Consider the following 57,671-nt stretch of genomic DNA (forward strand, 5'->3'; position numbering starts at 1 on the left):
ATCAATTGCACGCTGAACAATATCAACCCGTATGCCGGGATTTGCTGCTTCAAAATCAGTCGCTACTTTTTTGAGGGCAACGTTGGACGCATTATTATCGAAATTAAGTGTCCAGATTGTCAGTTTTTCGGCATTTGCAGGGGCCGTTGCGACGCCGATAGCAAGTATGCTGGTTACGCTTAAAGACTTTAGAACTGCTGTTAGTTTTTGCATTCGCTTTCTCCTCGCAACAGGTGGTTCTCACCCATCCCATATCTGAACATCACCAAAATATATGATGTTGAAATCAGGGATCCTGGTGCTCCTCCATCAGCCTGACCTCCTGATTAATCTCGCGAAATCATTCAAATATGTCAATACTTTTTTCATAAACGAAATAAGTAGACTTGGAAGCGAGCCTTAAATCGCTATAAAGCGAGCATAGTCATCTTGTTTTTTCTATAATGAAATAAGTTGCACGCATGGAGAATTCACGCCATTGATACGGCTGGAGGAGCGATGATTGGTTTTAAAGAAATATTTGACGACTACGAATCCCCAGTTGGAAAAATTCTTCGGACAATTGCCAGCGTCGGTTCAGTGAGTGCAACGGACCTTGTAAAAAAGACAGGCCTTGCCCGCTCGACAGTGTCGACCATTTTGACTGAACTGAAAATCAACGCGATTATTTTTGAAACTGAAACACGAAATGGCGGTTTCGGTCGCCCCACCAAAATTATTTCTCTTAATCCGACGCAGGCTTATTGTGCGGGAGTTTTGCTGGGCCTTTCAGAAATACGCATTGCGGTTTGCGATCTTGGTCATAATGTCATCGCCGATGTCTGGTTCGAGATGCATGAAGATTATACGCCGCAAGAGGCTGCAATCCGCGTTCAAGAGCAGCTTGTCGTAGAATGTGCAAAGCTCGGCATTACAATTCGTGATTTGCTGGGCGTCGGCTTAGCTATTTCTGCTCCGGTTTCTTACGAAGGAACCGTGCTGAATGGATCAATTTTGCCGACCTGGTGTGGAATTGATATTGCGCAGATTTTTGCCCCGCATATTGAATGTCCACTTTTTGCGGAAAATGAAAGTCATTGCGGTGCACTTGCTGAAATGACCTGGGGCGCTGCAATCGGCCTAAGTAATTTTGTTCTATATAAATTTGACCTTGGCATTGGCGGCGCGATTGTCATTGATGGTGCTGTTCAGCGAGGCGCTTATGGCAATGCGGCAGAGTTTGGCCATATTTCTCTCAATCCTCACGGTCCCCTATGCAAATGCGGAAATAGGGGGTGTTTGGAAACCTATGCTGGTGGCTTTAATCTGATGCTGATGGCTGAGCAGGCTACAGGTGAGAGGCTTTCATTCGACGAATTTATAAAAAATGCACAAACAGGTGTGCCGCCTTATGATCGACTCATTCAGGATGCCGCTGAAATGGCGGGCTGGGCGATTGGCATCACGTCCACTATACTGAGCCCTCCAGATATCATAATTGCTGGCAAGATTGCTGCAATTGGTCCTGGCTTTCTGCGTGCAGTGGAGCAGAATTTTGAAAAGCATGCTGTGCGCCCACCGGCGCATGCGCCGCACGTTCGCAAACCAAACTTCATCATTGGCAAGTTTCTGCGCAATGATGATACCGTGTTGGGCGCGGTGGCGCTGGTTTTGCATCAACATGGGCTTGTAGCTAAGCCTTAGTCACTGTCGTAGCACAGGCAGTTGAACTGCATTTATTAAGCGAACAGAATATCCGTTGCCGATATTTCCGTTAGTTGTTTGTCTCCCAAGTCGCTTATCGCTAGGCTTACTAGCCAGCGTTTTTGTCCAGCAGTTCATCGGCCAATGCTGTGAAGCTAGGCTGTACCAACAAAAACAGGCCGTTGGCGTCGCTGTATTTTCTGGCGCTAACACCTTGTTTTAAAGCCTTAATTGCCGTGTCGGTCAGCGCCATTGTTGGTATCACTTTTCCAGAATTTGTTGGTATTTGGCTCGATACCAACAAATTTCTCGGATGCAATCGGACGGCGTCAGACTGGAAGATACAAAAAAGCCCGCTTGCGCGGGCTTTTTGGAGTGCTTCTGGACCTTGGTAGTGGTCTGAAGACTTGGAAATGGTGCCCAGAAGAGGACTCGAACCTCCACGCCCTTGCGAGCGCCAGCACCTGAAGCTGGTGCGTCTACCAATTCCGCCATCTGGGCGACGAGGACCGATCTAAGGGGTCGGCTTGCTTCTGTCAATCAAGATTTCACACTTCCATCAGCTTTTTTTCACATTGCTGATTTGAGTCGTTAAAAAGCTGGCTAACAGAGATTGGGCACGAATGCATAATTGCAGCCGCGCCCGAAAAATCATTATGCTGAAAGCACTTCCTTGGAAGCGACTGTCGAATCGGCGTTCAGCTTGTAGATGATTGGAACGCCCGTATTGAGTTCCTGCTTGAGGATCTCTTCCGGTGTCAGGCCATCAAGCGCCATGATGAGTGCGCGCAGCGAATTGCCGTGGGCAGCAACCAGAATGGTTTCACCGCGCAGTACATGTGGCTGGATGGTGTGCAGGTAATAAGGCCAGACGCGTGCGCCGGTGTCCTTCAGGCTTTCGCCGCCCGGAGGAGGGACGTCGTAAGAGCGGCGCCAGATGTGAACCTGCTCTTCGCCCCACTTTGCGCGTGCATCGTCCTTGTTGAGGCCCGAGAGATCGCCATAATCGCGTTCGTTCAAGGCCTGATTGCGGATTGTTTCGAGGCCGGACTGGCCGAGTTCGTCGAGAATGTGCTGGCAGGTGACCTGCGCACGCGACAGAGCCGAAGTGTATGCGAGGTCAAACTTGAGGCCGGCGGCCTTCAAACGCTGACCCGCAGCTTTCGCTTCGGCATGGCCCTGTTCGGTGAGGCCCGGATCGCGCCAGCCGGTAAAAAGGTTTTTGAGATTCCATTCGCTTTGGCCGTGGCGGACCAGGACGAGGGTACGAGACATCGCAGCACTCCGTTGGGATGAAAGATCAGTTAGTCGTTTAGCCCGAGAACATCGAGCATGGAATAAAGGCCGGGTTTCTTGCCGTGTGCCCAAAGTGCTGCTTTCACAGCGCCGCGCGCAAAGATCGTGCGGTCCTGAGCATGGTGAGCCAAGGTGATGCGCTCACCCTCTCCAGCAAATATCACCTCATGATCGCCGATAACCGAGCCGCCGCGCAGCGTCGCAAAGCCGATTGTGCCCTGTTCACGTGCCCCGGTATGACCGTCGCGCACGCGCACGCTTTTATCGAGAAGATTGATCGAGCGACCTTGCGCTGCGGCTTCACCAAGCAGAAGGGCGGTGCCGGACGGCGCGTCAACCTTGTGCTTGTGGTGCATTTCAAGGATTTCGATGTCGAAATCTTCAGGGCCGAGTGCCTGAGCCGCCTTTTTCACGAGGCCCGACAGCAAGTTGACGCCGAGGCTCATATTGCCGGATTTGACGATTGTTGCATGGCGTGCTGCGGCGCTGATCTTTTCTTCGTCTTCGTTGGAAAGGCCCGTGGTGCCGATAATATGTACGATACGTGCTTGCGCAGCGAGGCCTGCATAATTGAGCGTTGTTGCTGGTGTGGTGAAATCGAGTACGCCCTGCGCCTTTGCAAAAACCGGTAGCGGATCATCGGTGATCGTGACACCGAGCGTGCCGACGCCTGCAACGTCGCCTGCGTCTTTGCCAAGATATGGCGAGCCGGGACGCGCAATAGCGCCAGTGAGACGCGCACCGTCAATTGCCTGGATGGCGCGGATGAGAGCCTGTCCCATACGCCCATTGGCGCCCACAACAACGAGCCCGGTTTCTGCACTATCAGCCATTGGACTTTTCCTCTGTGCCATTGTTCCCGATGAGCATGTCATCCTTGCCGCTCTGAAGCTGATAGAAGCGGGCATAGACGCCGTTTTGTATCTTGATCAGGTCGTCATGACGACCGTCTTCAACCACATGACCGGCTTCCATGACAATGATGCGATCCGCGTTAACAACAGTGGAAAGACGATGCGCGATCACGATCGTGGTGCGCTCATGCATGATGTGATCAAGTGCCTGCTGCACACGCTTTTCTGACTCATTATCGAGTGCGGATGTCGCTTCGTCTAGCAGAAGCACAGGCGCATCCCGCACAATAGCACGCGCAATCGACACGCGCTGGCGCTGGCCACCGGAGAGCGTCACACCGTTTTCACCGACCGGCGTATCGTAGCCCTGCGGCTGCTGTAGAATGAACTCATGCGCATTGGCAAGTTTTGCCGCTTCGATAATTTCTTCCTGTGTCGCATCGGGGCGTCCGTAGCGGATATTATCGGCAATCGAACCTTCAAACAGATAAGGCTGCTGTGAAACATAAGCTATCGCATGGCGCAGCGAGTCTTTTGTGACTTTGGCGATATCCTGCCCATCGAACAGGATGCTGCCGTCTGTCAGATCGTAAAATCGCTGTACGAGATTGATGAGGGTGGACTTACCTGCTCCCGATGCTCCGACAATGGCGGTCGTTTGGCCTGCATTGGCGGTAAAACTCACACCATGCAGAACCGGTGCCACATCGCTGTAGGCAAAGTGGACATTCTGAAAATCGATTTCGCCTTTGCCGGGCTTGAGAGCCACTGCATCCGGCGCATCCCCCTGATTGGGTTCAATATCCAGCACTTCATAGATCATGCGTGCATTCACCAGTGCGCGCTCAAGACCAACCTGTAAACGGGCAAGACGGCGTGCCGGGTCATAGGCCAGCAACAAGGCGGTGATGAAGGCAAACATAGAGCCGGGCGGCTGCTGATTGAGAATCGCATTATAGCCGCTATAGGCCAGCACACCGGCAATGGCGAACCCTGCCAGAATTTCCGCAATAGGCGTTGTGCGTTCGGAAACGCGGGCAATCTTGTTGCTGCGGTTTTCGGCCTGATCAATGAGCGTGCTGATCTTGCCACGGAGTTGGTCTTCCATCGTGAAGGCTTTCACAATGGCGACACCCTGCACGGTTTCCTGCATGGCTCCCAGAAGATGGGAGTTGAGGTGGACAAGATCACGGGTCACAGATCGGATGCGGCGTGAAATATAGGAAACGGCCAGAACAAGTGGCGGACCGATGAGAAAAACCACTGTCGACATAAACGGATCGGTATAAAACATCATGCCGATAAGACCGATCAGCGCAACGAAGTCGCGCGCAATCGACGTGATTGTCATGTTGAGCAAATCGCGGATGCCGTTCACGTTCTGATTGATCTGGGCTGCAAGATGGCCCGAACGCGTATCATTATAAAAGTCGAGGCCGAGTTTAAGCAGATGGTCGAAGATGCGCTTCTGATAGCGCGCAACGAGGTTGTTGCCGATCTTGGCCAACTCGACAGCCTGAATATAACTCGAAAGTCCACGAAGCACGAAAATCCCGAGAATCGCGCCGCAGATAACCCAGATAAGACTGATCTTCTGCTCATAGAAAATCTTGTCGATCATCGGTTTCATCATATAGGCCAGCGCGCCATTGGAAGCGCCAACCAGCAGAGAAGCAGCAATCGCGATCGCGTAGCTTGCCTTATACTGGCTCGCGTTTTCCGACATCATGCGACGAATGACGCGTGTGGCTTCGCTCGGATCGATTTTCTTTTTTTTCTTTTTGAGTAGACTCACGGGCAAAGTGCTTTTTATCTGTCAGCCGCTGGCTGTCGTTGATCATGCATTTTCGCGTGTCTCTTTGGACAGGAAACGACAAAGGCTGCAATGGAACAATTCATTGCAGCGCTTCTATATCCTTATCTTCGCCGCTTGACTATGCCTCAGAAAAATCTGGGCCTGAGAAAGAGCATTGGCTCAGGCTCTGCGCCAGCGGCGGCCATGGGTTGAAACCTCAAATCGCGTTGGGGTACGGGCAAAGGCCGATAGTCCACTGAGCGCTGCAAGCGGATGCACGACCACACGAACCGGAATATCGCGCATGAAATGCGTATGCGGAGCCTTGTCTTCAAAGGCTGCGCGGAACGATCCTGCCTGTAGCGCGGAAAGAATGCGCTGCGGAATGCCGCCCGAAAGATAGACACCGCCATGTGCCTTGAAGATGAGGGCTAAATCGCCTGCGATACGGCCCAGATAGGTCACAAAAAGTTCAAGCGTTTCCACTGCTTGTGGGTTGCTGCCGTCCAGACCGGCCGCGGTTATGTCCGGCGGTGTGTCCAAAATGGGTGTTATTTTATCTGCCGCGCAGACTGCAAGATAGAGATTGCGCAGACCACGCCCACACAGAATCTGCTCTGCCGCAACACGCCCTTCGATGGTTTCGATATGCGGGAAGACCTGATAATCGCGTTCGCTGCGCGGACCAATATCAATGTGCCCCCCTTCGCCGGGAACCGGAACCCAGGCTTTCGTCGTGCGCACCAGACCCGCAACGCCAAGCCCTGTGCCCGGTCCAAGCACAACGCGGGTTGCAATGATTTCTTCATCATGCCCGCCAATCTGATGCAGATATTCTTTTTCAATTGAAACAACGGCAAGTGCCTGTGCTTCAAAATCATTGAGCACGGTCACGTCTTCAAAACCAAGATTGGCGATCATTTGTTTTGGACGCACAACCCAATCGCAATTGGTTAGATCAATTTCGTCACCATCGACGGGCCCGGCAACTGCCAAAATGGCAGAGCGGGGGCGAACGGAAGTATGGTTGAGCACGGTCTGCTCAATCGCATCGTCAATTGTTGCATAATCTGCAGTCTGCACCACAGGAAATTCTTTTGGCTCTGCATGAGAATCAATAAGCAGCGCAAAGCGGGCATTGGTTCCACCAATATCGCCGACGAGGACGGGAAACTTGAAACTCTGGTCAGCGTTGATCATGGTGTGCCTTGTTATTTCATTTTTTCTTATTATGCGCGGCTCGTGGCTGCGAAATGGGTTTAATCCAGGACGCGCACGAGCTTCTCAGCGGTGGCAGGATTAAGGGCCATTGGGATGTCATAGACGCTGCCCAATCGTGTGAGGGCTTTTACATCGACATCATGCGGGAGTGGCGAGAGCGGATCGATGAAGAAGATCAGGGCCTGCACCGTGCCTTCCGCAATCATTGCACCAATCTGCTGGTCGCCGCCAAGCGGGCCGCTTTTGACGCGATGAATATTAAGCGTTGGACATGCTTCCTGAATGAGTCCACCTGTGGTTCCGGTGGCCACGATATCATAATGCGACAAAGCCTTTTCATGGTTACGCGCGAAAGCAACCATCTCGTCTTTTTTCAGATCGTGAGCAATCAGTGCAATGCGCAGGCGTTTCGTCATGAGGTTGATAACCTTGTCATTTGCATTTTAAATCGGTTAAAGCCTATAGCGAAGCTAAGGGGCAGTGAAAAGCATGTTTTCTAATACACGCTCCAGACCCTAATTCTCAACAGATACTAGTTTGCCCCATAGATCACATCAGCGATTGAATCGGGCGAAGGGCCAGCGAGCACCGCCGCACAGGTCTTTGGCAAGTCGGATACCATGACCGGCTTTGGCTTCTTGGGTGGTTCTTTCGAAGGTTTGGCTGGCTTCCACGGTTCATCCGTAAACCACCATGCCAGCGATTTGTCGCAACCGTCACCCGCAGCCACCTTTGGCTGTGGTTTGCAATCGGGCGATCCCGGCTGGCAATACAGTCTGACGTGGAAATGATAAAAATGGCCCCAGTAGGGGCGCACCTTGCCAAGCCAGCTGCGGTCTCCTGTTACGGTGTCGCAAAGCTGCTTCTTGATGCCGGGATGCACAAAAATGCGTTCGACTTCAGGATAGCTTGCCGCATGCCGGATCAATGCCGTCCGGGCGGGTGTCCATTTTTGGGGATCAACATAAAGGGAATCGTTTTTAAGCATCGATACAGCCGACACGCTTTCGCGTTCTGCATCCGTAAAGCGCTTCTTCGGCATGGGTGTGAGCCAGATATCGGCATCCAGCCCGACCTGATGCGAGGCATGGCCCGTCAGCATGGGGCCACCACGTGGCTGCGAAATATCGCCGACCAGAAGACCCGGCCAGCCATCTTTCGCTGCATCACGCGAGAGCTTCTCCAGAAGGGCAATCGTGCGTGGGTGTCCCCAGTTGCGATTGCGCGAAAGCCGCATCACCTGCCAGTTCGGACCATCGACGGGAAGCGCGACGGCACCTGCCAAGCAGCCCTTGGCATAAAAGCCAATCGATTGCGGCTCTTGTGCGAGAACGGGAAGTTTCTTGCCGCCGAAGGCTTGTTTGGCGGGTATGTCCTGCGCCTGTACCTTCTGCGCGAGGTTCGGGGCAATCATCGCCGAAAGACAGGTTGCAAGGATGAAGCGTGACCAGAATTTTGACGTGGATTTCTTATCCATCGGGCCGTTCCCAAAAACTTTTGTTCGAATCATTCGAACCAATGTGCAGAATTATGCTTTGCCTTTATTCAAACGGCAATCAGCGCCATGTTTTCTCGTTCCACATGGCGGAAAACGCTATTTTATAATCAGGATAGAGGAATGTGTAGCCAAGATCTTTTATCCGACGGTTTGAAACGCGCTTGTTCTCGCCATAAAAGGACCGCGCCATCGGCGTCATATCGGCGTCTGCGAAGGAAACTTCTGGCGGTGGAACAACGCCCATCAGTTCCGCAGCATAGACCACGACATCCTGCGGCGGCGCAGGTTCATTATCAGTGATGTTGAAAGTGCCGCCGCTATTGGTGCCTGCCAGAAAGCGCAGACTTCCGGCAATATCTTCGACATGAATACGATTGAAGACCTGACCGTCCTTAATGATCCGGCGGGCGGTGCCGTTTTCAAGATTGATGAAGGCGTTGCGGCCCGGACCATAAATGCCCGACAGGCGTAAAAGTGCGACAGGCGTTCTATGGCGCTCGCTCAACGCTTCCCATGCGTTCTCTGCTTCGATCCGTTCCAGTGAGCGGCGGGATGCAGGCGCGCATTCAGCGGTTTCGTCAATCCAGTTGCCATCGTGATTGCCGTAAACACCCACAGTCGACAAATAGCCGATCCAGCGGATGGTGTTGCCGGGACGGCGCAGTGCTTCTTCAACGATTGCCAGTGATGGATCGCCGTTTTCGCGTGGTGAAATCGAAATCACCACATGGGTTGATTTTGCAAGGAGGTCGATCAGTTCAGGCGAGGCGGTCTCGCCATCAAAAATCATCGGCGCGATGCCGGATTTTTCGAGAAGCGGGAAATTCTGCTCGTTGCGGGTGGTGCCATCAATGCGCTCTGCCTCTCCAGTCATCAAGCGCGAAAAGGCTCTCGCAGAATAACCGGATCCAAACAGAAAAATGCGCATTCTAATCGTCCTCCAATTTCCACTCTGCGCGCACCGTATCATCCTCTTCGCGTGAGGCCAGACGATTCTTTAGAATTTTGAAATGTTCTGCATCGATGAGTTGCTTTAATGCCCAGACAGCAGCGCCGCGCACGACAGGTTCCGGGTCTTCAAGCAGGCTTTCCACGTGTAGCACCAGCGTCTCATCTTCCGAATTGCCTGCTGCAATCAGCACATTGCGTAAAAATCGGTCGCGACCGATGCGCTTGACGGGAGAACCGGAAAACAGCTTGCGGAAGCTCGGGTCATCAAGGGCGAGAAAATCAGCAAGCCTTGGAGCCTTGAGATCGTCACGCGCTTTCAGCTTCATTTCGCTGGTTGCCTGCGCAAACTTGTTCCACGGACAGACCGAAAGGCAATCGTCGCAACCATAGATGCGGTTGCCCATGGCTTTGCGAAATTCGTGCGGAATGGGTCCCTTATTCTCTATGGTGAGATAGGAAATGCAGCGGCCCGCATCAATCCGGTAAGGCGAGGGGAAAGCCTTGGTCGGGCAGGCATCGAGACAGGCACGGCAGGAACCGCAATGATCGCGATCCGGCTCATCGGGCGGAATGTCAGCCGTTGTGAAGATCGACCCAAGAAATAGCCAGGAACCGAGTTCCCGGCTGACCAGATTGGTGTGTTTGCCCTGCCAGCCAAGGCCAGCGGCCTGCGCCAGCGGCTTTTCCATCACAGGTGCCGTATCGACAAAGACTTTTACGTCCTGCCCGGCACGTGCGGCAAAGCGGCTGGCAATGTGCTTGAGCTTGCCCTTGATGATGTCGTGATAATCGCGGTTCTGCGCGTAGACCGAGATTGCTGCGCGGTCTTTGTGTTCAAGAATGTTCAGTGGGTTGCTGTCCGGGCCGTAATTCATGGCCAGCATCATGATCGAGCGAACCTCTGGCCAGAGAACGCTGGGGTTTGCCCGACGATCTTCGGTTTCTTCCATCCACAGCATATCGGCGTGATGGCCATCGGCAATATATTGCCGAAGACGTTGGGGTGCTTGCGGAATTGCATCCGGTGACGTGAAAGCCACCGCATCAAAGCCCACCGCCTTCGCTTCTTCAATCAGAAAGCGCTTAAGCTTTAGCTCTTTAGAGTCAGAAGTCGAGGTCGCCATAATGAGCCACTGGAGCTAGTCCGCGTACACGATCGGCCAGCAACGGGCGGAAAGCTGGGCGCGATTTCATGCGAGCGTACCAGTCGCGCGCGGCTTTTGTTTCCCCCCATTCGATTTCGCCAAGATAGTCGAGCACGGAGATGGATGCTGCTGCTGCCATATCAGCATAACTGGGATGACCGCCTGCCAGCCAGTCGCGTGTTGCGGCGAGCCAATCGATATACTTCATATGCTGGCGGATATTGGTGCGCGCGGCACGGATCGCTGTCGAATCGGGTGCACTGCCGCCCATTTCATCGGCCATCTGAAGCTTGAATACGCGTTCACGCGCGATGTGGCGGGTGACTTCGTTTTCGAGTTTGAGCAGAAACCAGTCGACAAGACGGCGCACTTCTGCGCGTTCCATAGGGCTTTCGGGCAAAAGACGACGACTGCGTTTCAAGGCGCCGCGTGTTTCATCAAGATATTCTGCAATGACGGTTGCACCAACAACCGGCAGATCGCGTTCAGCCAATAAGACAGGAAGCGTGGCTGCAGGGTTGAGCGCCAGAAATTCCTTGCGGCGCGACCAGGGACGCTCCTCAATCAGTTCGGCTTCAACATCATATTCACCGAGAATAAGCCGCACATAGCGTGAGCCTGAAGACATAGGATGATGAAAAAGCGTAAGCATAATCGACGCGGTACTCTCGACTGACAAGCTTTAAGTGATCTCCGATGAAGGCCTGTGGCTAGCATTTGCACTGGCAGCAGTTTATTTCTGCTGTCAGGCGATTCGAGCCACCTCAACGGAATGTTTAGTTTATAGGTGCTATGCTTGACTGAGACAAGCAATCGCTGGAAGCGTTTATTGTAGCACTTTCATGCTTAACAGCTCGTCAAGATGCGCCATTTTTATCCTGCCACCTTCTAAGGTACTGACTTCATGGAAATTTATAATCTTCTGGAAGCCGCTTTTCTCGGTCTTATCGAAGGTTTGACGGAATTCATCCCCGTTTCCTCAACAGGCCATCTGCTGCTGATCGGCCATTTTCTGGGCTTTGAATCAACTGGCAAGACCTTTGAAGTGCTCATTCAGCTCGGTGCGATCCTTGCAATCCTGAGTGTCTATTCGGCAAAGCTTCTCAAAATTCTGACCGATTTCCCACGTGATGCGCGCACACGCCGCTTTGTACTGGGTATTCTGGTGGCTTTTCTGCCAGCCGCTGTCATTGGCGCAATGGCGCACGGCTTTATCAAGAGCGTGCTGTTTGAAACACCGATGCTGATCTGCATCATGCTGATCATTGGCGGTTTCATTCTTTTGTGGGTTGATCAGTTGAATCTCAATCCGCGTTATCGTGATGTGATGGATTATCCGCTGCCGATTTGTCTGGCGATTGGCTTTGTGCAGTGCCTTGCCATGATCCCCGGCGTATCGCGCTCAGGTTCGACCATTGTTGGTGCGCTTCTGCTCGGTGCTGACAAACGATCAGCGGCGGAGTTTTCATTCTTCCTCGCCATGCCAACCATGGCCGGCGCTTTTGCCTATGACCTTTATAAAAGCCACAGCATGCTCTCGTTCAACGACACAGCGCAGATTGTCGTTGGCTTCATTATGGCCTTTATTTCAGGCGTATTCGTCGTGAAGCACCTACTTGATTATGTCTCGCGCCACGGTTTCAAACTGTTTGCATGGTGGCGTCTGATTGTCGGCGCACTTGGAATGGCTGCCCTATTGATTTGGGGGTAAGCCGAAAAGAGCGCATAAAAGAAAAGGGGCCTTTCGGCCCCTTTGTCTTATCTGCATCGATACTCACGCAAACCCGGTCTTGGTATACTGACCGGCAACGCGATAGCGCCAGAGATAGGCGGGAAGGATTGCATCCACCGCTTCTGGCTGAATGCCCATGCCCTGAAGCGTGCGCCCTTCCTTGGTGGCTTTTTCCGAAACCACATTGTCTGATTTCAGCAATGTCACCTGATCATTGGTGAGCAAAGGATTTGGCAGCAAGCTAAGAACCGATGCCTGAAGGCGAGCCACCCACCAGGGCATAGAGACGATGATGCGCTTGCGGGCGATGACGCCGAGCATATCTTTCATCCAGTTCTTGAATGGCTGTACGTCTGGACCGCCCAGTTCATAAACCGCACCCGGTGTCAGCTTGCCATCAACGGCGTGTGCAACAGCTTCCGCAACATCGCCGACATAGACTGGCTGAAGTTTTGTTTCGCCGCCGCCGATAACCGGCAGGAACGGCGAGAAGCGCGCCATATTGGCGAAGCGGTTGAAAAAGCGGTCTTCATGGCCGAAAATGATCGACGGACGCAGGATAACTGTACCCGGCAGGACCGAAAGAACCGCCTTTTCGCCCTCTGCCTTGGTGCGGGCGTAGTCAGACTTCGAATTGGCATCGGCCGCCAGTGACGAAAGATGCGTCAGCTTGAGGCCCGCTGCCTTTGTGGCTTCGGCGATGTTCTTTGGACCCAGCACTTGAACGCTGTTGAAGCGCTGCTTGCCGCCTTCAGCAAGAATGCCAACAAGATTGATAACGTGATCTGCACCCATGATGGCGCGCTCAACCGAGCCGCGATGGCGTACATTGGCCTGAACCATCTGAATCTGGCCGACATTGCCGAGTGGCGCCATATAATAAGCAATCTCCGGCTTGCGCACGGCAACGCGCACACGATAGCCACGCTTGGTGAGGCTGGCTACGACCGCGCGCCCAACAAAGCCAGAGCCGCCGAAAACGGTGACCAGTTTTGGTCTGTTGTGAACTTCGTTCGGTTCGGTCTTCATCCTGAACTCCTGCATGAAAGCCCTATTATAGTGCCGGACATGATGATTACGGCATGTTTTCTGACGGTGATTTATCGCCTTTTGGCAACAACGCAAAGGGGACTTGTTGTCACGATTGCGACAAAGGCTGCTTTTCCCGTATTAAACGCGCAATACCGCTTTGAGATTTCGCGGCTTACTGGTAAATCGCGCGCATGAGCACACCACTTGACCATATTCGCAATTTTTCGATCGTCGCCCATATCGACCACGGCAAATCGACGCTGGCCGACCGCCTCATTCAATTGACCGGCGGGCTGGACACGCGTGAGATGAAGGACCAGGTCCTCGACTCGATGGATATCGAGCGCGAGCGCGGCATCACCATCAAAGCCCAGACCGTTCGTCTTACCTATAAGGCGAAGAACGGCGAGGACTATGTGCTGAACCTTATCGACACCCCCGGACACGTCGACTTCGCCTATGAAGTTTCGCGTTCGCTGGCTGCGTGCGAAGGTTCGCTTCTGGTGGTGGATGCCTCACAGGGCGTGGAAGCGCAGACGCTGGCCAATGTCTATCAGGCCATCGACAACAACCACGAGATCGTGGTGGTTCTGAACAAGGTCGATCTTCCCGCAGCCGAGCCTGAGCGGGTTCAGAGCCAGATCGAAGAAGTGATCGGCATTGATGCAAGCAAGGCCGTGATGATCTCGGCCAAAACTGGCCTCGGTATTCCTGATGTGCTGGAAGCGATCGTCGAGCAGCTGCCGCCGCCGAAAGAGGGCGATCGTAACGCACCGCTGAAAGCCATGCTGGTGGATAGCTGGTATGACAGTTACTTGGGCGTTATCGTGCTGGTTCGCGTTATCGACGGTGTGCTGAAAAAGGGCCAGACCATCCGCATGATGGGTACAGGCGCGAAATATCCGGTTGAACGCACGGGCGTCTTCACGCCGAAAATGGTTCAGATGGATGAACTCGGACCGGGTGAACTGGGCTTCATCACCGCTTCCATCAAGGAAGTGGCGGATACCCGCGTCGGTGATACAATCACCGAAGACCGCCGCCCGACCGAAAAGGCTCTGTCCGGTTTCAAGCCTGCGCAGCCGGTTGTGTTCTGTGGATTATTCCCGGTTGATGCAGCTGACTTTGAAGACCTGCGCGCTGCGATGGGCAAGCTGCGTCTCAATGATGCGTCGTTCTCGTTTGAGATGGAAACCTCTGCGGCACTGGGTTTTGGCTTCCGCTGCGGGTTCCTCGGGCTTCTGCATCTTGAAATTATTCAGGAACGTCTTGAGCGTGAGTTTGATCTCGACCTGATCACGACGGCGCCTTCGGTTGTCTATCGCCTGAATATGCAGGACGGTTCGCAGAAAGAGCTGCACAATCCGGCTGATATGCCGGATGTGGTCAAGATCGAAGCGATTGAAGAACCGTGGATTCGCGCAACCATCATGACGCCAGATGATTATCTCGGTGCGATCATGAAGCTCTGTCAGGAGCGTCGCGGCCTCCAGATCGATCTGACCTATGTTGGCCCGCGTGCGATGATCACCTATGATCTGCCGCTCAATGAAGTCGTGTTCGATTTCTATGATCGCCTGAAGTCGATCTCGAAGGGCTATGCTTCGTTCGACTATAACCTCTCGGATTACCGTGAAGGCGATCTGGTTAAGATGTCGATCTTGGTGAATGAAGAGCCGGTTGACGCGCTTTCGATGCTGGTTCACCGTTCGGCTGCTGAAAAGCGTGGCCGCGCGTTGTGTGAAAAGCTCAAAGAGCTGATCCCGCAGCACATGTTCAAGATACCGATTCAGGCAGCCATTGGCGGCCGTATCGTTGCGCGCGAAACCATTTCGGCCCTGCGCAAGGACGTGACGGCCAAGTGCTACGGTGGCGATATTTCGCGTAAGCGCAAACTTCTGGACAAGCAGAAGGAAGGCAAAAAGCGCATGCGCCAGTTCGGCAAGGTGGAAATCCCGCAAGAGGCCTTCATTCAGGCCCTCAAGATGGGTGATGATTGATCCTGGGTTTGTTTTAAAGAGGCGCTTCGGCGCCTCTTCTTTTTTATAATATTACTTTATTATCTTTAAAGGAGATATTTATGTTTGGACTGCTGAGAGCTGCAATCGAGTTCTTAAACTCAGCCCTAAATCTTTTTATGAACCGATCAGAGAAGCAAGACGAAAGCCGCCGAACGAAAGAGCAGCAAGCTTGGCAGTGGTTGGATTATCACTTGCCTGCTCTAGAAAACGCCGCGCAAGATGCATATTCCTTCATCTTGAAGAAGTCATCTGCGCAAGTTTTGCTGGATTATGCGGGAGCAACTTATCCCTTTGTTGAAAAGCTGAGTACTTTCCCATCAGACGACCGAAATGCCATCAAAGTCAATTTTCTGAAGCTTCGTGGTAAAGAATCCAAGAGAGGCTGGGCCAAGTGCAATTCTTATGTGAAACTATGGCGAAAATGCGTGGGACAGTTTCCTGCTGATTTGCCTGATTTGCCATACGATATTGAGAAGTTTGACAAGGTTTATCGAGTCTTTGTTACGGTGACCGGAACGAAGTAAGACGGAGGTACTGAAAATGTTTCCCGCAATCTCCATCACCTACTGCACGCAATGCAATTGGATGCTGCGGGCAGCGTGGCTGGCGCAGGAGTTGTTGCAAACGTTCGGACAGGACTTGAGTGAGGTGGCGCTGCGGCCCGGCACCGGTGGCGTGTTTGAAATCCATCTTTATATGCAGAACGGTCAGGACGAATTGATCTGGGAGCGCAAGCGTGATGGTGGTTTTCCCGAAGCCAAGGTGTTGAAGCAGCGCGTGCGCGATCTAGTCTGGCCTGATCGTGATCTCGGACATTCGGACAGCAAGCCAAAGCCGGAATAAGATAAAGCCCGCAAGTTGCGGGTTTTTGTTTATCTAAGTTGCAATCGAAATTGCTCTTGCTTGATTACAGAACGCACGCTTGCGTTATCGTTGATACTGCACAGGTTCGCATTTTCTTTTGTGCAAAAAAACCCAATAAATTGCCGCCCGAGTGAACGTTAGGCTTGTCAGCCGCGATAGGAGCGCTTATGCCAATTATGTAACGATATTACATAACAAATTGATGCAAGAGAGAGAACAAATATGGTAAAATTACTTGCTTCGCTTGGCTTTTGCGCGGCTATGGTTGTTTCAGCTCCGGCCCTGGCAGAGACAAAGGAAAAAGCGGTGTCCAGTCACAATCATTCTCATGATCACGCCCCTAAGCAGGATAAGAATGTTTACAACGGCTATTTCGAGGATAATCAGGTCAAAGACCGCAAGTTGTCCGATTGGGAGGGCGATTGGCAATCAGTCTATCCCCATCTGAAGGATGGCACGCTTGATGCGGTATTTGCGCATAAGGCAGAGCATGGCGATAAGAGTGCCAAAGAATACAGCGATTATTATGAAATCGGTTATCGGACGGATGTTGACCGTATCGTTATCAAGGGTGATGAAGTGTCCTTTTATACAGGGGGCAAGGCCTCATCTGGCAAATATGTAAGCGATGGCTATGAGATTCTAACCTATGCCAAGGGCAATCGCGGCGTTCGCTTTATCTTTAAAAAGGTCGAAGGCGATAGCACAGCGCCTGACTATATGCAGTTTAGTGATCACCGCATCGCACCAGAAAAGGCTGATCACTATCACCTCTATTGGGGCAATGATCGTGCGGCTTTGCTTAAAGAAGTTACGAACTGGCCAACATATTATGCTTCTTCACTCAGCGGCAAAGCTATTGCGCATGAGATGATGCATCATTGATTATCTGATCTGCAAACAGAGAGAAAAAATCAAAGGCTGAGGCACGAAAAGTGCCTTGGCCTAGGTTATGTTGACAAAGTGAGGTAGCCGTATTTTGACGGCTGCGATAGCGAGGAACGCCTCAAAAGATTTTCTGGTTTTATCTTATCGTATGGCAATGCGACCGAATTGTTTTAGTTTGTTGAACATACGCTCAATGCGGTTGCGATCTTTGTAAGCTCGTAAGTCACAGGCGGGCGGGTCCTTCGGGTTCGCTTTTGGTGGAATGACTGGCATTATGCCGCTGCACAAAAGAGCTTCCCGAAAACTATCGCCATCATACCCTTTATCAGCCAGCAATAGTCTGGGCTTCTTCACAGGTATAGACATCAATTCTGCGACAGCATTGTAATCCGAAGCTTCTCCGCCTGTCAGGATAAAGCCAAGAGCGCGTCCCATCGGTAAGATCACCACGCACCATCACTGCCTCCTAAAAGACAGTCTTGAATCATGCTTTAGTTGATTTTGGAATCCACTTTGTCAACGCGACCTAGCTGTGTCAGTCATTCTTACTTCCTCATTAGTCAGGTGCATTCAATTTTTCGTACGCTTCAAATAGCGCGGAAACGAGAACGCCATTTATGCGCATTCCTGTCAGATCCGCATCCTTTATGTCGGCATCCACAAGTGTGACGCCGCTGATGGTGATACCAGTCATGTTAGCGTTTGTGATGCTTATGCCGGTCATGTTTACATCATTGAATCGCACGGCTGTGAGATTGACATCGTCAAACTCCGCCTCGCTGAGATTCACATCATTGAATTTCGCTTTGCTCAAAACCGCGTAGAATCGTGCTTCTGACAGATTTACTCCGTCGAAATTGGTGCTGGACATATCTGCGCGGTGATAATGCTCGCCCTGCAACTGAGGTCCGTCGAATGGGGTGTTCTTTGGCGTATCACTCATGTAGGCGTATCCTCATGTTAATTCATCAACGATTTCAGTTTGCACTATAGCACCTGATTATCAACGGCTAACAAATGGACGGACGTCACGAGCGTCATGGAGTTCTACTAGGTCTCCTGAATTTTAAGGATGGGTCTGCGCAAAGTTGCGCATACCCCTATATTCCTGCCGGTATAATCTCGACGCCATACAACCACGATTATATCGGATTATTGTGCGCGCTAATCAAAACGGTGTAGTGGCGGATCGTGACACACCGTTCTATTTTTGCTAACGATATCACAGTCAGTCTCTGGGAGAGTTGCGATGAATTGCGGACGATGTGGCGATGAAGCCTGCAAAGAGGGTTTGAAATGTTTAAGCTGCGGCGCTGAATATCGTCGTAAGCGGTTTCTTCTGTTCTCAACCGTTTTGTTGAGTTTGATTATTTTCGTTGGTTTCCTAGCGAATTGGTCAGGTTACGTGCCAGTCGTGTTTTGGATAGCCTTACAATTACCGCTGACTGCCTTGATGTATCGTGCATCTCGCAAATCTTGGCGAGTGAGACCGGTTAGTTAAAGTTTCGATTCTTTGTGTTTCAATCCCGCTTACTGCGGGGTTTTATTTTTGGAGCGATTGATAACCGCCAAACTTCTCGCTCTCTGCCTTTATCATCATCTCCGCATGCGCATTACCTAACAGCGTCACACAGCGCTGAATTTGCGGACCAATACGCGCGCACGCGCTAGGCTTCACCGATTTATCTGACATCATATCGCCAGAGAAACACCGATTTAATTCCGGCCATCACGCGAGCCTAAGCTGGAGAGGGTCTCTCCAAATTTGGAGACACCCGTTTTCATGGCTTTCACTAAAATACTACGATTTACTGGGTGTCCATTTTGAGCAGTGCGAGCAGGGATGGGGTTTTGAGGGTTTTGAAGGTTCCGCTTCTGGCGTATTTGATGTTTTTTCGACAAGGCAGAGAGCGCTAAAATGCCGCCGCATAACAGATCATATTCCGGCAAATTCCAGATAGGTTTCAAGGCTACCAAAATGTATTGGGGGAAATATTGGAGGAAGAAACATCCCCACTAAGGGAAATCTCTAATATTTTCAATTATTTACTGAAAAAGAAATGGCGCACCCGAAAGGATTCGAACCTCTGACCCCCAGATTCGTAGTCTGGTGCTCTATCCAGCTGAGCTACGGGTGCTTGCCTGTGTGCCGCATCGTCTGCGGCGATGGGCGGTTGATAATCGGACCCATTGCTAAATGCAAGCACCTTCTTGGAAAAAAATGCGCTTATGTGAAGTTTTCTTGTCAACGCCCGGTTTTGTGGGCTTTTTTAGCCTGTCATCAAGTGGGGAAAACCCCGGATAAATGAAAAGCGGATCAAAATTGGTCATGGAATCTATGCATTGGACGGGAATCACGCGGTAGAAAACTCTAACGATGCTGATTATTTTGCTTATTGTCCCAATTTGGCAGGTCTGGCAGGCGAATCTCGAAATGTGCGCCGATGGGGCGATCTTCGCGCAGCTCCACCGAGCCGCCATGAGCACGGATAAGTTCTTGCGCAATGGCAAGGCCAAGGCCGGTGCCGTCGCTGCGAGTTGACCCCTTGAAGGCTGTGAAGAGGTGATCACGGGCCTTTTGCGGTAAGCCTGGCCCCGTATCTTCTATGCCTATGATCGCCGTGGTGCCAATACGGCCTGCTGAAATAGTCAGGCGTTTCACGGTGGAGACATCGCTGGTGTGATCGCGCTCCATTGCCTGCACAGAGTTGCGGCAAAGATTGCACAGAACGCGGAAGAGCTGTTCGGAGTCTGCAATGAGTTCAAAATCATCTGCAACCAGATTCTCAAACTCAATCCCGCCATCCGCGTTCAGATTGAGCGTTTCCTGCACATCGAGAACAATCGACTGAAGCAGCACACGGCGGGGCGCAGGAGGTGGCTCCTGGGAGCGACCATAGGCCATCACGCTTTCTGAATAGGTGATAGCCCGGCTCAGTGTGTGAATGAGCTTTGGAGCAAAGCGCTTCACCATTGGGTCTTCAGTATCCGCAAGCCTGTCCGACATGAGCTGTGCCGACGCCAGAATATTGCGCATGTCATGATTGATCTTGGAAACCGCCAGTCCAAGATCAGCAAGATGCTTCTGCTCTTTGAGCGTGCGTTGCAGATCGCTTTGGATATGAGCAATCTGCCGCTGGGCAATACCGAATTCATCTTTGCGGTTTTCGGGCACGAGAATACGCGTTGGATTGTCGGGTGAGGCTGCAAAATCAATCATGTTTCGATGCATGAGCCGCACCGGGCGCAGCAGCATTTCATGGATGATGAGATAAATCAGGCTCGCAGCAATCACCGATATGAGCAAAGAGATGATAGCCACGTTGGTTGCGTAACTTAGCATGGCATGGCGAAGCGGTGCATCGGAAGTGACAATTTCAATGATGCGCCCCGGATTGGCGGATGGTGGGTTTGAACCAAAAATGCGCAACGTGCGATTGCCGCCGTTAAAAAGCGTTCCAAAGGCATCCCAGATCGCTGCGGCTTCACTGATATTGTTAAGATCGACCACCTGATCGATATTGCCCGGCATTTCACTCATTGCCAGAAGATGCGATGCGCCAGCTTCACGCAAAGCGATTGCCTTGGTGCCTGTCGCGAGCAGAACCTTGTCCTGCACTTCGCGCGGAATATTCATGTGGCCGCTGGCGATTAATACCTCGCTGACAGCATCGACCGTATCAAGGCGCGAACTCATCCAACGCACACGCATATTGGCGATGGACGGAACGAAGATCAGAACTTCAGCTATAAGAACCGCAAGGGCGGTGAGAATGAGAAGTTTGCTTGAAAGCCGGTTGCGCCAGCGAAGACGCGTAAACTGGTTTGGTGACGTATTGTCCTGTGACGCCCGTTCGCCGGTTTCGGTGGATGCAACTGTGGATTCGTCCGGGGGGCCAGAATGCGCGGCTGCGTCGGCCACGACGTTTCCGGTACTCATGGATTGATCAACCGCCACCATACATTAAATCCAGATTGAAAGGCTGCGGGGCATAATGCGCCCATGCCCAATTTAGTAAGCTTGCCACAATGAAATACGCAAAAATTTTACCTTTTATATATGGAGGCGTAAGAGAATTCCAACGGGCTTTAACTACTTTGCATGAAATTGGTTAGCAGCGCTTTCTGCTCCAAAACCTCTTTTCTCGGTTTCATAGCGTATTTCGCTTCTTCGGATATTATGCTCTCGTGGCCTCATTCTAAGTTTTATCTCCCTCATTCACAGGCATCGAGCAAATGTCGCAATCAAAAAGATCACTCATATTACCGAAATTTAACTCGACCTGCTCAATCGCTGCGTGCAAAATCGCAGATGGGGAAATCCGTGATGGCTTAAGCAATGTGACATCTTGAGCACCCCATCATTTTGATACTTTTTGCGGGCATAATCTGCGGTCAAAGTGAATGTGCATATTTTGATTAGAATTTTGTCGACGTGTTCGGCAGAGTCTTGCCGGAGAGTTGAATGAAGTCCTGGAAGCAGATTGTTCTGTGCCTGCTTGTTATTATCGCTGCCGGTGGTGGCTGGTATTTTTACAAAAACAAGGCGTCTTCCACACAAGAAGCATCCGGCCAGCAGACCCATGAACAGTCTTCAGGAAAAGCAGCCCCTCTGGTGATTGTTGAGGCGGCAGGGCAGGAAACCATCAACAACCGCCTGACGGCTATTGGTTCTGCACGCGCGCTCAGCACCGTTTCGGTAACACCTTATTCCAGCGGCACGATGAACAAGCTTTTTGTGAAAGCCGGAGATACCGTCAAGGCAGGTGACGCCATTGCGCAACTGGACAATGAGACAGAAACGATTGCTGTTGAAAAAGCGCAGATTGCGCTGAAGGATGCACAAACAACGCGTGAGCGCATAGCCCGGCTTCGCGCCACCAACACCGCAACGGTTGTGCAGGAAATAGAAGCCGATCTGGCGCTTGCCAATACCAAACTTGCCCTGGAAGACGCGCAGCTTGCTTTAAGCCGCCGTACCGTCACCGCGCCCATTTCGGGCATTGTTGGAATCCTGCCGGTTAATGCCGGCAATTACATTACGGCCGATACCTCTATTGCGCGCATCGATGATCGCTCCAAGGTTTTAATCGATATTTGGGTGCCAGAACGCTTCGCGCCACAGATCAAGGTGGGGTTGCCGGTCTCGGCAGAATCCACTGCGTTTCCCGGTGACACCTATAGTGGCAAGATCGATGCCGTCGATAATACGCTGGATGTCGCCAGCCGCACGCTGCATGTTCGTGCCGAAATTGATAACACGCAGGATCTGTTGCGCGCGGGCATGTCTTTTTCTGTGACCATTCTTTTCCCCGGTGATCGCTATCCGTCCGTCGATCCACTGGCCATTCAGTGGGACGCAGACGGCTCTTATGTGTGGCGCGTAGAAGACGGCGTTGCCAAAAAAGTCGCTGCCCGTATCGTACAGCGCAATTCAACGAATATCCTTATCGACGGGCCGGTCAAACAAGGCGATCTGATCGTGACGCAGGGCGTGCAAACCATCCGCAATGATGCGCCGGTGCGTGTACTCGATGAAAAGGGCACGGCTCTTGCAGTCCCTGCCAAAAGCCAGAATGCAGGGTGAGGGGCAAGCGTGAGCAATCCAAAATCGCCCGCAGGCAAGAACGGTGGTTCAACCGCGCTGTTTATTCGGCGCCCGGTTTTTGCGTTTGTCATCAATGTTCTGATTATCGTTGCCGGTCTTGCCGCCTTTACAGGTGTGGATATCCGTGAACTGCCAGATGTGGATCGACCTGTTATCACCATCAGCACGGATTTCAGCGGTGCATCGGCTGAAACCATAGACCGTCAGCTGACACAGGTTCTGGAAAATGCTGTCGCTCGTGTTTCTGGTGTGAAATCGATTTCGTCGACGTCCTCCTTTGAACGAAGCCGTGTCACGGTCGAGTTCAATGATGGCGTCGATCTCAATGTTGCCGCTGCTGATATGCGCGATGCGATTTCGCGCGTCGCCAATAATGTGCCGCAAGAAGCGGATCCGTCCCGCATCATCAAGGCCGATTCCAATGCCGATCCGGTGATGCGTCTCGCGGTTACGTCCGACACCATGTCGGTTGATGATATGACTGTTCTGGTTGAAGACCAGATTGAAGACGTTCTCTCCGCGGTTCCCGGTGTCGCTGATGTGCAGATCAATGGCGACCGCGACAAGATTTTTCGCATTGATATCAATCAGGCCCGTCTTGCCAGCTATGGGCTTACCATTGCCGATATATCCAGTGCTTTGTCATCAATGGGGCTTGATGCGCCCGCAGGTTCTCTGCGCAGTTCGGATCAATCCATCGTAGTGCGAGCCACCGCCAATCTCGAGAAGCCCGAAGACTTCGAAAATGTTTATATCAAAGGCCGCACGCAGATCCGCGATGTGGCCAGTGTTACGCTCGGGCCGGATATTGAAAGCTCGTCGGTGCGCTCCAATGGCAAAACGGCCATCGGCCTTGGTATTGTGCGTCAGGCGCAATCCAATACGCTCGACATCTCTCAAGGCATTCGTGCGGCTGTTGCGAACTTGCAGAAGACCCTGCCGCAAGGTGTCAATATTACCGTCACCAGCGACGATGCTAACTTCATCAGGGGCGCGATCCATGAGGTCGAGATCGCGCTGATTGCCTCTGTGATCATCGTGGTCGTGATCATCTTCATGTTTCTTTGGGATATCCGCGCAACGCTTATTCCGGCTTTGGCGATGCCGGTGGCATTGATCGGTACGGTTGCGGCGATTTATCTGACGGGCTTCTCGATCAATATCCTTACATTGCTGGCGCTGGTGCTTGCTACGGGTCTTGTGGTGGACGATGCCATTGTCGTGTTGGAAAACATCGTTCGAAGGCGCAATCAGGGCATGGGGCCACGCGCTGCCGCCGTTCTTGGCACGCAGGAAGTGTTCTTTGCGGTTATTGCGACCACATTGACGCTTGTCGCTGTTTTCGTGCCGATTTCGTTTTTGCCGGGGCAGGCGGGTGGTCTGTTCCGCGAATTTGGTTTTGTGCTGGCAATTGCAATTCTGCTGTCATCTATTGTGGCTCTGACATTGTGCCCAATGCTGGCGTCGCGCTTTCTCAAAGAAGGCAGTGAGGCATCGGAAGGGCGGCATGGGCCAAAGTTTCTGCAAAGGATCGGTGGCGGACTGTCGCGTTTTTATCGCAAGAGCCTGCACGCCTGTCTCTCCGCTCCCCTGATCGTCGTGCTCGTGGCCGTACTTTTTGCTGGCGCTTCTTACGTTGGTTTCGGCATGTTGCGACAGGAGCTCACGCCAACGGAAGATCGGGCCGTCGCGCTGTTGCGCATTAACGGTCCCCAGGGGATCAGCGTTGAATTTCTTCAATCGCAGCTCGATAAGATCGAGCAAGCGATTCAGCCATTACGCGACAATGGTGAAATCCTGACCACCTATGCGATTGCCGGCTCCGGCGGTGCTTCCAATAATGGCTTTATGGTGCTCACCCTTGCGCCGTGGACAGAACGCACCCGTTCGCAACAGCAAATTATGGCAGACATCAATGCTCGTGTGCGTGGGATCACGGCGGTTCGTATTTTCACAATGCAGCCAAACAGCCTTGGCATTCGGGGTGCCGGTAATGGCTTGCAGTTTGCCGTTGTGGGCAGTGATTACGCCAAGCTGCGACCGGCAAGCGATGCAATCGTTGCCGCACTGGAAAAAGATCCGCGTTTCGTTCAGCCGCGCTTGTCTGTTGACGCAACACAGCCGCAGCTTTCCGTCGAAATCAATCGCGAGCGAGCGTCCGATCTCGGCATCGATATTACCGGCCTTGCCAACGCCGTACAGGCGGTGCTCGATGGTCGCAAGATCGGTTCGGTTTATGTCGGCGACAGAAGCTTTGACGTGAAGCTTGTATCGACCACCAATCCCATCAATGATCCGACGGATCTTGAAAACGTCTTCCTCAAAACGGGGGACGGTCGTTATGTACCGATGTCATCTATCGCGACAGTGGTGGAAAAGGCGGTGCCGCCGCAGTTGAACCGTGAAGAGCGCCAGCGTTCTGTTGCGATTACCACAGGTTTGCAGGGCGATTTCGCGCTGGGAGATGCTTATGCGGCTGCATTGGAGATCGCAGCACCGCTGTTGCCACCGGGAGCCCACATCATCCCGCTTGCGGAGGCTTCTACACTCAGTGAAACCTCCGGTGGCATTATGATGGTCTTCGGCTTTGCGATCATCATTATTTTGCTGGTTCTGGCCGCGCAGTTTGAGAGCTTCATCAGCGCGCTGATTGTCATGGCAACGGTGCCGCTTGGCCTCGGCTGTGCCGTCTTTGCAATGATCCTCACCGGCACAAGCCTCAACGTTTATAGCCAGATCGGGCTTGTGCTGCTGGTCGGCATCATGGCTAAGAACGGCATTCTGATTGTCGAATTTGCCGATCAGTTGCGTGACAAGGGCATGAATGTGCGTGAGGCAATTGAAGAAGCAGCCAATATCCGCCTGCGTCCCGTCTGTATGACGATGATCTGTTCGGTGCTGGGCGGCGTGCCGCTGGTGCTCGCCAGCGGAGCAGGTGCGGAAGCGCGTGTGGCACTGGGTTGGGTTATCGTTGGTGGCCTCGGACTTGCAACGATCGCAACCCTTTTCGTGACGCCTGTTGCCTATCTTCTGCTGGGACGCTTCACCAAGCCAAAGGTTGAAGAAGAAGCGCGGCTTGAACGCGAAATGGCCAGGGCAGCAACTCTGGAAGAGAAGCTGAAATGAAAAAGCCCGGTCGTGAGACCGGGCTTTTTGTTGTTACTTCTTCATCGCGTCTGTGACCTTCGCGGTCCATGCACCTTCCGGCTTCTTGGTAATGACCGGATCAGAACCGCCGCCAAGCAAAGTTTCAACCGTGCGGTCGGCGGCAGCGACGTCGAGTGTACCGTCAGAACCATCAATCAGCTTGGCGATTTCCTTGACCATACGCTCCTGAACTTCCTGTGTCTGTGCACCAGAAGAGTCGTTTTCCAGAATGATTTCGGCAGCTTCGTCAGGATGTTCTGACGCATATTGCCAGCCCTTCATCGAAGCGCGGACAAAGCGGGCAAGCTTATCGACCATTGCCGGGTCTTCAAGGCTCTTATCAAGCACGTAGAGCCCGTCTTCAAGTGTTGCCACGCCCTGTTCTTCATAAGGGAACACAACCAGCTGATCCGCCGGAATACCGGCATCGATCACCTGCCAATATTCATTATAGGTCATGGTGGAAATGCAGTCGGCCTGCTTCTGGATCAGCGGATCGACATTAAAGCCCTGTTTGAGCACAGTTACGCCGTCTTTTCCGCCTTCGGTCGGGATATTTAAATGGCTCATCCACGAAAGAAACGGATATTCATTGCCACCGAACCAGACGCCAAGCGTGCGGCCCTTAAAATCTTCCGGCTTGGTGATGTTGGTGTCCTTGCGACAGGTCAACATCATGCCGGATTTCTTGAATGGCTGTGCGATGTTGACGAGTGGAACGCCCTTTTCCCGAGTAGCAAGGGCTGACGGCATCCAGTCCACCACCACGTCAGCGCCACCACCGGCAATCACCTGTGGCGGGGCAACGTCGGGGCCGCCCGGCTTAATGTCCACGTCAAGGTCTTCTTCTTCGTAGAACCCCTTATCCTTGGCGACATAATAGCCAGCAAACTGTCCCTGCGTCACCCATTTGAGCTGCAAGGTCAGCTTGTCAGCTGCTATTGCCGAGCTGCTCATAAGTGCGAGCGCCAGTCCGGCTGTTCCAAGGCATAAAGAAATTGCCTTTTTCATTTTAGTTCTCCTCTGGTTGTTTTTATTGCGCGCATTTTGCCCGAAAACCGGTTCCCACTTTTCGGAATGTGCTTTGGTCTGCATTATACTTGCAGATGCCAAATATTCAGGCTTATGCCCTCCTGTAAGAAGGGTGCCAGAATGTCATTCTGCGCTCGATCAGCGCGATCAGCCCATAAGAAAGCGACCCCGCAAGAGCGGCTACAAAAATCTCGGCCCAGACCATGTCCACATTCATGCGGCCGATTTCTGCGGATATGCGGAAACCCATGCCGACGATGGGCGTACCAAAAAATTCGGCGACAATTGCGCCGATCAAAGCCAGTGTGGAGTTGATCTTGAGCGCATTGAAAATGAAGGGCATGGCCGCCGGAAGGCGCAGTTTAATGAGTGTCTGCCAATAGTTCGAGCCATAGGTCTGCATCAGATCGCGTTCCATCGAACCGCTCGCAGCTAAGCCCGCAACCGTGTTCACCAGCATCGGGAAGAAGGTCATGATAATGACGACCGCTGCCTTTGACTGCCAGTCGAAGCCAAACCACATCACCATGATGGGCGCAACGCCGACAATGGGAAGGGCGGCTGCAAGATTACCAAGCGGCAGCAAGCCTTTGCGCAGAAATGGCACGCGATCAGCAATAATTGCGGTGATAAAGCCTAAGCCACAGCCCGCGATATAGCCGATAATGACCGCCTTCATGAAGGTCTGCTGAAAATCAGCCCACAGGATGGGAACCGAACTCGTGATCCGCGCCCATATGACGGAGGGCGCAGGCAACAGCACCTGCGGCACGGTAAACAGGCGCACACTCACTTCCCAAAGAAGAAGCATCGCGATGCCAAAAAGGGCAGGGACTGCAATGTCCAGCAGCTTCTGAGTGTGCGGGTTGCGCGCCTTGAGGCTTGCCACCCAGCCGACAATCGCCCATGAAACGGCAATCAGCGCGATAATGATTATCACATTCATCATCATGCACCCGCCCTTTCAGGTTTTACGCCCATGCGTCGGTTGACGATACGCGCAACCAGCCCGACAAGCGCCACAAGCAATCCCGCCATAATGGCGGCTGCAATGAGGGCGGCCCATATTTGCACCGTCTGACCGTAATAGGAACCGGCCAGCAAACGCGCGCCAAGACCTGCGACGGCCCCCGTTGGCAACTCGCCAACAATTGCGCCGACAAGGCTGATGGCAACCGCAATCTGCATCGATGTGAACAGGAACGGCATGGCCGCAGGCCAGCGCAACTTCCAGAAAACCTGATTGCGCGATGCATTATATGTCCGCATCAGATCAAGATGCATCACATCGGGCGAGCGCAGGCCTTTGACCATACCCACTGCAACCGGGAAAAAGGACAGATAAGTCGATATGATCGCCTTTGGCAGCAGCCCCGAAATGCCAATCGCATTCAGCACCACAATAATCATCGGCGCGATGGCAAGGATGGGGATTGTTTGCGAGGTGATGATCCAAGGCATCAGGCTTTTGTCAAGCGTGCGCGAGTGCACAATGCCGACCGCAAGCAACACGCCAAGCGCCGATCCGAGCACGAAGCCGAGCAATGTCGAGGATAGTGTCACCCAGCCATGATAAACGAGGCTGCGCTTTGAACTTGGTTTGACATCAAAGACTGTTTTCCAGATTTCCTGTCCCACCTGATGTGGCGCAGGCAGCACCGGGCGATCCTGATGCATCGTATTGGCAACAATTGTCGAGAACGAAATCTCGGTTCCGGCGCGCTCTGCTTGATCTCGCTCAAACGGCGCGTTGAGAAAAACTGCAAGCAGATACCACAATCCGATGATTGCCAGCAGAACCGTCGCCACCGGAATAAATTTGTCGCGAAAAAAAGCTGTCAGTCCCGCCCGGGTTTCACTCATGAATATGCCCCAGCCGCAGGCCTTCGCGCACGCGATGGGCGATTTTGAGGAAGGCATCCGATTCACGAATATCCAGTGTGCGATCCGGCCCCAGATCGCAGTCGATAATTTCATGAATACGGCCCGGACGCGGACTCATCACGACGATCTTGGTTGACAGAAACACGGCCTCAGGAATGGAGTGTGTCACGAAGATCACAGTCTTCTGTGTTGCCGCCCAGAGTTTGAGAAGCTGTTCGTTGAGGTGATCGCGCACGATCTCATCCAATGCGCCGAAAGGCTCATCCATCAGCAGCATGTCAGGGTCAAACGACAATGCACGCGCAATCGATGCTCGCTGCTGCATGCCGCCGGAAAGCTGCCATGGAAATTTTTTGCCAAAACCCGTGAGGTTCACCAGCGCCAGATTCTTTTCAATCCGCGCTTTGCGCTCGGCAGCACTATATCCCATGATTTCGAGTGGCAGGCCGATATTGTCTTCAATCGTGCGCCACGGAAACAACGCTGCCGCCTGAAAGACGTAGCCGTAAGAGCGATCAAGCCGTGCCTGTTCAGGTGTCAGTCCGTTGACGGTCACAGAGCCGGAAGTAGGCTGTTCGAGATTGGCCACCACACGCATCAAGGTGGTCTTGCCGCAACCCGAAGGGCCGATGAAGGAAACAAACTCACCGCGTTTGATCGTGAGATTGATGTTAGAAAGCGCATGGACCGGACCGTCATTCGTTTCAAAAACCAGAGACAGGTCTTTGATGTCGATCACGGTCGGCGCACCATCAAAGCCCCGCTCCGGGGCCATGTTATCGATGTTCATCACATGCATTTCCCGAAGCGAAGCTGGAGCCATGGATCAGACCCCTATTGGCATATGTTCGGCGCTGCGTTCCACCTTGCGGGGCGCGACGATTTCTTTCCACTGCGACAGGGCCTTGTTGGCGGCACCGTTGGGTTCACGTTCGACAAAGCGTCCATCACCCGGCTGTGCTGTGACATGGCCATGATCAAAGGCGAGACGACCGCGCGAGAATGTTTTGACGGGTAAGCCTTTCAACTCAAAACCTTCAAAGACATTGTAATCAATGGACGAATGCTGCGTTTTGGCAGAGATCTTCTTGGTCGTTTCCGGGTCCCAGATGATAATATCGGCGTCGGCCCCCGGCAGGATCGCACCCTTTTGCGGATAGATATTGAGGATCTTCGCAATGTTGGTCGAAGTGACAGCCACGAACTCATTGGGCGTCAGACGACCGGTGCGAACCCCACGCGTCCAGAGTACAGGAAGCCGTTCTTCAAGCCCGCCGGTGCCATTTGGAATCTTGGTGAAATTACCAATGCCATGGCGCTTCTGCTCGGATGTGAAAGCGCAATGATCGGTTGCAACGCATTGCAGGCTTCCAGCGGCAAGTCCGGCCCAGAGGCTGTCCTGATTGATCTTGTCGCGGAATGGCGGCGACATTACGCGGCGCGCAGCATAGTCCCAATCGCGATTGTGATATTCGCTTTCATCAAGTGTCAAATGCTGGATCAGCGGCTCGCCATAAACGCGCATCCCTTTCTGGCGTGCACGGCGGATTGCTTCATGCGCCTGCTCGCAGGATGTATGCACCACATAAAGCGGCACACCGGCCTGATCGGCAATCATGATGGCGCGGTTGGTCGCTTCGCCTTCCACTTCCGGCGGGCGTGAATAGGCGTGTGCCTCCGGACCGTCATTGCCAGCAGCCAAGAGCTTGGCCTGTAATTGCGCAACAATATCGCCGTTTTCCGCGTGAACCAGCGGCATGGCGCCAAGCTCGGCGCAGCGCTGGAACGATGCGAACATCTCGTCATCATTGACCATCAACGCGCCCTTATAGGCCATGAAGTGCTTGAAGGTGTTGATGCCGCGCTTCACCACTTCCGGCATTTCATTAAACGCGCGTTCGCTCCAGCCGGTGATTGCCATGTGGAACGAATAGTCGGTACGCGCCTTGCCTGCCTTCTGGAACCATTCCTGAAGCGCGTCGAGCAGATTGCCTTCTGGTCCGGGAAGAACGAAGTCGACCACCATCGTCGTGCCGCCTGCAAGCGCTGCCGCAGTGCCAGTGTCAAAATCATCGGATGAATAGGTGCCCATAAAGGGCATTTGCAAATGCGTATGCGGGTCAATGCCGCCTGGCATGATATAACAGCCGGAAGCATCGATGGTTTCATCGCCGGTCAGATTATCGCCCACGGCTACAATCTTCTCGCCTTCGATGAGAACGTCGGCTTTAAAGGTGCGGTCTGCCGTAATCACGGTGCCGCCTTTGATGACCTTGCTTGCCCCAGAACTAACCATGTTCGCGTTCCCCTTTTTGGTTTTGTTTCGAACAGGTATTGGATAGGCTGGAAATTAACTTACAATTTCAGCACTCTCCAATACGGCATGAAGAAGTACATCAGCGCCAGCCGATGCCCACTCCTTTGAGATTTCTTCGTCTTCGTTATGGCTGAGGCCATCGACGCATGGACACATGACCATGGCGGTCGGTGCCACGCGATTGATCCAGCAGGCATCGTGACCGGCACCGGAAACAATGTCGCGATGGCTGTAGCCAAGCCGTTCGGCTGCATTGCGAATTGCCGTGACGCAGCCTTCATCGAACGTGACGGGATCGAAATGGCCTGCCACTTCAATCTCGATACCAATGCCAAGGTCTGCCGCGATCTTTGGCGCTTCCGTTTCAAAACGCGCTTTCATGGCATCGAGTGTTTTCTGATCCGGCGAACGGAAATCGACGGTAAAGACGATTTGGCCCGGCAGAACATTGCGAGAGTTCGGCGAAACTTCAATATGGCCCACGCCACCGACCGCATCGGGCTGATAGTCCATCGCAATCTCATTGACCAGTTGCAGCAGTTTGCCCAAGCCAAGGCTTGCATTCCTGCGCATCTTCATCGGCGTTGAGCCGGTATGTGCTTCCTTGCCGGTCAGTGTTATCTGCAACCACCACAGGCCCTGACCATGGGTGACAACGCCAATATCCTTGTTTTCAGCCTCAAGGATCGGGCCTTGTTCGATGTGCAACTCAAACATCGAATGGATCTTGCGCTTGCCAACCGGCTCGTCGCCCTTCCAGCCAATGCGCTCCAGCTCATCGATGAATTTCTTGCCTTTGGCGTCGGTGCGCTCATAGGCCCAGTCCTGTTCTAGCACCCCGGCGAAAACGCCGGAAGCAAGCATTGCAGGCGCAAAACGCGTGCCTTCTTCATTGGTCCAGTTGACCACGACAATCGGGCGCTTTGTCTTGATGTTTGTGTCGTTCAAGGTGCGCATGACTTCAAGTCCGCCCAGCACACCGAGCACGCCGTCATATTTGCCGCCTGTCGGCTGCGTATCGAGATGGCTGCCCATATAAACCGGATCGGCATCCGCATCTTCGCCTGCGCGAATAAAGAACATATTGCCCATCGTATCGACGGTCATCGACAGTCCGGCCTGTTCGCACCATTTCTGAAAAAGCTGGCGACCTTCGGCGTCTTCATCGGTCAGCGTCTGGCGATTGTTACCACCGCGCAAACCGGGGCCAATCTGTGCCATTTCCATCAGGCTGTCCCACAGCCTGTCGCCATTGACCTTGAGATTACTGGAGAGCGCCATTTGCTCTGCCTCCACATTTCAAGCATGGAATAACTGCGGCATTGCCGCAAGCGCTTCGCATGTTATGTTGTTCCCGCGACCCAGCTCTTTGGCCTCAATCTTCTTGCAGTATTTGCAAAAACTTGACTAGTTGGTCAAAATGCAGGCTAGAAGAGCGTTCGACAGCGGTCAAGCGGTTTTAAGAAATTTTGCTCCGTCAAAAGGTGTTAAATGGTCACAGATGCGACAGCTCCCGCCGAAGCAGGTGTGAATGAAAAGGCGGAGGGTGCGACGCGCATTCAGGCGATCAATCGCAGGCTCATTCTGGATGCAGCGCTTGATGTCTTTTCCGCTTATGGGTTTCGCGGTTCGACAGTCGATCAGATTGCCGAAAAGGCAGGGATGTCGAAGCCAAACCTGCTGTATTATTTTCCGCGCAAGCAAAATATCTACGTGACGGTTTTGGAGGAAACGCTCACCGAATGGCTTGGCCCGTTCGAGAGCATCAGCCCTGAAGGCGATCCGCTTGAGGAACTCCAGAACTATATTGCGCAAAAGCTTGCGCTTTCGGCCAAAAGGCCGGAAGCATCGCGGCTGTTTGCCAATGAAATTCTGCATGGTGCACCGGCGATTACCGATTTTCTCAAAGGCCATCTGAAAGAGCTGGTCGATGAAAAAGCAGGCGTTATTCGTTGTTGGATTGAAGAAAAGCGCATCGCGCCCATTGATCCTTATCACCTGATTTTTACGATATGGGCCGTGACGCAGCATTATTCCGATTTCTCGGTTCAGGTTGCAGCCATTCTTGGCAACCGCACCGAGCAGCCGGATTTTTATGAGCAGACAGCACGCTCCATTGCAGCAATTATTCTTGACGGTGTGCGTGTTCGTGATGATGTTGCAGCATCATGAAAACGATTCTTATTGCAGCAGCCATTGTCCGCGATGAAGCGGGCCGTTTCCTCCTTGTTCGCAAACGCGGCAGCGAGATTTTCTTCCAGCCTGGTGGCAAGATTGATACCGGCGAAGAGCCGCAGATTGCGCTTATCCGCGAAATCGAGGAAGAGCTCGGCATTCTGATTGACGAGAGCCAGTTGCGCTATGCAGCGCGCATGTCGGCACCAGCCGCCAACGAACTTGATTCCATCGTTGAAGCAGAACTGTTCCACCTCACTTTGAGGGAAGGGCAGGTGCCTGCCGCTTCGAGTGAAATCGAAGAGCTGATCTGGGTTAAGGCTGGCGATCAGTCGCGCCCTGTTGCGCTGCTTTCACAAAGCATCCAGGCACGCTTTTCACAAGCGGATTGAGATTCTTATTCGCAGATGAATAGGTTTTTCGTTTGCGAATTTATTATCTTCCTCTTATCAGTCTGTGCGCGTTTAGAGCGCATCCCGAAAAGTGTGAAACGGTTTTCGGACAAGATGCGCGCCCTTAATACGCGGGCATAGGTTCTGGAGGAGATATTTATGCAGCTTAAAGTATCTGATAGGCGCACACTGGGCCGCACGGGGCTGTCCGTAACGGCGCTTGGTCTGGGAACCGCACCTTTGGGCGGGCTTTATGCGCCTGTTTCCCGTGCCGATGCGGATGCTTTGCTCGAAGCTGGCTGGGACAGCGGCATCCGCTATTTCGACAGCGCACCGATGTATGGTCTTGGTCGAAGCGAGCATCTTTTGGGCGATTTGCTGCGCGAAAAGACTGAACGCGCCGTGGTTTCTACCAAAGTTGGCCGCCTGATGACCAATGAGCGCGCTGGTCGCACGCTGCCGCCATCGCCACCAAAAAATCCTCTCGATTCCGGCTGGCACAATGGTCTCAATTTCCGTGAGGTTTTTGATTACAGCTATGACGGTGTTATGCGCAGCTTCGATGACAGCCAGCAGCGCCTTGGCTTTCCCAAAATCGATCTGCTCTATGTCCATGACATTGGCCGCGTGACCCATGCTGACCGTCATGAGTTTCACTGGAACGCATTGACCAAGGGCGGCGGTTTCCGTGCACTGAGTGAATTGCGCGAAGCAGGCAATATTAAAGGCTTTGGCCTTGGAGTGAATGAATGGCAGGTCATTCGTGATGCGCTTGAGGAAGCGGATCTCGACTGCTCGCTGCTGGCTGGCCGCTATTCGCTGCTTGATCAGGTTTCGGAAAAGGAATTCTTGCCGCTGGCGCAAAAGCGCGGCATGGCGCTGGTGATTGCCGGTGTGTTCAACTCCGGCATTCTGGCTGCCCCACGCGGTGGCGAACAGAAGTTCGATTATGCTGATGCGCCTGCTGAAATCATTGCACGCACCAACCGCCTGCATGATATTTGCGACGACTTCAATGTACCGCTTGCCGCCGCCGCCATGCAGTTCCCGATGATGCATGAGGCCGTCAGCTCCATTCTGATTGGTGTGCGTTCGCCAGAACAGATCAGGCAGAATGTTGTCTGGTTCGAGCAGTCCATCCCGGATGAATTCTGGGCGAAGCTCCGTTCGGAAGGTCTGATCTCGTAATCATGACGTCCAAAATTCTCTGCGTTGGTGCCCTCACCATGGACACCATTCTGCGCCTTGATGAACTTCCACACGCGGCAGGTAAATATCTGCCGCGTGAAGCGGTCGAGATCGCCGCTGGCATGGCTTCGAGTGCCGCAGCCGCGATTGCCCGGCTTGGTGGGGATGTGGCGCTTTGGGCTTCTGCCGGAGTTGATCCGGTGGGTGAGCGCGCCATCGCAGAGCTTGAAGCCGAAGGCATCGATTGCTCTTATATCCGTCGGCTGGAAGGCGTGCGCACGGCGTTTTCCTCAATTCTTGTCGATGCAAACGGCGAGCGCATCATTGTGCCATTTTATGACCCGGCACTTGCAAGCCCGTCGGATCAGATTCCGCCGATTGCAGCTGGCGCCTACGCCGCTGTAATGACCGATGTGCGCTGGCCATGGGCGGCTGAAACAGCCCTTCGAGCGGCTCGCGATGCAGGGATTCCAGCGATCCTTGATGCCGATACCGCACCTGTCGAGCTTCTGGAAAAGCTGCTTCCGCTTGCAACGCATATTGTTGCATCAGAACCCGCTGCGATCAGCGTGACCGACACGACGGATTTGCGCGAATGTGTGAACATTTTGGCCAGCCGCTATGATGTTTTCACCTCTGTCACCGCTGGCCCAGACGGCTGCTACTGGACGGAAAGAGCAGGCAAGCCCGTTTCCCATGTGCCGGGCTTTAAGGTGAAAGCAATCGACACGCTGGCCGCGGGCGATGTCTTTCATGGTGCTTTCGCCCATGGTCTGGTTGATGGCAAAGGGATCACCGACATGATCCGATTTGCTAATGCGAGCGCCGCCATTAAATGCGCTCGCTTTGGTGGCCGCGCTGGTTCACCAGACTATAAGCAGGTGCTTTCTTTCATCGAAAGCGGCATTGTTCCGGCCCAGTAAGCCGTCAAGCTCTTCAAAAAAAACATACAAACACGCACTGAACCCGAATTGACTATTTACTAACATGTTAGTATGTGCCAACTTACAGTTCAAATTTGGGAGGAGCCAGTTTTGGCACATAATCATTCTGGGCAGGAGCGCTTTGGCCTCTCTGCGGCACTTACCACACCATTCGATGCTGACGGCAAAATCGATGTCAGCCGTGCCCTAAGGCACGCCCGCGCCCGCCTCGACAGCGGCTGCTCGAGCGTCACTCTGTTTGGCACCACCGGCGAAGGTTCGTCGATTGCCGATGCTGAACGCGCAGCGCTGCTTGATGCTTTCATCGCGGATGGTTTTTCGGCTGCAAACATCGTCGTCGGCGTCATGGAAAATTCGGTTGCGGATGCCGTGCTTCAATCCGCTGATGCGCTGCGTCGCGGTTGCAAGGCCATTCTTCTGGCGCCGCCGTCCTATTTCAAAAACCTGTCCGACGAAGGCCTGTTCAACTGGTTCTCGGCAGTTCTCAAGGGTTTGGGCGATGATGCGCGCAGCATCATTCTTTACAATATCCCGTCGGTGACGGCGGTTGAATTGTCGGTCGATCTCATCACCCGTCTGCGTGATGCTTTTGGTGGCGTTATCGCCGGGGTCAAAGATTCCTCCGGCAACTGGTCCTATACGGAAAAGCTGCTTGCAGCGCATAAAGACATTGCGATCCTGATCGGCGATGAGCGTGATCTTGCAGCTGGTGTACGCCTTGGTGGGCAGGGCGCAATTTCCGGCATGGCAAACCTGTTCCCGGATCGCCTGCTGCGCATGGTCAATGACGGTCAGGATGACAATGAACTGGTCGGTGCTGTGCAGCAATTGCTGAACTATCCGGTAACGCCAGCGGTCAAGGCCATGGTTGCGCGTCATACGGGCGACAAGGAATGGCGTCGTGTACGCGCACCGCTGATTTCATTGAATGACGCGGATTTCGATGCAATTGGCAGTGTATTCGACCGTTTGCATATGGCAAAAGCGGCCTGATCACGGCATAAGCGTCGATAGCAAAAGGAAATGGCTTTGGCGGACGATCACCAAGAACCGGTAAAATTGCGCGATAAGGCTTATCAAAGCTTCACTGAGCATTTGCTGGCGCGTGATTTTCATCCGGGCCAGTTCGTTTCACAGCGTCAGCTCGTCACTATGACGGGCCTGCCGCTGGGTGCGATCCGCGAATTGATCCCGCGTCTTGAAACGGAAGGTCTGATCAAGACCGTACCGCAGCGTGGACTCCAGATCGCCCATATTGATCTTAATCTGATCCGCGAAGCGTTTCAGTTTCGCCTTTTCATCGAAAAGGAATCGGTTGCGATTTTTTGCCAGTCAGCTTCCGATGAATTGCTGCGTTCGTTGCGCGCTGAGCATGAAGAAACGCTCAATCGTGCAATGAACGAAGGTGAAACGCCGGAGCTTGAAAAACAGGCACAGAATATCGACTGGAGCCTGCATGATACGATTGTTAGCTCGCTTAATAATGAAATCATTTGGCGTGCTTACCAGACCAACACAATCAAGATGCGTCTGATCAATCAGGAGCGTTTCCGTATTAACGGGCGTGTGATCCCGGTTATGCAAGAGCATCTGACTGTGTTGAGCGCCATTGAGACCCGCGACCCGCAAACGGCCATGGATGCCATCGCCGTTCACATCAACAACGCACGGAAACTGGCTTTGCACATTTAAAGACCAAGGTCTGGCGAGAGGAGTCGCCGGGCCGCAAACATTACAGGGGAGGAATAAGCGATGAATCTGTTACGTCCAACACGCCGTCAGTTTATGGCGGGAACGGCAGCAATTGCTGCATCCGGCATAACGGGCATTAGCCCGTCTTTTGCCCAGTCAGGTGTTGACTGGAAAAAATATGCCGGAACAACGCTTGAAGTAAATCTGATCAAAAGCCCGCGTGGCGAACTCCTTCAGAAGCATCAAAAGGAATTCGAAGACCTGACGGGCATCAAGGTTAATTCCGAGCAGACGCCGGAACAACAGCAGCGCCAGAAGGCGGTGATTGAGCTGACTTCGGGGCGTCCGAGTTTCGACGTCATCCACATCAGTTATCACGTTCAGAAGCGTCAGTTTGAAAAGGGCGGCTGGCTTGCCGATCTCAACCCGTTTTTGAAAGACCCGACGCTGACCGACGCGTCGCTCACCGAAGATGATTTTGCAAGCGCGGGTCTGACCTTTGCCAAAGATGCCAATGGTCGCTTTGGTGCACTGCCATTCTCGGTCGATTACTGGATTATCTATTGGAACAAAGACCTCTTTGCGGAGAAGGGGCTTGAATTCCCCAAGACCTTTGAAGAACTGGTCACAACCGCCGAAGCACTGACCGATCCGTCCACCAGAACCTATGGTTTCGTTGCGCGCGGCATGAAAAACGCCAATGCGCCGGTCTTCACCAGCCTTATGCTTGGTTATGGCAAGCAGTCAGTGGACGCTGATGGTAATGTTGAGACGGATTCACCGGACGGCATTGAAGCGGCCAGGCTCTATCAGCGCCTGATGACCAAATCAGCACCTCCTGGAGTTGCTGGTTTTAACTGGGCAGAATGCCAGTCGAACTTCCTTCAGGGTCGCGTTGGCATGTGGCTCGACGGTATCGGCTTTGCACCGCCGCTTGAAGACCCGAACAAGTCGCGCGTTGTCGGCAAGGTTGGTTATGGCGTCATGCCAGCAGGCCCGAATGCACAGGCTGCACCGACGACCGGCGACGGTATCGGCGTCACAGAAGCTTCCAAGAACAAGGAAGCCGCATATCTTTACTGCCAATGGGCCATTTCCAAAGAAATGGGTGCGCGTCTGTTGCAGTCGGGTTCGGGTGTCCCGTTCCGCAAATCGATCATTGACGATGAAGCCGTGCGCAAGGGCGTCACCATGCCGGAAGGCTGGGTAGAGGCGCTCTCGAAATCAGCGCCGATCAGCCAGCTCTGCCTGCCGGTCATCGTGCCTGTCACGGAATTCCGCGACATTATCGGCGTGGGCCTCACCAATCTGTTGAATGGTGCAGACGCTGAAACGGAAATGAAACGCGCGACGGAAGAATTCCGTCCGGTCCTCGCACGGAGCGAAGGAAAATGACATCTGCTGCCCCGATAGGTGCAAAAACAGGAGCAGCCGCAACGGCTGTTCCTGCCACCCGGCCTTTTAAAAGTCGTCTCAGACCCAGCTATTGGCCGTTCGTTCTTCCAGCCTTGATCACTGTCGGGGCGGTGATCGTTTTCCCATGGGTGTTTACACTCTGGATGAGTGCCAATCAGTGGCAACTCGGCGGTGAGCAGAGCTTCGTTGGCTTCGACAATTATCTGCGCCTTGCAGCCGATATGCGTTTCTGGGAATCCATGTGGCACACGGTTGTCTATACGGTTCTCTCGGTCGTTGCTCCGATGATATTAGGCACGATTGCAGCGCTGGTTTTTGATAGTAAACTGCCGATGCGCGGGCTGTTGCGCGGTATTTTCGTGATGCCGATGATGGCAACGCCAGTGGCCGTCGCCCTTGTCTGGACGATGATGTATCACCCACAACTTGGCGTGCTGAACTATCTTCTATCGCTGATCGGTATTCCGCCACAGGAATGGATTTTCAATCAGAGCACGGTTATCCCGTCGCTGGTACTGGTTGAAACATGGCAGTGGACGCCGCTGGTGATGCTGATCGTGCTTGGCGGCCTTGCCTCCATGCCACGTGATCCGTTTGAAAGTGCGGAAATTGACGGTGCCAACGGCTGGCAGAAGTTCCGCTATATCACGCTGCCGATGATCCTGCCCTTTATCATGGTGGCCGTTATCATCCGCTCAATTGATGCGCTCAAAAGCTTCGATATCATCTATGCGATGACGCAGGGCGGTCCGGGTACGGCATCGGAAACCATCAATATCTATCTCTATAATGTGGCGTTCTCTTACTATGACATAGGCTATGGCTCGGCGATTGCCGTGGTGTTCTTCATTGTCATTATCGCCATGTCGATGATCCTTCTGGCGCTGCGCCAGCGGACCAAGTGGAACTCGTGAGGACCGACCATGGCACGCAAGTCTATTCTTTCAAAGCTTGGCACGGCACTCATGGTTTTTGTCATTGTGTCGCCTGCAATCTTCTTCTTCGTCTGGATGCTGTCGCTTTCGCTGAAATATGAAATCGACAACGGCGCCTATCCGCCCATCCTGATCCCTGACCGCATCGCCTGGTCGAACTATAGCGGGATTTTCGAAACCAACGACTTTCTGCTCTATTTCTGGAACAGTATTCTCGTAACCGGCACATCCACTTTGCTGGCATTGATTGTCGGTGTTCCGGCAGGCTATGGCATCGCACGCTTGCGCGCCAACAAGTCGGCAATCGTTATTATGATTGCGCGTATGACACCGGGCCTGTCTTACCTGATCCCGCTGTTCCTTTTGTTCCAGACGCTCGGACTGCTCGGCACGCTCTGGCCGCAGATCATCATCCATCTGGTTGTGACGGTTCCCATCGTGATCTGGATCATGATCGGTTATTTCGAGACAACACCGTTGGAGCTTGAAGAAGCAGCCACAATCGATGGTGCATCCTCGTGGCAGGTGTTCATGAAAGTCGCACTGCCAATTGCCAAGCCCGGCGTTGTGGTGTCGCTTATTCTTGCGGTCATCTTCTCGTGGAACAATTTCGTTTTCGGCATCGTACTTGCAAGCCGCGAGACACGCACCCTGCCGGTCGCAGTTTACAACATGCTGTCCTTTGAACAGGTCAGCTGGGGTCCGCTCGCCGCCGCTGCCCTCGTGGTCACATTGCCGGTCCTGTTGCTAACCGTTTTCGCACAGCGCCAGATCGTTGCAGGTCTGACAGCAGGCGCCGTCAAATAAGAGTTGAGGTTCAAGATGGCATCTGTATCCATCCGAAATGCAATCAAAAAATATGGCAATGTCGGCGTTCTGCATGGCGTGTCGGTTGATATTGAGGACGGCGAATTCGTCGTGCTGGTCGGCCCATCGGGCTGCGGAAAATCGACGCTTCTGCGCATGATCGCAGGGCTTGAGGAAATCAGCGATGGCGAAATCGCTATCGGCCCGCGCGTGGTCAATGATCTGCGCGCCAAGGAACGCGACATCGCCATGGTGTTCCAGAATTATGCGCTCTATCCGCATATGACGGTGGCCGACAATATGGGCTTCGCGCTCATGCTGAAAAACGCGCCGAAGCAAGAACGTGACAGCCGCGTTAACCGTGCGGCGGAAATCCTCGGCCTCAACAAGCTGCTCGACCGCTTTCCGCGCCAGCTTTCCGGTGGCCAGCGCCAGCGTGTGGCGATGGGCCGTGCGATTGTCCGCGATCCGCAGGTGTTTCTGTTTGACGAACCGCTGTCCAACCTAGACGCTAAATTGCGTGTGCAGATGCGCGGTGAGATCAAGGGGCTGCATCAGCGTCTGAAAACCACCACGATCTACGTCACCCACGATCAGATCGAAGCCATGACCATGGCCGATAAGATCGTCGTCATGCGTGATGGTCTGGTGGAACAAATCGGTGCTCCGCTCGATCTTTATGATCGTCCGGCCAATATGTTTGTGGCTGGCTTCATCGGTTCGCCATCAATGAACTTCGTCAACGGCAAGATCGAAGAAGGTTCGTTTGTCGCTGATGGCGGTTTCCGCATTCCGCTTCCCGATGGCGATTATGGCAGTCTGTCGGGCAGGGCCGTTTATGGCATGCGCCCTGAACATATGAAGATTGCCGAGCAGGGCGTGCCGGTTACGGTCGATATTGTCGAGCCGACAGGTTCGGAAATCATGGTCATGGGCAAGCTGGGCGATCAGCCGGTTACCTGCCTGTTCCGCGAGCGCCTGACAGTGCGTCCGGGTGATGTGCTGACCATTGCGATTGATCCGGCAACCAGCCATGTGTTTGAGTCGGAAAAAGGCAAACGCGTCAGCCGTTAAACATAAAAAACGCCGGGGTTTCCCCCGGCGTCTTTGTTTTATTCGGCCGCTTCTTTGACGGCCATCGGATTGTTCGGATGGGTTGTCCAGTTGGCATATTGTGCCGGGATTGGTGCCTTGGTGCGCGGATCGAAGTCGCCGATCTGCTCCATGGTGATGCAATCCTCGACCGGGCAGACATTGACGCAAAGATTGCAGCCAACGCATTCCTCATCAATCACTTCAAAGTGCCGTGCACCATTCACCAGATTGGTGATCGCCTGATGCGAGGTATCTTCGCAGGCAATGTGGCAACGACCGCACTTGATGCAGGAATCCTGATCAATCCTTGCCTTGGTGACATAATTGAGGTTGAGGTACTGCCAGTCACTGACATGCCCGACAGCCATGCCGCGGAAATCATCAAGCGTCTGATAACCCTTGCTGTCCATCCAGTCGGAAAGACCGTCGATCATTTCCTCAACGACCTTGAAGCCATAGGTCATGGCAGCAGTACAGACCTGAACGGTGCCGCAGCCGAGCGCAATAAATTCAGCCGCATCGCGCCATGTCGTAATGCCGCCAATGCCTGAAATCGGTAGACCATAGGTTTCAGGATCGCGTGCAATTTCCGCCACCATGTTCAGTGCAATCGGCTTGACCGCTGGTCCGCAATAGCCGCCATGGCTGCCGCGTCCGTCGATGGACGGAACAGGCGACATGCTGTCCAAATCAACCGAGACAATCGAATTGATCGTGTTGATCAGCGACACAGCGTCTGTGCCGTTGGCCTTTGCGCCTCGTGCTGGCTTGCGAATATCGGTGATGTTTGGCGTCAGCTTGGTGATCACTGGCATCCGGCTATATTGCTTGCACCATTTGACAACCATGCCGACATATTCCGGCACCTGACCAACAGCCGCACCCATGCCGCGTTCGCTCATGCCGTGCGGACAACCGAAGTTTAGTTCGATGCCGTCAGCGCCGGTTTCTTCCACCAGTGGCAGAATGGCTTTCCATGCCTCTTCTTCACATGGCACCATGATCGACGCGATCAATGCGCGGTCGGGCCAGCGCATTTTGACTTCCTTCATTTCGCGAAGGTTCACTTCAAGCGGACGATCAGTGATCAGTTCGATATTGTTAAGACCAAGCAGACGCCGGTCAGCGCCATGGATTGCGCCATAGCGCGGACCATTGACGTTAACGACCGGAGGGCCCTCGGCACCCAGCGTTTTCCAGACCACGCCACCCCAGCCAGCCTTGAAAGCACGCTCAACATTGTAAGCCTTGTCGGTCGGTGGAGCCGAAGCCAGCCAGAACGGGTTTGGCGATTTGATACCGAGGAAATTCGTAGAAAGATCAGCCATGTTTACTCTCCTCAGCCCTGTTCCTGGCCCAAAGGCACACTGCGGTCACGGTGAGCCGACGGGCTGGGCGCATGAAGCGCGCCGCCCGAGAGCACCGCATCGGCAAAACCTTCAATTGCTTCGGGACGTTTTGTCAGCGTTGCATGGATAGATTCGGCAGCAACTTTGCCGTCTTCCACCGATGCAACGGTCAGATCCTGACCACCTGCAACGCAGTCGCCCCCCGCCCAAATCCCTTCAACGGATGTGCGACGCTCATCATCGACGCTGATGCGCCCTTTGGAGAGTCCAATGCCTGAGCCTGCAATTGGCTCTGGTTCAAACTTCTGACCAATAGCCTTGAATACCTGATCGGCTTCGAGAATGAGATATTCGCCAGTGCCCGAAAGCTTGCCGCTATCGGCATTGGTATATTCAAACACAACGGCATTGACGGTGCCGTCTTCGCTCCGCTCAAGGGCATGCGGTTGCAACCAGTGACGGATCACCACGCCATGAATCTGTGCCAGTTCCTGCTCATAGGCGCTGGCATTCATGCTTTCCTGCCCGCGACGATAAACGATGGTCACGTTTTCAGCGCCAAGCTTCTTGGTCTGAATGGCAACGTCCACCGCCGTCATGCCGCCACCGATCACCACGACATTGCGGCCAACGGGCAGCGACGAGAGGTCTTTTGCCTGACGCAGATTGGCAATGTAATCCACCGCATCAATCACATTCGGTGCATCTTCTCCGGCAAGGCCGAGATCATTAACCCCCGGCATCCCCATGCCGAGGAACACCGCATCATAGCCTGCTTTTAAGGCTTCAATCGTGATGTCCTGACCGAGCGTCTGGTTATATTCGATATTGATAGCGCCGATTTTCAGCACGAATTCCAGCTCGCGCTGGGCGAAATTATTGACTGTCTTATAGGCGGCAATACCATATTCATTCAGACCGCCGCCCTTGGGCCGCGCGTCAAAAATCGTCACCTGATGGCCATGCATCGCAAGGCGGTGCGCCGCAGAAAGACCTGCCGGACCTGCGCCAACAATGGCGATGTGCTTGCCGGTGTCGGGTGCGCGCTTGAATGGATGATTGCCGGTTTCCATCAGAACATCGGTCGCATAGCGCTGCAATTCACCGATCTTGACCGGTTTGCCTTCCGAAGTCTCGCGAACACACACTTCTTCGCAGAGCGTTTCGGTCGGGCAGACGCGGGCACACATGCCACCAAGAATGTTCTCTGAAAGAATGGTCTTCGCCGCACCGATGGCATTGCCAGTGTTAATCTGGCGAATGAAACGCGGAATATCGATGCTGGTCGGACACGCATTCATGCAAGGCGCATCATAGCAATAATAGCAGCGGTCAGATTCAACGAGGGCTTCATGCTTGTTGAGCGGCGGATGCAGATCATCGAAAACATGCGCATAATCGGCCTTATCCAACCGCGAGCCGTGAATATCAGGCCCGTTCGCGTGTCCCGGATTATCAATTGCATCAATAGGCGAATTCTCTGCTGATCTCATAGATCGCATCTCCCATTTTTGCTTGTTCAGGCGCGGGTTCCCTTTGCGCACCGTAAACTCTGTTCCGGGCTGCGATCTTTGCCGTCGCGTGATGCCCGTTATTGACAGGATGACAGATTTTCACGGAAGGTCAAATTTTTTATCATCTGGTCAATTTATGACAAATCAGCGCATCCCGAAAAGTGGGAGCCGGTTTTCGGAAAAGATGCGCGTCAGAAAAAATGCATACCAGAAATAGCAAAGGCCCGGCTTTGGAAGCACGGGCCTTTGACATTGAACTCAAATGGAAATCAGAGGGGATCGGACTTGAGACCACTTGGTGCTGGTTCGGTGGTCGCTTCTGCTTCCTGAAACGCTTCTGCTTCTTTTGGCAGCGACGGACGCGCGCTTAATACCAGTGCGCAGCCAGCGATGATCACGGCAGCGCCGGCAAACTGGATGATGGAAAGCTGTTCTTTAAGGAACACGGCACCAACCAGCACAGCAATGACTGTGACCGCAAATTCCACGCTGATGGCTTTTGTCGGGCCGACATTCCCGACCAGCCTGAAATAGAGCACATAGGTGAGCGCGCTCATCACGCAGGCAGAGATCAGCAGAAAGACAACATCAATCAGCCCCGGCATGGCTGGCACAGGAATGACGAAGATCAGCGGCAGCGTGAGAATGCCGCCAAACACGAATGCGCCGATGGTGGTTTCCCACGAGCCGGTGGTGGACAGGCGGCGGCTTGCATAATTGCTGCCAAATGCCGCCGAAAAGCACGAGAACATCACGGCAATGCAGCCCATGATGAATTCAGGCGTCACGGCCACAGCGGGAAAGCCAACCAGCAACACAATGCCGGTCACACCAAGCAACAGGCCGATCAGGCCGCGTGAGGTGATGCGCTCAAGCCCCCACAACTGGCTGATGACCATTGAGAAAAGCGGAATTGATGCCACACAGATTGCAGCCATTGCCGTGCCGATCAGCGGTGTACCGTAGGAAAGGCCAATCAGCTGGCCCGCAACAGTTGTGGCGCCAACAATGGCAAACGGCTTCCAGCCAGCTTGAAAATCAAGGCTGCGCCCTGATAGCTTGGCAATGGCAAACAGTGTTCCCGCCGCAATGAAGGAGCGGAAAGCCACCGCACCCACCCAGCCGAAGGCTTCGACCACGCGCAGCACCACGAGGAACGAAAGCCCCCATGCGATGGCAAGAAAAATATAGGTTGCGGTATCTCTGGGTTTCATGCCGATAGGCCTTAATGATGCTGTTGGATTATCGACTATCTGAGTTGGACGCAAAGCGAAAACGCTTTCCCATCCATCCCCATACCATCTTGGAATGAAATTATGCCGTTTTTGCAGCGGCATTATCGAGCGCTTTTTGAGCTGCCGCAGCACCGATATTGGCAAAGAAGCGATCCGCAATCTTGCGTGCGACCGAACCGAGAAGTTTCGATCCAAGCTGGGCGATCTTGCCACCGGCATCGCCGCGGATCACATAGCTCAGGATCGTGTCATCACCATCTTCTGTCAGGGTTACATCGGTGTCGCCATGGGCAAAGCCTGCAATCGAGCCTTCACCGCGCCCGGAAATCGTATAGGAGGCGGGTGGCTTCATGTTGGAGAGTTCGAGCATTCCATGGAAGCGGACCTTGATCACGCCGAGGCTGACTTTCAACGCTGCACGGATTTCTGTTTCAGAAATTCTTTCCAGATCTTCGCAGCCGGGAATGCTGTTTTTCAGCGTTTCAATATCATTGAGCGCATCCCAGACGGCCTGCCGGGGTGCGTTGATTCTCTCTTCTCCGACGAGGTCCATGCTTTAAACTCGCTCCTATCAATCTATATTGATCAATATCCATATATGGAGCGGCATCAAAATGAAAAATTTCTGTAATTTAATTGGTGCAATCTTCTAATAAAATGCTTAATTATCCGCAATTAAATCGATTTGATTGACTGGAGTATCATCATGGCAAGAGACGCGGCGAAGCTTGAAGCAACGGTCGCAAAGCTGAAAAAGCACTGGGCGGAAGCAGCACCAAAAGACATGCGTGCCGCATTCAAAGCTGATCCGGGCCGTTTTGAGCGTTATTCGCTGTCACTTGATGATCTGCTGTTTGACTGGTCGAAGGCCCGCGTCAATGACGAGACGGTTTCGCTTTTGACTGAACTGGCAAAAGCCGCCGATGTTGAAGGCCGCCGCGCTGCCATGTTTGCAGGCGAGCACATCAACAACACTGAAGATCGCGCTGTTCTGCATGTCGCCCTTCGCGACACAACCTCGAAAGAGGTATTGGTCGATGGCCACAACGTCCTGCCGGACGTGAAGAAAGTGCTCGACCGTATGGCTGCTTTCTCCGATGGCATCCGTTCCGGTTCTGTCACAGGTGCGACGGGCAAGAAGATCACCGACATCGTCAATATCGGTATTGGTGGTTCCGATCTTGGGCCGGTTATGGCGACGATTGCGCTTTCACCCTACCATGACGGCCCGCGCGCCCATTATGTTTCGAACATCGATGGTGCACACATTGCCGACACGCTCAATGTGCTTGATCCGGTAACGACACTGATCATCGTCGCCTCAAAAACCTTCACCACCATTGAAACCATGACCAATGCGCAGACCGCGCGCAAATGGATTGCGGATGCGCTGGGCGAAGACGCTGTCGGCGCACATTTTGCAGCCGTCTCGACTGCCCTTGATAAGGTCGCCGCATTTGGCATTGGCGAAGAACGCGTCTTTGGTTTTTGGGACTGGGTTGGCGGTCGCTATTCGGTCTGGTCGGCGATTGGCCTGCCGGTGATGATCGCAATTGGCGCAGATAATTTCCGCAAATTCCTTGCAGGCGCGCATTCAATGGATGTGCATTTCCGCGATGCGCCGCTGGAAAAGAACCTGCCAATCTGGCTCGGTCTTATCGGTTACTGGCACCGCGCAATTTGCGGTTACTCCAGTCGTGCCGTCATTCCTTATGATCAGCGTCTGGCACGCGTTCCGGCCTATCTCCAGCAGCTCGATATGGAATCGAACGGCAAAAGCGTGACCGTTGACGGCAAGCCAGTTTCCGGCCCAACGGGTCCTGTTGTCTGGGGCGAGCCTGGCACCAATGGCCAGCACGCTTTCTTCCAGTTGCTGCATCAGGGTACAGACACCATTCCGCTCGAATTCATCGTTGCGGCAAAGGGCCATGAAAAGCATCTCGATCATCAGCATGAAATGCTGCTCGCCAATTGCCTTGCGCAGTCGGAAGCCTTGATGAAGGGGCGCACGCTCGATGAAGCGCGTGCACAGTTGAAGGCCAAGAATCTGCCGGACGCAGAAGTTGAGCGCATTGCACCGCATCGCGTGTTCTCGGGCAATCGTCCGTCGCTCACGCTTGTTCACGACAAGCTCGACCCGTTTGCATTGGGTCGCCTGATCGCCCTTTACGAGCATCGTGTGTTTGTTGAAGCGCAGATTTTCGGCATCAATGCCTTTGACCAGTGGGGCGTGGAACTTGGCAAAGAACTCGCAACCGAGCTTCTTCCTGTTGTTTCGGGTGCAGAATCCGCCGAAGGCAAAGACGCTTCGACCGTTGGTCTCGTTGCGCATTTGCATGCGCGCCGCAAAGCCTGATATTAAGGCAAATCAATAAGGCAAGCCGGGCGCTCTGCCCGGCTTTTTGTGCTTTTAATGGGATGAGAGATGAAGACCGAGATTATCGAGTTTGCCGGCGACGTACCGGGTAACGCCATAGAACTGCGTGTGCTGCGTTTTGCAGGCAAAGACAGCGATGCGCCGACCGCCTATCTGCAATCCTCGCTGCATGGTGGCGAATTGCCGGGGCAAGCTGCTCTGCATTTTCTCGTGCCGATGCTGAAAAAAGCTGCTGAAGAAGGCCGTATTCTCGGCAATATCACGGTTATCCCACAGGCAAATCCGATTGGCTCAAACCAATGGCAGGCGCATCAGCATCTGGGCCGTTTCGAGTTTTTCTCTGCGGTCAATTTCAACCGCGCTTTCCCGCTGCTGCCGGATTTCGACACCAGTGAACTTTCCGGCCCGGATGCACCTGTTGCGCTTGCGCAGCGCCTGAAAGCAACGCTTTTGAAGTTGGCTCTCGAAAACGACATCGTGCTTGATCTTCATTGCGATGATGAAAGCGAAAGCTATGTGTATATCGCCAAGGAATTTGTGGAAGACATGAAGGATCTGGCCGTGGCACTCGGCTCGACAGCGATCCTCGCTTGGGACACGACCGCGGACGCAGCTTTCGAGGAAGCCTGCGCACATCCGGTTCTGCAATTGCCTGCGGATCAGCGCAATATGAAGCGCCGCGCCGTAACCACGGTTGAATTCCGTGGTTTGAGCGATGTCTATGCCGATATGGGCAAAGGTGACGCGGAAGGTCTTTACAGATTTCTCGTCCATCGCGGCGTGATTGTCGATGAAAGCGTCAAGCTTGATCTCGATTATAAGGGCCTCATTACGCCGCTTGAAAACGTTGAAATGCTGCGCGCACCGGAAGGTGGCATGGTGCTTTATCACGTCGCTCCGGGCGATGTGGTGGAAGCGGGCGCCAAGCTCGTGACCGTTGTGACCAAGCCGGGTGAACCGGAAGGCGACATCACACTCACTGCGCCGCAGGCAGGCCGCATTCTCACCCGTCGCACCCTGCGTTATGTTCGTCGTGGGGATGATCTTCTCAAGCTGCTGGCTGACAAACCATCGGCAGTGAAGAAACGCGCCGGTGCGTTAGAGGCATGAGTGCACCCCTTTCCTCCGAAAAGTTGAAATCAATCCGTGCCATCCTGTTCGATAAGGATGGCACGCTGATCGATTTCGACCGCACATGGTTTACCGTGTCGTGGAACCTTGCGCAGCGCACCGCCAATGGTGACGAGCATCGTGCGCGCTCGCTGCTTGATGCGGGTGGCTATGATTGGGAAGCATCGCGTTTTCGCGCCAATTCGGTGATTGCTGCCGGAACGGTCGAAGACATCGTGCAGCTCTGGCACCCGGAGATTGACGAAGCGGGTTTCAAAGCGAAGATCGACGAGTTTGACTCTTATACGGTCGCTGAAGGTGCGCGTTCTGCGGTGGGAATTGAGGGCTTGCAAGAGACACTCGAAGCACTTCGCGAGATGGGCTTTATCCTTGGCATTGCCACCAATGATTCCGAAGCAGGAGCACATGCGACCGCGAAGGCGCTGGGCATCGACCATTTGTTTGATGTGGTGATCGGCTATGATACGGCCGCACGCCCAAAACCTTATGCCGACCCATTGCTGTATTTTGCTGAGAAAACCGGCCTTGAACCGGGTGCAGTCGCCATGGTTGGCGATAATCTGCATGACCTTGAAACAGCGCACGCTGCAAAAGCCGGACTTGCTGTCGGTGTTCTGTCTGGCAACAGCCCACGCGAAGCGCTTGAGCCTCATGCTGATGTGGTGCTCGAATCTATTGCTGGCTTGCCTGGTTTGTTCAGATAAAACGAAGCGGCCCTCATAAAGTTGAGGGCCGCTTTTATTTTAGTCTCTCAATTCGCGGCGCAAAATCTTGCCGACATTGGTTTTCGGCAAGGCATCCCGAAACTCCACTTCGCGCGGGCGCTTGTAATTGGTCAGACGCTGGGCGCAGAACGATTTGACATCCTCTTCCGTGAGGGTCGGGTCACGGCGCACCACATAGAGTTTCACCACTTCACCAGAGTGCTCATTGGGAATGCCCACGGCAGCTGATTCCACGATGCCCGGATGTTCTGCGGCCACTTCCTCAATTTCATTCGGATAGACGTTGAAGCCCGAAACAAGGATCATGTCCTTCTTGCGATCAACAATCTTGGTGAAGCCGTTTTCATCCATGAAGCCCATGTCGCCGGTGCGGAAAAAGCCGTCAGTCATGATGGCGCGCTCCGTTTCATCCGGGCGGTTCCAATAGCCAAGCATAACCTGCGGGCCGCGCACGCAAATCTCGCCCACTTCACCCAGTGGCAGATCCTTGCCGTCATCGTCTCGAATAGCAATGTCGGTTGAAGGCATGGGGAGCCCGATTGTGCCACTGAATTCGGTCGCATCCAGTGCATTGGCTGAAGCAACTGGAGATGTTTCCGAAAGCCCGTAGCCTTCGGTGATGTGGCAGTCCGTCATTTCCTGCCAGCGTTCGGCAATTGGACGCTGCACTGCCATGCCCCCGCCGAGTGTCAAAACCAGTGGCTTGAAGTTCAGCGCTTTGAAATCTTCGTTGTTCATCAAGGCGTTGAATAACGTGTTGAGGCCCGGAAAGATGTGGAATGGATATTTTTGCAATTCCTTGACGAAAGCTGGAATATCGCGTGGATTCGGAATGAGAATATTGCGCGCGCCAAGCTTGATGCCGATCATCGCATTCACAGTCAGTGCAAAAATATGATAGAGTGGCAGAGCACAGACGAAGTTGAGTTCTTTCGGTTTGCCCTTTTTCAAAAATGCCACTTCCATCCAGAGCCGCATTTGTTCCACATTGGCCAGAATATTGGCATGGCTCAACATCGCGCCTTTGGAAACACCCGTGGTGCCGCCGGTATATTGCAGAAAGGCAATGTCAGATTTGTCGACTGGAACCGGATTGAAAGACTTTGACCTTCCTTGCTTCAACGCATCTTTGAAGCGCACATGATCGGGAATGTTCCATTCCGGCACCAGTTTTTTCACCTTGCGCACCACCAGGTTGATGATGTGGCCTTTCAGGCCGTGCATGTCACCCATAGAGGCAACAACGATGTTTGGAACATGGATGGAAGCCAGTGATTTCTGCACGGTGGTGGCAAAATTTTCGAGCACGATCAGGGCCTGCGCGCCTGAATCATTCAATTGGTGCTGAAGCTCGCGCGGTGTGTAGAGCGGGTTTACGTTGACGACGACGAAGCCAGCCCGCAGGATTGCGGCAATTGCCACAGGATATTGCAGGATATTGGGCATCATCACCGCAACGCGGTCGCCCTTGACCAATCCGCGTGATTGCAGCCAAGCTGCGAGCGCGCGCGAATTCTCGTCCAGTTCCTTATAGGAAAGGTCCTTGCCCATGCAGGTGAAGGCTGGCTTGCCTGCGAATTGGCGGCATGCATTGGCAATCATGTCGCCAATGCATGTGGTCTTGCTCATGTCGATCTCGTGTGGAACGCTTTTTGGATAGGATTTCAGCCAAATCTTATCCGCTGCCGAAACAGCTGCGGTAGCCTTTTTCGACGTGGGTTTTGTTTCTGCTGCTTTTTTTGCCATGCCTTCTCCCCGGATTGCTCCGTCCACTGTTTGAGCAGCAAGCCCGCCACCCTTTTCCCAATACGACCCGTCCCGACAATGCAGGTCAGGTGCTCCTCAGTCATGAATGTGGTCGAGTTTCGTCCTGACCGCAAGAGTTACATTGACGTAAGCGTAAATTAAAAGGGGATGAGCTGTCTCTCCCAATTTTTTAGAGTGGCAGCGGACTCCGAAAAAATACGTGTTTTAGCGGTCAGAAAGAGCCGGGTTCGTCGATACGCATGGAGCGTATCATTGTTTTGATGGTTTTACCGCCGGACTGAACCAGATCAAAGCTGCGTTCGCTTCGCATCCACTCGTTGAGAAGACCACTCAATACCGCAAGCAGGATTTGAGCCGCCGATATTGAAGTCCATTCCTTTGAGAGTTCTCCACGGCGTTCCGAAATGTCGAGCAATCCGGTGAACAACGATAACATAGTGGCGCGGGCTTCTTTCAGACGATCGACCACAGGGGCAATTTCTCCGACATATTCGCAGCGCTGATGAATGATGGTGAAAACATTCTGCTGCTGCTCATTGGTCGCGAAAAGTTCTAACGCCGTTAAGATCGATTGTTCGAGGACATGCATTGGATTGGGATGATCACAGGCCGCAGCCTGTATCATGATCTCTTCATGCGGAAAGCAGGTGCGATTAATAATCGCTTGAAAAATGTCCAGTTTGTCGTGAAAATGAAAATAGATTGCGCCGCGCGTAACACCCGCTTGGCTGGCAATTTGTGACAGTGTTGATTGAGTGAGTCCGCGTTCGAGGAAGACGTGTTCTGCGGCGGCCAAAATGGCCTCCCGTGTTTCAGCAGCTTCAGCTTTTGTTCTGCGCATTCAATCTTCTCTCGACAAAGCAGATGCCTAAAATATGCGTTTCCCCCTTCACGACCAGGGTAACTCATTCGTGATATGTAATATTAAGTGATTGACTATAACACGGTAATTCGTGTTTACAAACACCGGTGTATGTTTATTTGGCCGCACCGTGCGACATCAAGGGCAGCTCCCATTATGACCATCAAACGTTCCATTCGGATTTTTGCGGCAGGTGTCGCATTTTTTATTCTTGCAGGGCAGACGGCCTTTGCGCAGGCGCCGGGAGGCGCAATGCCACCGCCACCTCCTGTTACAGTCACGGAAATCAAGGCTGAAAATGTAACCGTGCCTTATGAATATGCGGCACGTGTGAGCGCATATCGTGATGTGCAGGTGCGTGCCCGCGTTGGCGGCATTCTTCTGCATCGTAACTTTGTTGAAGGTACGGAAGTCAAAGCTGGCGATCTGCTGTTTGAGATTGATCCGGCACCTTATGAAGCAGAAGTGGCACGCGCGCAGGCGCAGGTCGCGCAGGCAGAAGCAACCTATCAGCAGTCAATCCGCGATGCAGAACGTGCTGAACAGCTGGTTCAGCAGAAGGTGCAAAGCACAGCCGTTCGCGACAACGCGCTGGCAACGCGCGATCTGAACAAGGCAGCCGTTGCTGCTGCAAAGGCCCAACTGCGCACAGCAGAACTCAACCTGAGCTACACCAAGGTTACAGCGCCGATCAGCGGTATTACGAGCCTTGAGCAGGTTTCTGAAGGCAGCCTGATTGGTACAGACGCTTCTTCAAGCCTTCTGACTTCGATCACGCAGATCAATCCGGTCTATGTCAATTTCTCGTTTACGGACACGGAAGCGGCGGAAATCCGCAAGCTGCGTGAGGCACGCGGCGCCACCGGTCAGGATGCTGATCGTCTGCGAATCAAAATCCTTTTTGGCGACGGTCAGGCTTATGATCACGAAGGCACGATCGACTTCACGTCTTCGTCGCTCGATACCGAAACCGGAACACTGGGTGCCCGTGCCGTTGTTGAAAACCCGGACCAGCGCCTGATTCCGGGCCAGTTTGTCCGCGCTTCCATTCTGGGCGTAACCATTGACGACGCAATTCTGGTTCCCAAGGCGGCCCTGATGCAGAGCCCACAGGGGCAGTTCGTCTATGTGGTCAATAAGGACGATGTTGCGGAAGTTCGCCCGATCAAGGTCGGTCGTGAACTTACAGATTCCTGGCTGGTGAGCGATGGTCTCCAACCGGGTGACCGCATCATTACCGAAGGTGTGATCAAGGCTGCTCCCGGCAAGAAAGTTCAGCCTGTAGCGCCGAAAGCTGAAGGCGAAGCCGGAACGGCGGGCGATAAAGAACAGGCGGCGGGCAAACAATGAATAAGTTCTTCGTTGACCGCCCGGTTTTTGCTGCGGTTATCTCTATCATCATTGTCATGGCGGGCCTCATATCGATGCGGATCCTGCCGATTGCGCAGTATCCGGAGCTGACGCCGCCACAGGTCGTGGTCAGTGCGACCTATCCCGGTGCCAGTGCTGAAACCGTGACGCAAACCGTTGCCGCTCCTCTTGAGCAACAGATCAACGGCGTTGAGAACATGCTTTACATGCAGTCCTCAAGCCTTGGCAGCGGTACCATGCAGCTCACCGTTACCTTTGCTCTGGGCACTGACCCGGATCAGGCGACGATCAATGTCAACAACCGTGTTCAGCGTGCAACGTCATCGCTGCCGCAGGAAGTGCAGCGTCTTGGCGTAACCGTCGACAAGCGTTCCAGTACCATTCTCGGCATGGTGGCGATGTTCTCGACCTCGGACCGCTATGATCGCACCTATGTCGGTAACTATGCGCTTCTCAATGTTGTGGACGATCTCAAGCGTCTCAGCGGGGTGGGCGATGTCCAGTTGCTCGGCAACATCGAATATTCAATGCGCATATGGCTGCGCCCTGACAAGCTTGCGCAATATAATCTGACGCCTTCAGATGTTCAGACCGCAATTCAGGAACAGAATGCGCAGTTTGCAGCCGGCCGTTTTGGTGATCAGCCGGACCCACAGGCCGGTCCGTTCACCTATACGGCGACGACGCAGGGACGTTTGCCGGACGCAGCCGCATTCGAAGACATCATTCTGCGATCTGACAAAAACGCGGCAACGCTCAAGCTTAAGGACGTTGCACGCGTCGAACTGGGAACGGAAAGCTATCTCGTTGACAGTGCCCTGAACGGTACTGCCGCAGTTCCGATTGCAATCTATCTGCAACCGGGTGCCAACGCGCTCAACACCATGGAACTTGTGCAGAGCCGCATGGCGGAGCTGAAAACGAGCTTCCCCGAAGGCATCAATTATTCGGTCCCCTTTGACACGACCAAGTTCATCAAGGTGTCGGTCGAAGAAGTGATTCACACCTTCATCGAGGCGATCATCCTCGTTGTTCTGGTGGTGTTCATCTTCCTCCAGAACTGGCGTGCAACGCTTATTCCGGTCATCGCGGTTCCGATCTCGATCATCGGCACGTTCGCGGGCATGTATGTGCTTGGCTTCTCCATCAACCTGCTGACATTGTTCGGTCTGGTTCTGGCGATCGGTATCGTTGTGGACGATGCGATCGTGGTGCTGGAAAATGTCGAACGTATCATGACGACCGAGAAACTGCCGCCGCGCGAAGCTGCCATCAAGGCAATGAGCGAGGTGACAGGTCCGGTTATCGCGATTGTTCTCGTGCTCTGCGCCGTGTTTATTCCGGTTGCTTTCATGGGTGGTCTGGTCGGCGAAATGTATAAGCAGTTCGCTGTTACGATTGCGATTTCGGTGACGATTTCCGGCCTCGTGGCTCTGACGCTGACGCCTGCACTTTGCGCTCTGATCCTCAAGCCTGGCCATCACGAGCCGATGCTGCCGTTCCGCATTTTCAACCGCTTCTTTGATCGGTTGACGGCCGGATATACCAAGGGTGTGCGTTTCTTCCTGAAACGTTCAGCTGTGGGCCTGCTTATTTTCGCGGGTCTTTTGGGTGGCACATATTATCTCTTCCAGAAGGTGCCGAGTTCGCTTCTTCCTGACGAAGATCAGGGCTTCTTGTTCAGTGTGGCAATCCTGCCGCCAGCTGCGTCGCTGGAGCGTACATCTGCTGTTCTGCATGAAGCGAGTGAAAACATTCGTAAGCACCCTGCTGTTGAAAGCGTGTTTGAAGTCGCTGGCTTCGACCTGCTCTCGGGCGGGCTTAAGACCAGTGCTGGCACGATGTTCATCATGCTCAAAGACTGGAAAGAGCGCACCACACCTGACTTGGATGCACGTAATCTGCCCGGTACAATCATGGGTATGAATGCGGGTATTCAGGATGGTCTGGTTCTTGCGTTCAATCCGCCGCCAATCATGGGCTTGAGCACCACCGGCGGCTTTGAGCTTTATGTGCAGGACCGTACGGGCGGGGGTGTTCAATCTCTGACCAATGCGACCAATCTTCTGGTTGAAGCAGCGAAAAAGCGTCCGGAGCTGACAGGCGTTCGCACGACTTTTGATCCGAATGTGCCGCAATATGACATTCAGCTTGATCGCCAGAAGGCCAAGGCGATGGGCGTGCCGATCAACTCGGTGTTTACCGCCATGCAGGCAACCTTCGGCAGCGTTTATGTCAACGACTTCACGCTTTATGGCCGTAACTATCAGGTGAACCTCCAATCGGAAGCCGAGTTCCGCCGCGATCCAAGCGATCTCAAGCATGTGTTCGTGCGTGCCGATTCGGGCAGTATGATCCCTTTGAGCGCACTCGTGACGGTCAAGCGTATTGTCGGGCCCGATCAGCTTGAACGTTTCAATGCGTTTAACGCTGCAAAGGTTACGGGCAATCCCGCTCCGGGTTATACGTCGGGTGAAGCGATCAAGGCGATGCAGGAAGTGGCAGCTGAAGTGTTGCCACAGGGCTTCCAGATTGCTTGGACCGGCTCGGCTTATCAGGAAGTCACGACAAGCGGCAGTGGCACGCAGGCGATGATCTTCGGTTTGATCATGGTGTTCCTGATCTTGGCTGCACAGTATGAGCGTTGGAGCCTGCCGCTGGCAGTTATCACGGCTGTTCCATTCGCTATCTTCGGTGCGCTTCTGGCGACCGATCTGCGCGGACTGACCAATGACGTGTATTTCCAGATTGGTCTGGTCACGCTCATAGGCCTCGCGGCAAAGAACGCGATTCTGATCGTGGAATTTGCTGTGCTGCAACGTGAAGAGGGCAAAACCGCAATTGAGGCTGCCGCTGAAGCTGCACGCCTGCGTTTCCGCCCGATTGTGATGACGTCGCTGGCGTTCATTCTCGGTGTGGTTCCGCTGGCAATCAGCTCAGGCGCTGGTTCTGCAAGCCGTCACTCAATTGGTACAGGCGTTATCGGCGGTATGTTGGCTGCAACCTTTATCGCGACCTTCTTCATCCCGATGTTCTATAGCCTCATTGCGCGCAAGCCGCCTAAAAAGCGTCCTGACGATGCGGCTATAACGACCGCTCCGGCAGAGCCTGTCTCGGGCGAGAGCAGCGGGCCTGCACACTGATCCTTTTTCGGCATATCGCTTCAGGCTTGCCATTAGATAAGGACAGACAAGAACGAAATAGCCCCGCTTTATGCGGGGCTATTTTGTTGGAGAACCAATGTGATATGACGAGATCGGCGCAGTAAGAGCCGCTGTAAGAGCCATTGAAAAAAGCACAATCCCATCGCTTTGTTTTTCGCATTATCCCACGGAAAACCGCTGCATACTTCTGCTGGAAATGCTCTGGTCATATTTCCATTCTGCTGTGATTTATGGATTTGAGGTCCCTAAACGTGCATGCAGCACCAATGATAGGAACTTCACATTCACCACGCTAGAAATGTGCGGCCACACCTTGAGCAATGGCCCAAAGGATGACTGCTGCGGGTACTGTCAGGCATGCCAAAAATATACCGAAGAATACATAAGTAGCTTCATTCGGCGAGCGCTGTGTCTGCGCAGGAGACTTGTGCCAATGTGTGCTGATGCCCTGGTACATGTATAACTCCTCCTTTTCCTCGATTTTGATTATCGATTAAAAGAGAAAATCTTCAAGCGTAAATAAATGTCTGGATTTATTGGCAAAATATGATAAAAGCGACATGA

The 57,671-nt window shown here is 53.4% G+C and carries 49 protein-coding genes, 2 tRNA genes and 1 pseudogene (1 of these 52 cut by a window edge); 23 read left to right on the forward strand and 29 right to left on the reverse strand.

Annotation, left to right across the window (positions count from 1 at the left end; translation table 11 throughout):
* Nucleotides 1-213: the 5' portion of an ABC transporter substrate-binding protein gene (locus OPR82_RS02725; protein WP_265982872.1), read on the reverse strand. Its footprint begins 1,041 nt before the window's first position; 213 of the gene's 1,254 nt are visible here — the first part of the coding sequence; its start codon is at nt 211-213; its stop codon lies beyond the left edge, outside the window.
* Nucleotides 214-498: 285 nt separating this feature from the next.
* On the opposite strand from OPR82_RS02725, the gene OPR82_RS02730 reads away from it, so the two are divergent.
* Complete coding sequence (locus tag OPR82_RS02730; RefSeq protein ID WP_265982874.1) at nt 499-1,683, forward strand: ROK family transcriptional regulator; 1,185 nt, start codon at nt 499-501, stop codon at nt 1,681-1,683.
* 109 nt (nt 1,684-1,792) lie between these two features.
* Here the strand turns inward: OPR82_RS02730 and OPR82_RS02735 are convergent, their stop codons facing one another.
* The 11 genes from OPR82_RS02735 to OPR82_RS02785 all read right to left on the reverse strand — a co-directional run bounded on the left by OPR82_RS02735 (nt 1,793) and on the right by OPR82_RS02785 (nt 11,095).
* Nucleotides 1,793-1,936 (reverse strand): Arm DNA-binding domain-containing protein, encoded by a 144-nt coding sequence (locus OPR82_RS02735; protein ID WP_265982876.1) that lies wholly within the window; start codon nt 1,934-1,936, stop codon nt 1,793-1,795.
* 161 nt (nt 1,937-2,097) lie between these two features.
* Nucleotides 2,098-2,184, reverse strand: a tRNA-Leu gene (locus OPR82_RS02740).
* Nucleotides 2,185-2,337: 153 nt separating this feature from the next.
* Nucleotides 2,338-2,958, reverse strand: coding sequence for a 2,3-bisphosphoglycerate-dependent phosphoglycerate mutase (locus OPR82_RS02745; RefSeq protein WP_265982877.1), 621 nt, complete (start codon nt 2,956-2,958; stop codon nt 2,338-2,340).
* A 29-nt stretch (nt 2,959-2,987) separates the two neighbouring features.
* Nucleotides 2,988-3,812: a 4-hydroxy-tetrahydrodipicolinate reductase gene (gene dapB / locus OPR82_RS02750; protein WP_265982878.1), complete on the reverse strand. Its 825-nt coding sequence runs from the start codon at nt 3,810-3,812 to the stop codon at nt 2,988-2,990.
* Nucleotides 3,805-5,628, reverse strand: coding sequence for an ABC transporter ATP-binding protein (locus OPR82_RS02755; protein ID WP_265982879.1), 1,824 nt, complete (start codon nt 5,626-5,628; stop codon nt 3,805-3,807). Before OPR82_RS02755 ends, dapB begins: the two co-directional genes overlap by 8 nt.
* 180 nt (nt 5,629-5,808) lie before the next feature.
* Nucleotides 5,809-6,828 carry a glucokinase gene (locus OPR82_RS02760; protein WP_265982880.1) on the reverse strand — a complete coding sequence of 340 codons (1,020 nt, stop codon included), beginning with the start codon at nt 6,826-6,828 and terminating at the stop codon, nt 5,809-5,811.
* 59 nt (nt 6,829-6,887) lie between these two features.
* The gene (locus tag OPR82_RS02765; protein ID WP_265982881.1) at nt 6,888-7,265 is read right to left on the reverse strand and encodes a methylglyoxal synthase; all 378 of its coding nucleotides are present in this window, start codon (nt 7,263-7,265) and stop codon (nt 6,888-6,890) included.
* 116 nt (nt 7,266-7,381) lie between these two features.
* A complete protein-coding gene (mepA, locus tag OPR82_RS02770; RefSeq protein ID WP_265982883.1) occupies nt 7,382-8,326 on the reverse strand; it encodes a penicillin-insensitive murein endopeptidase in 945 nt (314 codons plus the stop codon).
* A 79-nt stretch (nt 8,327-8,405) separates the two neighbouring features.
* On the reverse strand, nt 8,406-9,275 hold the full coding sequence (locus tag OPR82_RS02775; protein ID WP_265982884.1) for an SDR family oxidoreductase: 870 nt from the start codon (nt 9,273-9,275) through the stop codon (nt 8,406-8,408).
* A 1-nt stretch (nt 9,276) separates the two neighbouring features.
* A complete protein-coding gene (gene queG / locus OPR82_RS02780) occupies nt 9,277-10,422 on the reverse strand; it encodes a tRNA epoxyqueuosine(34) reductase QueG (protein WP_265982885.1) in 1,146 nt (381 codons plus the stop codon).
* Nucleotides 10,403-11,095 (reverse strand): glutathione S-transferase family protein, encoded by a 693-nt coding sequence (locus OPR82_RS02785; RefSeq protein WP_265983836.1) that lies wholly within the window; start codon nt 11,093-11,095, stop codon nt 10,403-10,405. The genes queG and OPR82_RS02785 overlap by 20 nt, the downstream gene beginning before the upstream one ends.
* 252 nt (nt 11,096-11,347) lie before the next feature.
* On the opposite strand from OPR82_RS02785, the gene OPR82_RS02790 reads away from it, so the two are divergent.
* Nucleotides 11,348-12,154: an undecaprenyl-diphosphate phosphatase gene (locus OPR82_RS02790; protein WP_265982887.1), complete on the forward strand. Its 807-nt coding sequence runs from the start codon at nt 11,348-11,350 to the stop codon at nt 12,152-12,154.
* 63 nt (nt 12,155-12,217) lie between these two features.
* Here OPR82_RS02790 and OPR82_RS02795 read toward each other — a convergent pair whose 3' ends face one another.
* Complete coding sequence (locus OPR82_RS02795; protein WP_265982888.1) at nt 12,218-13,204, reverse strand: complex I NDUFA9 subunit family protein; 987 nt, start codon at nt 13,202-13,204, stop codon at nt 12,218-12,220.
* Between the two features lie 194 nt (nt 13,205-13,398).
* Here OPR82_RS02795 and lepA point away from each other — a divergent pair, with 194 nt between their 5' ends.
* The 4 genes from lepA to OPR82_RS02815 all read left to right on the forward strand — a co-directional run bounded on the left by lepA (nt 13,399) and on the right by OPR82_RS02815 (nt 16,977).
* Complete coding sequence (gene lepA, locus OPR82_RS02800; RefSeq protein ID WP_265982889.1) at nt 13,399-15,207, forward strand: translation elongation factor 4; 1,809 nt, start codon at nt 13,399-13,401, stop codon at nt 15,205-15,207.
* An 80-nt stretch (nt 15,208-15,287) separates the two neighbouring features.
* Entirely contained in the window at nt 15,288-15,752 is a 465-nt protein-coding gene (locus tag OPR82_RS02805; RefSeq protein WP_265982890.1) for a hypothetical protein, read from the forward strand.
* Nucleotides 15,753-15,768: 16 nt separating this feature from the next.
* Nucleotides 15,769-16,071, forward strand: coding sequence for a SelT/SelW/SelH family protein (locus tag OPR82_RS02810; RefSeq protein WP_265982892.1), 303 nt, complete (start codon nt 15,769-15,771; stop codon nt 16,069-16,071).
* 243 nt (nt 16,072-16,314) lie between these two features.
* The gene (locus OPR82_RS02815; protein WP_265982893.1) at nt 16,315-16,977 is read left to right on the forward strand and encodes a ZinT family metal-binding protein; all 663 of its coding nucleotides are present in this window, start codon (nt 16,315-16,317) and stop codon (nt 16,975-16,977) included.
* A gap of 60 nt (nt 16,978-17,037) precedes the next feature.
* On the opposite strand, the pseudogene OPR82_RS02820 reads toward OPR82_RS02815, so the two are convergent.
* From OPR82_RS02820 to OPR82_RS02835, 4 genes and pseudogenes are all read right to left on the reverse strand, one after another.
* Nucleotides 17,038-17,412, reverse strand: a pseudogene (locus OPR82_RS02820) (transposase); the annotation flags it as partial.
* Between the two features lie 124 nt (nt 17,413-17,536).
* Nucleotides 17,537-17,923 carry a pentapeptide repeat-containing protein gene (locus tag OPR82_RS02825; RefSeq protein ID WP_265982896.1) on the reverse strand — a complete coding sequence of 129 codons (387 nt, stop codon included), beginning with the start codon at nt 17,921-17,923 and terminating at the stop codon, nt 17,537-17,539.
* A 1,118-nt stretch (nt 17,924-19,041) separates the two neighbouring features.
* Nucleotides 19,042-19,118 (reverse strand) — tRNA-Arg (locus OPR82_RS02830).
* Nucleotides 19,119-19,351: 233 nt separating this feature from the next.
* Nucleotides 19,352-20,920: a sensor histidine kinase gene (locus tag OPR82_RS02835; protein ID WP_323054527.1), complete on the reverse strand. Its 1,569-nt coding sequence runs from the start codon at nt 20,918-20,920 to the stop codon at nt 19,352-19,354.
* Nucleotides 20,921-21,445: 525 nt separating this feature from the next.
* On the opposite strand from OPR82_RS02835, the gene OPR82_RS02840 reads away from it, so the two are divergent.
* Both OPR82_RS02840 and OPR82_RS02845 read left to right on the forward strand, forming a co-directional pair.
* Complete coding sequence (locus OPR82_RS02840; protein WP_265982897.1) at nt 21,446-22,567, forward strand: efflux RND transporter periplasmic adaptor subunit; 1,122 nt, start codon at nt 21,446-21,448, stop codon at nt 22,565-22,567.
* 9 nt (nt 22,568-22,576) lie between these two features.
* The gene (locus tag OPR82_RS02845; RefSeq protein ID WP_265982899.1) at nt 22,577-25,714 is read left to right on the forward strand and encodes an efflux RND transporter permease subunit; all 3,138 of its coding nucleotides are present in this window, start codon (nt 22,577-22,579) and stop codon (nt 25,712-25,714) included.
* A gap of 33 nt (nt 25,715-25,747) precedes the next feature.
* On the opposite strand, the gene OPR82_RS02850 is transcribed toward OPR82_RS02845, so the two are convergent.
* The 6 genes from OPR82_RS02850 to OPR82_RS02875 all read right to left on the reverse strand — a co-directional run bounded on the left by OPR82_RS02850 (nt 25,748) and on the right by OPR82_RS02875 (nt 32,249).
* Nucleotides 25,748-26,746: an ABC transporter substrate-binding protein gene (locus tag OPR82_RS02850; protein ID WP_265982900.1), complete on the reverse strand. Its 999-nt coding sequence runs from the start codon at nt 26,744-26,746 to the stop codon at nt 25,748-25,750.
* Between the two features lie 112 nt (nt 26,747-26,858).
* On the reverse strand, nt 26,859-27,719 hold the full coding sequence (locus tag OPR82_RS02855; protein ID WP_265982902.1) for an ABC transporter permease: 861 nt from the start codon (nt 27,717-27,719) through the stop codon (nt 26,859-26,861).
* On the reverse strand, nt 27,716-28,630 hold the full coding sequence (locus OPR82_RS02860; protein ID WP_265982904.1) for an ABC transporter permease: 915 nt from the start codon (nt 28,628-28,630) through the stop codon (nt 27,716-27,718). Before OPR82_RS02860 ends, OPR82_RS02855 begins: the two co-directional genes overlap by 4 nt.
* Nucleotides 28,623-29,441, reverse strand: coding sequence for an ABC transporter ATP-binding protein (locus OPR82_RS02865; RefSeq protein ID WP_265983837.1), 819 nt, complete (start codon nt 29,439-29,441; stop codon nt 28,623-28,625). The genes OPR82_RS02860 and OPR82_RS02865 overlap by 8 nt, the downstream gene beginning before the upstream one ends.
* 36 nt (nt 29,442-29,477) lie before the next feature.
* Nucleotides 29,478-30,947, reverse strand: a complete 1,470-nt coding sequence (hydA, locus tag OPR82_RS02870) for a dihydropyrimidinase (RefSeq protein ID WP_265982905.1) — start codon at nt 30,945-30,947, stop codon at nt 29,478-29,480.
* Nucleotides 30,948-31,001: 54 nt separating this feature from the next.
* Nucleotides 31,002-32,249, reverse strand: a complete 1,248-nt coding sequence (locus OPR82_RS02875; RefSeq protein ID WP_265982906.1) for a Zn-dependent hydrolase — start codon at nt 32,247-32,249, stop codon at nt 31,002-31,004.
* A gap of 210 nt (nt 32,250-32,459) precedes the next feature.
* On the opposite strand from OPR82_RS02875, the gene OPR82_RS02880 reads away from it, so the two are divergent.
* The 10 genes from OPR82_RS02880 (at nt 32,460) to OPR82_RS02925 (ending at nt 41,591) form a co-directional block, all read left to right on the forward strand.
* The gene (locus OPR82_RS02880) at nt 32,460-33,140 is read left to right on the forward strand and encodes a TetR family transcriptional regulator C-terminal domain-containing protein (protein WP_265982907.1); all 681 of its coding nucleotides are present in this window, start codon (nt 32,460-32,462) and stop codon (nt 33,138-33,140) included.
* On the forward strand, nt 33,137-33,535 hold the full coding sequence (locus tag OPR82_RS02885; RefSeq protein WP_265982909.1) for an NUDIX hydrolase: 399 nt from the start codon (nt 33,137-33,139) through the stop codon (nt 33,533-33,535). The genes OPR82_RS02880 and OPR82_RS02885 overlap by 4 nt, the downstream gene beginning before the upstream one ends.
* Nucleotides 33,536-33,694: 159 nt before the next feature.
* On the forward strand, nt 33,695-34,723 hold the full coding sequence (locus tag OPR82_RS02890; RefSeq protein WP_265982910.1) for an aldo/keto reductase: 1,029 nt from the start codon (nt 33,695-33,697) through the stop codon (nt 34,721-34,723).
* 2 nt (nt 34,724-34,725) lie between these two features.
* Complete coding sequence (locus tag OPR82_RS02895; RefSeq protein ID WP_265982912.1) at nt 34,726-35,646, forward strand: PfkB family carbohydrate kinase; 921 nt, start codon at nt 34,726-34,728, stop codon at nt 35,644-35,646.
* 111 nt (nt 35,647-35,757) lie between these two features.
* The gene (locus OPR82_RS02900; RefSeq protein WP_265982914.1) at nt 35,758-36,660 is read left to right on the forward strand and encodes a dihydrodipicolinate synthase family protein; all 903 of its coding nucleotides are present in this window, start codon (nt 35,758-35,760) and stop codon (nt 36,658-36,660) included.
* 36 nt (nt 36,661-36,696) lie between these two features.
* Nucleotides 36,697-37,359: a GntR family transcriptional regulator gene (locus OPR82_RS02905; protein WP_265983839.1), complete on the forward strand. Its 663-nt coding sequence runs from the start codon at nt 36,697-36,699 to the stop codon at nt 37,357-37,359.
* A gap of 60 nt (nt 37,360-37,419) precedes the next feature.
* The gene (locus OPR82_RS02910) at nt 37,420-38,754 is read left to right on the forward strand and encodes an ABC transporter substrate-binding protein (protein ID WP_265982917.1); all 1,335 of its coding nucleotides are present in this window, start codon (nt 37,420-37,422) and stop codon (nt 38,752-38,754) included.
* Nucleotides 38,751-39,689, forward strand: coding sequence for a carbohydrate ABC transporter permease (locus OPR82_RS02915; protein ID WP_265982919.1), 939 nt, complete (start codon nt 38,751-38,753; stop codon nt 39,687-39,689). Before OPR82_RS02910 ends, OPR82_RS02915 begins: the two co-directional genes overlap by 4 nt.
* A gap of 9 nt (nt 39,690-39,698) precedes the next feature.
* The gene (locus OPR82_RS02920) at nt 39,699-40,517 is read left to right on the forward strand and encodes a carbohydrate ABC transporter permease (RefSeq protein WP_265982920.1); all 819 of its coding nucleotides are present in this window, start codon (nt 39,699-39,701) and stop codon (nt 40,515-40,517) included.
* A 15-nt stretch (nt 40,518-40,532) separates the two neighbouring features.
* Nucleotides 40,533-41,591 (forward strand): ABC transporter ATP-binding protein, encoded by a 1,059-nt coding sequence (locus OPR82_RS02925; protein ID WP_265982921.1) that lies wholly within the window; start codon nt 40,533-40,535, stop codon nt 41,589-41,591.
* A gap of 38 nt (nt 41,592-41,629) precedes the next feature.
* On the opposite strand, the gene preA is transcribed toward OPR82_RS02925, so the two are convergent.
* The 4 genes from preA to OPR82_RS02945 all read right to left on the reverse strand — a co-directional run bounded on the left by preA (nt 41,630) and on the right by OPR82_RS02945 (nt 46,263).
* On the reverse strand, nt 41,630-42,940 hold the full coding sequence (gene preA, locus OPR82_RS02930) for an NAD-dependent dihydropyrimidine dehydrogenase subunit PreA (protein WP_140020200.1): 1,311 nt from the start codon (nt 42,938-42,940) through the stop codon (nt 41,630-41,632).
* An 11-nt stretch (nt 42,941-42,951) separates the two neighbouring features.
* Nucleotides 42,952-44,463 carry an NAD(P)-dependent oxidoreductase gene (locus OPR82_RS02935; protein WP_265982924.1) on the reverse strand — a complete coding sequence of 504 codons (1,512 nt, stop codon included), beginning with the start codon at nt 44,461-44,463 and terminating at the stop codon, nt 42,952-42,954.
* A 281-nt stretch (nt 44,464-44,744) separates the two neighbouring features.
* A complete protein-coding gene (locus OPR82_RS02940; protein WP_265982926.1) occupies nt 44,745-45,689 on the reverse strand; it encodes a DMT family transporter in 945 nt (314 codons plus the stop codon).
* A 100-nt stretch (nt 45,690-45,789) separates the two neighbouring features.
* Nucleotides 45,790-46,263, reverse strand: a complete 474-nt coding sequence (locus OPR82_RS02945) for an SRPBCC family protein (RefSeq protein ID WP_265982928.1) — start codon at nt 46,261-46,263, stop codon at nt 45,790-45,792.
* Between the two features lie 153 nt (nt 46,264-46,416).
* Between OPR82_RS02945 and pgi the strand changes: the two genes are divergently transcribed.
* The 3 genes from pgi (at nt 46,417) to OPR82_RS02960 (ending at nt 49,922) form a co-directional block, all read left to right on the forward strand.
* The gene (gene pgi, locus OPR82_RS02950; RefSeq protein WP_265982930.1) at nt 46,417-48,066 is read left to right on the forward strand and encodes a glucose-6-phosphate isomerase; all 1,650 of its coding nucleotides are present in this window, start codon (nt 46,417-46,419) and stop codon (nt 48,064-48,066) included.
* A gap of 69 nt (nt 48,067-48,135) precedes the next feature.
* Complete coding sequence (locus OPR82_RS02955) at nt 48,136-49,197, forward strand: succinylglutamate desuccinylase/aspartoacylase family protein (protein WP_265982931.1); 1,062 nt, start codon at nt 48,136-48,138, stop codon at nt 49,195-49,197.
* Nucleotides 49,194-49,922, forward strand: coding sequence for an HAD family hydrolase (locus tag OPR82_RS02960; protein ID WP_265982932.1), 729 nt, complete (start codon nt 49,194-49,196; stop codon nt 49,920-49,922). Before OPR82_RS02955 ends, OPR82_RS02960 begins: the two co-directional genes overlap by 4 nt.
* 39 nt (nt 49,923-49,961) lie before the next feature.
* Here the strand turns inward: OPR82_RS02960 and OPR82_RS02965 are convergent, their stop codons facing one another.
* A complete protein-coding gene (locus OPR82_RS02965) occupies nt 49,962-51,689 on the reverse strand; it encodes a long-chain fatty acid--CoA ligase (protein ID WP_265982933.1) in 1,728 nt (575 codons plus the stop codon).
* 232 nt (nt 51,690-51,921) lie between these two features.
* Entirely contained in the window at nt 51,922-52,551 is a 630-nt protein-coding gene (locus OPR82_RS02970) for a TetR family transcriptional regulator (RefSeq protein ID WP_265982934.1), read from the reverse strand.
* A 177-nt stretch (nt 52,552-52,728) separates the two neighbouring features.
* Between OPR82_RS02970 and OPR82_RS02975 the strand changes: the two genes are divergently transcribed.
* A complete protein-coding gene (locus OPR82_RS02975; protein WP_265982935.1) occupies nt 52,729-53,922 on the forward strand; it encodes an efflux RND transporter periplasmic adaptor subunit in 1,194 nt (397 codons plus the stop codon).
* A complete protein-coding gene (locus tag OPR82_RS02980; RefSeq protein ID WP_265982936.1) occupies nt 53,919-57,086 on the forward strand; it encodes an efflux RND transporter permease subunit in 3,168 nt (1,055 codons plus the stop codon). Before OPR82_RS02975 ends, OPR82_RS02980 begins: the two co-directional genes overlap by 4 nt.
* Nucleotides 57,087-57,671: the final 585 nt, after the last annotated feature.

Source organism: Ochrobactrum chromiisoli, assembly GCF_026241335.1.
GTDB lineage: Bacteria > Pseudomonadota > Alphaproteobacteria > Rhizobiales > Rhizobiaceae > Brucella > Brucella chromiisoli.

Bases quoted from the DNA above. Each gene is read 5' to 3' on its own strand.
- OPR82_RS02730 (WP_265982874.1), top strand. From the start codon at position 499: ATGATTGGTTTTAAAGAAATATTTGACGACTACGAATCCCCAGTTGGA.
- OPR82_RS02735 (WP_265982876.1), bottom strand. From the start codon at position 1,936: ATGGCGCTGACCGACACGGCAATTAAGGCTTTAAAACAAGGTGTTAGC.
- OPR82_RS02745 (WP_265982877.1), bottom strand. From the start codon at position 2,958: ATGTCTCGTACCCTCGTCCTGGTCCGCCACGGCCAAAGCGAATGGAAT.
- dapB (WP_265982878.1), bottom strand. From the start codon at position 3,812: ATGGCTGATAGTGCAGAAACCGGGCTCGTTGTTGTGGGCGCCAATGGG.
- OPR82_RS02760 (WP_265982880.1), bottom strand. From the start codon at position 6,828: ATGATCAACGCTGACCAGAGTTTCAAGTTTCCCGTCCTCGTCGGCGAT.
- OPR82_RS02765 (WP_265982881.1), bottom strand. From the start codon at position 7,265: ATGACGAAACGCCTGCGCATTGCACTGATTGCTCACGATCTGAAAAAA.
- mepA (WP_265982883.1), bottom strand. From the start codon at position 8,326: ATGGATAAGAAATCCACGTCAAAATTCTGGTCACGCTTCATCCTTGCA.
- OPR82_RS02775 (WP_265982884.1), bottom strand. From the start codon at position 9,275: ATGCGCATTTTTCTGTTTGGATCCGGTTATTCTGCGAGAGCCTTTTCG.
- queG (WP_265982885.1), bottom strand. From the start codon at position 10,422: ATGGCGACCTCGACTTCTGACTCTAAAGAGCTAAAGCTTAAGCGCTTT.
- OPR82_RS02785 (WP_265983836.1), bottom strand. From the start codon at position 11,095: ATGCTTACGCTTTTTCATCATCCTATGTCTTCAGGCTCACGCTATGTG.
- OPR82_RS02790 (WP_265982887.1), top strand. From the start codon at position 11,348: ATGGAAATTTATAATCTTCTGGAAGCCGCTTTTCTCGGTCTTATCGAA.
- OPR82_RS02795 (WP_265982888.1), bottom strand. From the start codon at position 13,204: ATGAAGACCGAACCGAACGAAGTTCACAACAGACCAAAACTGGTCACC.
- lepA (WP_265982889.1), top strand. From the start codon at position 13,399: ATGAGCACACCACTTGACCATATTCGCAATTTTTCGATCGTCGCCCAT.
- OPR82_RS02805 (WP_265982890.1), top strand. From the start codon at position 15,288: ATGTTTGGACTGCTGAGAGCTGCAATCGAGTTCTTAAACTCAGCCCTA.
- OPR82_RS02810 (WP_265982892.1), top strand. From the start codon at position 15,769: ATGTTTCCCGCAATCTCCATCACCTACTGCACGCAATGCAATTGGATG.
- OPR82_RS02815 (WP_265982893.1), top strand. From the start codon at position 16,315: ATGGTAAAATTACTTGCTTCGCTTGGCTTTTGCGCGGCTATGGTTGTT.
- OPR82_RS02825 (WP_265982896.1), bottom strand. From the start codon at position 17,923: ATGAGTGATACGCCAAAGAACACCCCATTCGACGGACCTCAGTTGCAG.
- OPR82_RS02835 (WP_323054527.1), bottom strand. From the start codon at position 20,920: ATGAGTACCGGAAACGTCGTGGCCGACGCAGCCGCGCATTCTGGCCCC.
- OPR82_RS02840 (WP_265982897.1), top strand. From the start codon at position 21,446: ATGAAGTCCTGGAAGCAGATTGTTCTGTGCCTGCTTGTTATTATCGCT.
- OPR82_RS02850 (WP_265982900.1), bottom strand. From the start codon at position 26,746: ATGAAAAAGGCAATTTCTTTATGCCTTGGAACAGCCGGACTGGCGCTC.
- OPR82_RS02855 (WP_265982902.1), bottom strand. From the start codon at position 27,719: ATGATGATGAATGTGATAATCATTATCGCGCTGATTGCCGTTTCATGG.
- OPR82_RS02860 (WP_265982904.1), bottom strand. From the start codon at position 28,630: ATGAGTGAAACCCGGGCGGGACTGACAGCTTTTTTTCGCGACAAATTT.
- OPR82_RS02865 (WP_265983837.1), bottom strand. From the start codon at position 29,441: ATGAACATCGATAACATGGCCCCGGAGCGGGGCTTTGATGGTGCGCCG.
- hydA (WP_265982905.1), bottom strand. From the start codon at position 30,947: ATGGTTAGTTCTGGGGCAAGCAAGGTCATCAAAGGCGGCACCGTGATT.
- OPR82_RS02875 (WP_265982906.1), bottom strand. From the start codon at position 32,249: ATGGCGCTCTCCAGTAATCTCAAGGTCAATGGCGACAGGCTGTGGGAC.
- OPR82_RS02880 (WP_265982907.1), top strand. From the start codon at position 32,460: ATGGTCACAGATGCGACAGCTCCCGCCGAAGCAGGTGTGAATGAAAAG.
- OPR82_RS02885 (WP_265982909.1), top strand. From the start codon at position 33,137: ATGAAAACGATTCTTATTGCAGCAGCCATTGTCCGCGATGAAGCGGGC.
- OPR82_RS02890 (WP_265982910.1), top strand. From the start codon at position 33,695: ATGCAGCTTAAAGTATCTGATAGGCGCACACTGGGCCGCACGGGGCTG.
- OPR82_RS02895 (WP_265982912.1), top strand. From the start codon at position 34,726: ATGACGTCCAAAATTCTCTGCGTTGGTGCCCTCACCATGGACACCATT.
- OPR82_RS02910 (WP_265982917.1), top strand. From the start codon at position 37,420: ATGAATCTGTTACGTCCAACACGCCGTCAGTTTATGGCGGGAACGGCA.
- OPR82_RS02915 (WP_265982919.1), top strand. From the start codon at position 38,751: ATGACATCTGCTGCCCCGATAGGTGCAAAAACAGGAGCAGCCGCAACG.
- OPR82_RS02920 (WP_265982920.1), top strand. From the start codon at position 39,699: ATGGCACGCAAGTCTATTCTTTCAAAGCTTGGCACGGCACTCATGGTT.
- OPR82_RS02925 (WP_265982921.1), top strand. From the start codon at position 40,533: ATGGCATCTGTATCCATCCGAAATGCAATCAAAAAATATGGCAATGTC.
- preA (WP_140020200.1), bottom strand. From the start codon at position 42,940: ATGGCTGATCTTTCTACGAATTTCCTCGGTATCAAATCGCCAAACCCG.
- OPR82_RS02935 (WP_265982924.1), bottom strand. From the start codon at position 44,463: ATGCGATCTATGAGATCAGCAGAGAATTCGCCTATTGATGCAATTGAT.
- OPR82_RS02940 (WP_265982926.1), bottom strand. From the start codon at position 45,689: ATGAAACCCAGAGATACCGCAACCTATATTTTTCTTGCCATCGCATGG.
- OPR82_RS02945 (WP_265982928.1), bottom strand. From the start codon at position 46,263: ATGGACCTCGTCGGAGAAGAGAGAATCAACGCACCCCGGCAGGCCGTC.
- pgi (WP_265982930.1), top strand. From the start codon at position 46,417: ATGGCAAGAGACGCGGCGAAGCTTGAAGCAACGGTCGCAAAGCTGAAA.
- OPR82_RS02955 (WP_265982931.1), top strand. From the start codon at position 48,136: ATGAAGACCGAGATTATCGAGTTTGCCGGCGACGTACCGGGTAACGCC.
- OPR82_RS02960 (WP_265982932.1), top strand. From the start codon at position 49,194: ATGAGTGCACCCCTTTCCTCCGAAAAGTTGAAATCAATCCGTGCCATC.
- OPR82_RS02965 (WP_265982933.1), bottom strand. From the start codon at position 51,689: ATGGCAAAAAAAGCAGCAGAAACAAAACCCACGTCGAAAAAGGCTACC.
- OPR82_RS02970 (WP_265982934.1), bottom strand. From the start codon at position 52,551: ATGCGCAGAACAAAAGCTGAAGCTGCTGAAACACGGGAGGCCATTTTG.
- OPR82_RS02975 (WP_265982935.1), top strand. From the start codon at position 52,729: ATGACCATCAAACGTTCCATTCGGATTTTTGCGGCAGGTGTCGCATTT.
- OPR82_RS02980 (WP_265982936.1), top strand. From the start codon at position 53,919: ATGAATAAGTTCTTCGTTGACCGCCCGGTTTTTGCTGCGGTTATCTCT.